Below are 57671 nucleotides of genomic sequence, written 5' to 3' on the forward strand. Positions count from 1 at the left end.
GAGCAGCTGGTAACCGACTATGTTCGTCGCCTGATCGAGTATCCGGGTGCCCTGCAAGTGGTTGATTTCGCTGGTGGCCGCGTCGGTCTCGTGGCGGTCAAGGCCTACTACGGTGGCCCGCTGGTAGGTAACGCCCTCTCCACCCTGCGCGAGCACATGCCCAACATCGAGACCCGGGTAGCGGCCATCTTCCGTCAGGGCCGCCCGATCCGCCCGCAAGGTACCACCATCATCGAAGCGGATGACGAGGTCTTCTTCGTCGCCGCCGCGGGCCATATCCGTGCCGTGATGTCTGAGCTGCAGCGCCTCGAGAGCCCCTACCGCCGCATCATGATCGTCGGTGGTGGCAACATCGGCGCGGGTCTCGCCCGCCAGCTGGAGAAGCGCTACAGCGTCAAGCTCATCGAGCGCAACCAGAAGCGGGCGGAGCAGCTCTCCGAACTGCTGGAGAACACCATCGTCTTCTGCGGCGATGCGGCGGATCAGGAGCTGCTGGCAGAGGAGCACATCGACCAAATCGACGTCTTCATCGCCGTGACCAACGAGGATGAGGCCAACATCATGTCGGCGCTGCTCGCCAAGAAGATGGGTGCCAAGAAGACCATGGTGCTGATCCAGCGCGGCGCTTACGTGGATCTGGTGCAGGGTGGCTCCATCGATATCGCCATCTCGCCCCAACAGGCCACCATCTCGGCCCTGCTGACCCATGTGCGCCGAGCCGATATCGCCAACGTCTACAGCCTACGCCGCGGCGCTGCCGAGGCGATCGAGGCAATTGCCCACGGTGACGAGAACACCTCCAAGGTGGTCGGCAAGACGGTGGGCGAGCTCAAGCTGCCGCCGGGTACCACTATCGGTGCCGTAGTGCGCGGGGATGAGGTGCTGATCGCCCACGATCGTACCAAGATCCAGCAGGATGACCACGTGGTCATGTTCCTGGTGGACAAGAAGTACATCCCGGAAGTGGAGCGGCTGTTCCAGCCAAGCCCCTTCTTCCTGTAACGTCTTCATGCGCACAGGCTGTCAAACCAGACCCGGCTCAGCTCCTCCAAGGGGATGGTCCGGGTCTTTTGTTAATCAACGACCAGGTTATCGAACATGATCAAACTGCGTCCCATTATCTTCACCCTCGGGCTGGTGCTCTCCAAGCTGGCGCTCTTCATGTGGCTGCCCACCTTGCTGGCACTGCTCACCGGGTCAGAGGGATTTGTCGAGTTTCTCAAGTCCGTGCTGATCACCCACGGCGCCGCCCTGCTCTGCCTCCATTACGGCCGCAAGGCGGAGTTTCATCTGGGGGTGCGGGAGATGTTCCTGCTCACCACCTCGGTCTGGGTGGTTGCCTGTATCTTCGGGGCGCTGCCCTTTGTCTTCATCACCCACATCAACTTTACCGACGCCTACTTCGAGACCATGTCGGGGGTGACCACCACGGGCTCTACCGTGCTATCCGGCCTCGACAACATGGCCCACAGCATCCTGTTGTGGCGATCCATCCTACAGTGGCTGGGGGGGGTCGGCTTTATCGTGATGGCGGTTGCCGTACTGCCCTATCTCAACGTCGGCGGCATGAAGCTGTTCCAGACCGAGAGCTCGGACTGGTCAGACAAAAGCGCCCCGCGTGCCAAGACGGTCGCCAACAACATCGTTGTGGTCTATCTGGTGCTCTCCATGCTCTGCTTCATGGCCTACTGGGCCAGCGGCATGAATATGTTCGAGGCGATCAACCACGCCATGACCACCCTCAGTACCGGCGGCTACTCCACCTCCGATCAATCCATGTCCCACTTCTCCAACTCGGCACACTGGATTGGCACCCTGTTCATGTTCCTCGGCGGCCTGCCCTTTCTACTCTATGTGCAGAGCCTGAATCACAGGGACTACAGCCTGCTCAAGGATGCCCAAGTGCGCGGCTTCTTCTGGCTGGTGGTGTGGGTCACCGTCATCATGACCTTCTATCTGTGGGAGAGAGATCTGTTCGGCTTCTGGGATGCCCTGCGCATCAGCTGCTTCAACATCGTCTCGGTACTCACCACCACCGGCTATGGTCTTGGTGACTTCGGCACCTGGGGGCCGCTCGCCAGCATCGTCTTCATCGTGCTGCTGGCTCTTGGGGCCTGCTCTGGCTCCACTGCGGGCGGCCTCAAGATCTTCCGGGTACAGGTGGCCTTTGCCCTGTTCAAGAAGCAGATGCGCCAACTGATGCACCCTTCCGGCGTATTTCCCCAGAAGTACAACGGCCGGACAGTCAATGACGCCATCATCCGCTCAATGATCTCCTTCGTGCTGGCCTACTTCGCCATCATTCTGATGATAGCCGCACTGCTGGGCGCCATCGGGCTTGACCCCCTGACAGCCATATCCAGCTCCATCACCGCCGTTGCCAACGTCGGCCCGGGCATGGGCCCGGTGGTCGGCCCCAGCACCAACTTTGCCAGCCTGCCGGAATCGGCCAAATGGCTGCTGTCATTCGGCATGCTGCTGGGACGACTGGAGATCCTGACGGTCGCCGTGCTCTTCTTCCCCTCCTTCTGGCGCCAGTAACGCTCACCGTAAGCAAGCAAAAAGCCGCAGCGTTCACCCGCTGCGGCTTTTTTATCTCGTCCATCCCCACGACCTTCCCTCAACGCTCATCAGCCCCATTACCGGTGGCCTGAACGACCTCATCGGCATGGCCAGAGCGGATCACAAGCATAAAAAAACGGACCCAAACCAGAGGTTTGGGTCCGTTTATCAGTGAACCGTCAGCGGCCGCAAGGGCTGCCGAGACTCAGCACATGGCATTAACCACGGCCAGAGCGTTTGCGATCCAGCTCGGTCAGCAATTTCTTGCGGATACGGATGTTCTTAGGAGTCACTTCTACCAGTTCGTCGTTGTCGATGAACTCGAGAGCCTGTTCCAGAGTCATGCGGATCGGCGGAGTCAGCACCTGAGCTTCATCGGTACCGGAGGCACGCATGTTGGTCAGCTGTTTGCCTTTCAGGCAGTTAACAGTCAGGTCATTGGAACGGGAGTGAATACCGATTACCTGGCCTTCGTACACCTCGGTCGCGTGACCGATGAACAGACGACCGCGGTCTTGCAGACCGAACAGGGCGTAAGTCAGTGCCTTACCGGTTGCGTTGGAGATCAGCACACCGTTCTGACGCTCACCGATGCTGCCACCCTTGTGCGGACCGTAGTGGTCGAAGGTGTGGTACAGCAGACCGGTACCGGAGGTCATGGTCATGAACTCGGTCTGGAAGCCGATCAGGCCACGGCTCGGGATCATGAAGTCCAGGCGGACACGACCCTTGCCATCCGGGGTCATGTTGGTCATTTCGCCTTTACGCAGACCCAGCTGCTCCATCACGGAACCCTGGTGCGCTTCTTCAACGTCCACAGTCACAGTTTCGAACGGTTCTTGCAGTTCGCCGTCAACAGTACGCAGGATTACTTCCGGACGGGATACCGCCAGCTCGTAACCTTCGCGACGCATGTTTTCGATCAGGATGGAGAGGTGCAGTTCACCACGACCGGATACGCGGAACTTGTCCGGATCATCAGTCTCTTCCACGCGCAGGGCCACGTTGTGGACCAGCTCCTGGTTCAGACGCTCCAGAATGTTGCGGGAGGTCACGAACTTGCCCTCTTTACCGGCGAACGGTGAAGTGTTGACCTGGAAGGTCATGTTCACGGTCGGCTCGTCAACGGAGAGCGGCGGCAGGGCCTCAACGGCACCGTTGTCACAGATGGTGTCGGAGATTTTCAGCTCGCCCAGACCGGTGATAGCGATGATGTCACCCGCTTGCGCGTCGGCAACTTCAGTACGGGACAGACCCAGGTAACCCAGCACCTGACCGACTTTACCATTACGGGTCTTGCCGTCAGCACCAACGATGGTGACTTGCTGGTTGGTCTTGACGCGACCACGGGTGATACGGCCGATACCGATAACGCCCACGTAGGAGTTGTAGTCCAGCTGGGAGATCTGCATCTGGAAACCACCTTCGGCATCAGCCTTCGGCGCTTCAACGTTGTCAACGATGGCCTGGAACAGCGGCTCCATGTTTTCGGACTCGACGTCCTGATCCATGGTGGCCCAACCGTTCAGTGCAGAGGCGTAAACAACTTTGAAATCCAGCTGTTCGTCAGTCGCGCCCAGGTTGTCGAACAGGTCGAATACCTGATCCATTACCCAGTCAGGACGAGCACCCGGACGGTCAACCTTGTTGATGACCACGATCGGCTTCAGACCCTGAGCGAACGCTTTCTGGGTCACGAAACGGGTTTGCGGCATCGGGCCGTCTACGGCGTCAACCAGCAGCAGCACGGAGTCAACCATGGACAGTACGCGCTCTACTTCACCACCGAAGTCGGCGTGACCCGGGGTATCAACGATGTTGATGCGGTAGTCATTCCAGCGGATCGCAGTGTTCTTGGCGAGAATGGTGATGCCACGTTCCCGTTCCAGATCATTGGAGTCCATGATCCGTTCCTGGCCTTCCGTGGAGCGGTCCAGGGTGCCGGACTGCTGCAGCAGCTTATCAACCAGAGTCGTTTTGCCGTGGTCAACGTGCGCAATAATCGCAATATTGCGTAAATTCTCTAACATTCTCGCCTCAATCACCGGGTAAAATTGGGCGCTAATTGTACTCTTGCCTTTGTGATCTGCCTAGCAGAATTGCAGTACATTCGCGCATAACAACAGATCTGGATCATAGACCTCTCTGACAAACCCTGCTTAGATGGGCGGTGACCGTATTTCGCGCACCATTACAGTGCACCAAAACGATCCACCATCGCACTAAATTGATGCAACGCGAGTCGAGATCGCCTGATTTTGGGGAGCCTCTTCAGCGAGATTGCCCTGAAATCAAGCTGTCACAAACTTGGCACGATACTGGCTTGTGTGAATACGACGACGCATTCACCCAGAGAGTTTTAACACCGGAGGTTACTTAGCATGTCAGCCCAGAACGTTTTGGCCCTGATCCAGGAACACGAAGTCAAGTTTGTTGATCTGCGCTTTACCGACACCAAGGGTAAAGAGCAGCATGTATCCATCCCTGCTCACCAGGTTGATGAAGATTTCTTCGAAGACGGCAAGATGTTCGATGGTTCCTCCATCGGCGGCTGGAAGGGCATCAACGAATCCGACATGGTACTGATGCCGGACGCAGCCTCCGCCAAGCTGGACCCGTTCACCGAAGAGACCACCCTGAACATCGTTTGTGACGTACTGGAGCCTGCCACCATGCAGGGCTACGACCGCGATCCGCGCTCCATCGCCAAGCGTGCAGAAGATTTCCTGAAGTCCAGCGGCATCGCTGACACCGTGCTGTTCGGGCCGGAGCCGGAATTCTTCATGTTCGACAACATCACCTTCTCCAACACCATGGGCCACAGCTTCGTGAAAATCGAATCTGAAGAAGCCGCATGGAACTCCGGCACTGCCTATGAGCATGGCAACAAGGGTCACCGTCCGTTCGTGAAAGGCGGTTACTTCCCGGTTGCACCGGTCGACTCCTCCCAGGATATCCGTGCCGCCATGTGTCTGGTGCTGGAAGAGATGGGCCAGGTCGTTGAAGCTCACCACCACGAAGTGGCCACTGCCGGTCAGAACGAGATCGCTACCCGCTTCAACACTCTTACGCTGAAAGCAGATGAAGTACAGGTACTGAAGTACGTGATCCACAACGTGGCCCACGCCTACAACAAGACCGTCACCTTCATGCCGAAACCCATGTTCGGTGACAACGGCTCCGGCATGCACTGCCACCAGTCTCTGGCCAAGAACGGCGTCAACCTGTTCGCCGGGGACCTGTATGGCGGTCTGTCCGAGATGGCGCTGCACTACATTGGCGGTATCATCAAGCACGCCAAGGCCATCAACGCCTTCGCCAACCCGACCACCAACTCCTACAAGCGTCTGGTTCCGGGTTATGAAGCCCCTGTCATGCTGGCTTACTCTGCCCGCAACCGTTCTGCCTCCATCCGTATCCCGGTGGTACCGAGCCCGAAAGCTCGTCGTATCGAAGTGCGCTTCCCGGATCCGGCTGCCAACCCGTACCTGGCCTTCGCTGCCCAGCTGATGGCCGGTCTGGACGGTATCATCAACAAGATCCATCCGGGCGATGCCATGGACAAGAACTTGTACGACCTGCCGCCGGAAGAGGCTGCAGAAGTACCGACCGTTGCCGGCTCTCTGGACGAAGCACTGGCTGCTCTTGATGCTGACCGCGAGTTCCTGACCCGTGGCGGCGTGTTCAGCGATGACTTCATCAACTCCTATCTGGAACTGAAACAGCAGGATGTTGACCGTGTGCGCATGACCCCGCACCCGCTGGAGTTCGAACTGTACTACTCCGTCTAAGTCGCAGCAGACAGCCCATTTAGATTGGGGCAGCTTGCCGAATCGTGACAAAACCCGCCAGATGGCGGGTTTTTTCTCTGATAGGATTAAGCAAGATACCGTCAAGGAGAGATGGATGAACAAGATACATGGCATAGGAGCAATTACCCTCCTGTTACTGACCTCATTCAGTACTCATGCGGCCAAGGTCTACTCCTGGGTCGATGGCAATGGCATTACCCACTACACGGATGCCCCTCCTCCCGGCAAAAACGTAAAGGAGGTGGATCTGCGGGCTGCTCCCCTGCTGGGTAGCGCCCCCAGCTCGGTACAGGTAGACAACTTCAACAGCCTGACTGGCGCCGATGCCAAGAAGGAGCAGGAGGCGGCCAAACTGGTGATCGAGCTGCTCTCCCCTGAACAGGGCAGCACCCTGCGCGACAACACAGGCAATATCGTCTTTCAGGGTCAAATCAGCCCCAAACCGCCAACCCAGTATGATGTGCGCCTGACCCTGGATGGCAAGGCTGCCCCCATCGTCAGCAACAGCCTCTCTATCCGGGTCGAAAATGTCGATCGCGGTGCCCACGAAGCTCAGCTAGAACTGCTCGCCAAAGACGGTACGATCCTTGCTAAATCCACACCAGTCACCTTTTACCTGCATAGAGCGACCGTGACTCCGGCTCCCAAACCCACCCCCAAAGCCAACCAAGGGTGATATAGCGCACCGATGCGGGTAAACTCTATGCACCATATCGGTGCATAATAGGTGTGTAGCACCGTTTTAGGGAGAAACCTGTGCCAACCCGCTCGGACAACGCCAAAACACTCTTGGATAATTTGCTGACCGCCGTGATCCTGATGGATGAACGGCTCTGCATCCAATTCGTCAACCCGGCGGCTGAACAGCTGCTCTCCCTCAGTGAACGCCGGCTGATCGGCATCGAACTGCCTCATCTGCTGGAACATATCTCCCTCGATTTGCAACGGCTCAAGCAGTGCCTCGTTTCAGGGCAAGGCTTTACCGATAGCGAAGTGACTCTGGTGGTAGAGGGAGAACCGCGACTGGTGGAGCTGAGCGCTACCCCCATGGCCGACCACGAACAGCGTCTGCTGGTCGTGGAGCTGCGCAAGATCGACCAGCAGAAGAAGATCAGTCAGGAGCAGCAGCAACATGCCCAGCAGCTGGCGGCCAAGGAGCTGGTGCGCGGCCTGGCACACGAAATCAAGAATCCCCTCGGCGGCCTGCGTGGCGCGGCCCAGCTGCTGCAAAAAGAGCTGCCCGACCCGGCGCTGCGCGAATATACCGGCATCATCATCGAACAGGCCGATCGGCTGCGGGTACTGGTCGATCGCCTGCTCGGCCCCCAGCGCCCCGGCCGTCACCAGATGCACAATGTCCATTCGGTACTGGAACAGGTACGCCGACTGGTGGAGCTCGAACTCCCTCCCTCTGTTCGCATCGAGCGGGATTACGATCCCAGCATCCCCGAATTCGAGATGGAGCCGGATCAGCTGCAGCAGGCGTTTCTCAACATAGTGCGCAACGCCGCCGAAGCACTGGGCGATCAGACCGGGCTTATCCGTATCAAGACCCGCACCGCGTTCCAGATCACCATCCACGGCCAGCGCTACCGGCTGGCGGCGGAGATCAAGATCATCGACAACGGCCCCGGCATTCCCGATGCCATTCGCGACACCCTGTTCTACCCCATGATCACCGGCAAGGAGGGGGGAACCGGGCTCGGCCTCTCCATCGCCCAGAACCTGATCGACCAGCACAAGGGGCGGATTGACTGCATCAGCTGGCCGGGTCACACCGAATTCACCATTTTTCTACCGCTTCGCAAGTAAGGGAACCCCATGACCGCCAAAGTGTGGATCGTCGATGACGACAGTTCTATCCGCTGGGTGCTGGAGCGCACTCTCGGCAGCGAAGGCTTCAACTGCGAGAGCTTTGCCGATGGCGAAGCCCTGCTGCACGCCCTTGAGCTGCGCTCGCCCGATGTGATCCTCTCCGATATCCGGATGCCGGGCATCGACGGCCTGAGCCTGCTTGAGCAGATCCACCGCCGTCAGGCCGATCTGCCCATCATCATCATGACCGCCCACTCGGATCTCGACAGCGCGGTCAACGCCTACCAGCGCGGCGCCTTCGAGTACCTGCCCAAACCGTTCGACATCGACGAAGCTGTTACCCTGGTGCGGCGCGCCGAGAATCACCTCAAGGAGCAGCGCACCAAGCGCAAGTCTCGCCAGCAAGAGGCCACCGCCACCCCGGAGATCATCGGTGAGGCGCCGGCGATGCAGGAGGTGTTCCGCGCCATCGGCCGCCTGTCTCGCTCCAGCATCTCGGTGCTGATAAACGGTCAGAGCGGTACCGGCAAGGAGCTGGTCGCCCATGCGCTGCACAAGCACAGCCCGCGCGCCCACAAAAACTTTATCGCCCTCAACATGGCGGCTATCCCGAAAGATCTCATCGAATCCGAGCTGTTCGGTCACGAGAAGGGGGCCTTCACCGGCGCCAACAACATCCGCCACGGCCGCTTCGAGCAGGCCGACGGTGGTACCCTGTTTCTCGACGAGATCGGCGACATGCCGCTTGATGTGCAGACCCGGCTGCTGCGTGTCTTGGCCGATGGCCAGTTCTATCGAGTCGGCGGCCACCAGCCGGTGCAGGTGGATGTACGGATCATCGCCGCCACCCACCAGAATCTGGAGAAACGGGTCGCCGATGGCGAGTTTCGCGAGGATCTGTTTCACCGCCTCAACGTCATTCGCATCCACATCCCCGCTCTCAAGGAGCGCCGTGAGGACATCCCCCAGCTGGCCCGTCACTTCCTGTTGCGCGCCGCCAAAGAGCTGAATGTGGAGGCCAAGAGCCTGCACCCCGATACCCAAGCCTATATCAGCCGCCTGCCCTGGCCGGGCAACGTGCGCCAACTGGAGAACGTCTGCCGCTGGCTTACCGTGATGGCCTCGGGGCAAGAAGTGCTGGTCGGCGACCTGCCTGCCGAGCTGCTCACCCCCATCACCCACAACGCCGAACCGGGCCAACCGGCGTTGCCCGGTTGCTGGCAGCAACAGTTGCAAGAGTGGGTGGCCAGCAAGTTGGCGCTGGGAGAGACAGACATCCTGGCCGATGCCATGCCCCAGTTCGAGCGGATCATGCTGGAAACGGCACTAGAACACACCCACGGCCACAAGCAGGAGGCGGCGCGCCTGCTTGGCTGGGGTCGCAACACCCTGACCCGCAAGCTGAAGGAACTCGATCTCTCCTGAGTCCCGGGGAAAAACGATTCCCATCACGCCCTGACAAATCACCGCCCGCCAGAACCCCGTTTAACCATAAACGGGGTATCTTTTTTGAAAGCCCCGCCTAGAATGGCAGGCTTTCAAACCTGACTCGACGAGGGCGCCCCCATGATTGACAGATCTCTCCCCCTGACCGACCTGCACCGCCATCTGGACGGCAACATCCGCCCGCAAACCATCCTCGAGCTGGGTCGCCAACACAATATCCAGCTGCCCGCATTCGAGCTGGAAGCGCTGCGCCCCCACGTACAGATCGTCGAGAATGAACCGAGCCTGGTTGCCTTCCTCAAGAAACTCGACTGGGGTGTGGCCGTGCTGGCTGACTATGACGCCTGCCGCCGGGTCGCCTACGAGAACGTGGAAGATCTGCTGCGCGCAGGTATCGACTATGCCGAACTGCGCTTCAGCCCGGCCTATATGGCCATGGCCCACAAGCTGCACCCGCAGGGTGTGGTGGAAGCCATCATCGACGGCGTGGCCGCGGGCAGCCGTGACTTCGGCATCAAGACCAACCTAATCGGCATCATGAGCCGCACCTTCGGCACCGAGCAGTGCAATCAGGAGCTGGCAGCCTGTCTGGCCCACCGCGACAAGCTGGTCGCCATCGATCTGGCCGGTGACGAGCTGGGCTTCCCGGGGGAACTCTTTGTCGACCACTTCCGCAAGGTGCGCGATGCAGGCATGCGCGTCACGGTACACGCCGGTGAAGCCGCTGGCTCCGAGAGCATGTGGCAGGCCATTCGCGAGCTGGGCGCCGAGCGTATCGGCCACGGCGTCAAAGCGATTCAGGATCCGGCTCTGATGGCCTATCTGGCCGAACACCGCATCGGCATCGAATCCTGCCTCACCTCCAACATCCAGACCACTACGGTAGCGAGCCTGACCGAGCACCCGATCCGCCAGTTCCTTGCCGCCGGTGTACTGGCCTGCCTCAACACCGATGACCCGGCGGTGGAAGGGATCGACCTGCCGCACGAATATGAGGTGGCCGCTCCGGCTGCTGGTATGACCGCCAGCGAGATCCGCACCGCCCAGCAGAACGGCCTGACCCTGGCCTTCCTGAGCGATAGCGAGAAAGCCGAGCTGAGCGCCCGCGCCGCCAGCCGCTGATCCACACCGGCACTGCAAATAACAACGGCCCACTTCGGTGGGCCGTTTCTATTTGCCTGTTACATGGTCAGACATAAAACCAAAAGCCTCACATGACGAACTCGTCAATGAAAAACCATCATAAACAATGAGTTGAGCAATACTCCAAACACCCTCATTCTAATTGCGTAACCGTGAGGTTACTTCTTACAAAGAGGGTTTTTGATGGATATTACACCAGATATTGTTGGGCACTTCCGCGCTTCGTTTTTCGGTCAATTCGGTAAGGAAGATACATACCCTACCGAGAAAGTTATCTTCGCCTTGCAAGAAGCGAGCTATGAGACAGGGGGTAGCCGTTGGGGGGAATATGGATCGCAGACATTAAAACAACGAGGGATGTTTTATCTCGCAGCTCATATATTGACTCAACCAACCAGTGCAGATCTAAAAACAACCAGCTTTGGCCAGCAATACCAAAAACTCAGAAGACGAGTGGGAATGGGAGCCATCGCCTGTTAACAAAGTTAAATGGCAAAAGGCCCAAACCGGGGTTGGACCTTTTGCGGATGACGGTGCAGGTAAAACTACTCCTGCTCCTTGTCGCGCTCCAGCGCCCGCTCAACCAGCGGCTCGGGCAGGCTCTTGGTCACCTCCACCCCTAGCTCGCGGAAACGCTCGACCTGCGCAATCAGGTTGCCACGGCCGTTGACCAGCCGTCCCATTGCCTTGTCGTAGCTCTCCTGCGCCTTGTGCAGGCTGCCGCCCATCTGCTGCATCTCCTCCACAAACAGCCGCAGCTTTTCGTAGAGACGACCGGCCCGCTCGGCAATCTGGCGGGCATTCTGGTTCTGCCGCTCGTAGCGCCACAGGTTCTCGATGGTGCGCAGCGCCACCATCAGGTTGGTGGGGCTCACCAGCAGGATGTTGTTGTCGAGACCGTAACGCACCAGCGAAGGATCGGCTTCCATGGCAGTGAGGAAAGCGGGCTCCACCGCTACGAACATCAGCACATAGTCGAGGGTGCGCACCCCGGGCAACTGCTGGTAATCCTTGCGGCCCAGCTCGCGGATATGGTTGCGCACCGAGGCGACATGCTCCTTGAGCGCCACCGCCTTCTCCAGCTCGTCCTCGGCGTTGTACCAGCGCTCGTAGGCGGTCAGCGACACCTTGGCGTCGATGATGATGTCCTTCTCCTGCGGCAGGTGAACGATGACATCGGGCTGGTAGCGCTTGCCCTTCTCCACCTCGATATTGACCTGGGTGTGGTACTCGTGGCCCTCGCGCAGACCGCACTCGCTGAGGATCCGCGCCAGTACCACTTCCCCCCAGTTGCCCTGCTGCTTGCTGTCGCCCTTGAGGGCGCGAGTCAGCGCCGCCGCCTCTTCGGTCATGCGGGCATTGAGCTCGGCAAGGCGCTCCAGCTCGAACTTGAGGCTGTGGCGCTGAGCCGTCTCTTGGGCGTGGGTCTCGCCCACCTGACGACGAAAGCCCTCGAGCTGCTCTTTGAGCGGGGTGAGCAGCAGATCGAGGCTATTCTGGTTCAATTCGCGGAAGTTGCCGGAGTTTTGCTCGAAGATCCGGTTGGCGAGATTCTCGAACTGCTGGCTGAGGCGCTGCTCCGCCTCCTGTTGCAGTTGCAGCTTCTCGGCGGCGGCCAGCCGTTCGCTGCGCAGGGTCGCTTCCGCATCCTTGAGGCGGGCGGTGAGCTTGATCAGCAGGGTCTGCTGCTGCTCCAGCTTCTGCTGCCTCTGCATCCGCTCATCCTGCAACTCGTCGAAGCGATCCTGGAGCGCCTGATAACGCTCCTGTGCCAGCAGCAGCTCCTGAGCCTGTGCCGTGGCAGCCCGCCGCCCGATCAACCAGCCAAGCCCGAGAGCCAGTGCGGCGGCAGGCAGCAAGATCCCCCAAAACCCGGGGTCGATCATTTGCGGCTCCGCTGGCGCAGGAAGAGTTCGAGATAGCGGTTAACCAGGATCCAGATCACCACGTAGATGAGGTAGGCGGCCAGCACCACCCACTTGTGGGTGTTGACGCCGGTATCGAGCTCGGCAAACTCGATATCCTTGATGCGGCAGTAGGCCCACATCAGCAGGGGAAAGACATAGAGCAGGGACGCACGCCAGAGAAATAGCCACATATGTTTTCATTCAACCACGTAAAAAGACCCGCCTAGCTTACACAAGGGCAACTGCGCTTGCGATCCTGACGGCCGCTATTCTCTGGCCTGCTTCCCGAAACTTCGATAAAATTAACCCCTAATAGGTATCAGGGGCGAGCATGACTCACTATTTCCTCCGTTGGCTGACACAAGGTTGGCAAGCTTCCCGCAAGCCCGCAGTGGTTTGCCATGAAGCGCGCCCGCCATGGGCCATCGAGGAGTCCCAGTACCTCTCCCTCTGCAGCCGCTGTGGCGAGTGTTTCAAGGCCTGCCCGCGCGGTCTGCTCAAACCGGCCACCCAGGAGGAGTACGAGGGGAGCCCCATCGCCGGTACGCCGGTACTCGATCTCGCCTGTGGCCAGTGCAGCTACTGCGGCAGCTGCGCCAGAGCCTGTCCCACCGGCGCCCTCGACCTGCAGCTGGGTCGTCAGGTGCAGACCCGGGTGCAGATTGAAGAGAGCTGTCAGGCACGGCAGGGCTTCTACTGCCTGCTCTGTGAAGATGCCTGTCCCCAGCAGGCAATCAAGGCCACAGCCGATGGCATCAACGTCAACATGGATGCCTGCAATGGCTGCGGCGCCTGCGGCCTCGCCTGTCTGCACGGCGCCATCACCCTGATCCGCCAGCCGGGCAATCGCTGACAAACAAAAGGGGCCATCAGGCCCCTTCTATATCTGTTCTTGCTTCCTGCCCATCAGGCCATCGCCAGAATTGACTCCTGCTCGATGCCCAGCAGATGGCAGAGACGGTTCGGATCGCGCACCGCATCGGCCAGGGTGTACTCACCCAGCACTTCGAGGAAGGCGTTCATGGCGCGGCGCAAAATGCCCTGAATGCGGCAGCCACCGGAGAGACGGCAGTTCTCGCGCTTGCAGTCGACCGGACAGAGCACGTGCTCCATATCCATCACCACATCGCGCAGGTTGATGGAGACCGCGGAGCGACCGAGGCGGATACCGCCATGCTTGCCACGTACCGTCTCGATGTACCCCTTGATGCCGAGCTGGTGCACTATCTTGACCACGTGGTTGCGAGAGATGCCGAAGGTATCGGCCACTTCGGTAATGGTCGACAGGCGATCGCCCGGCTGCACCGCCAGGAAGGTCAGGGTACGCAGGGCGTAGTCGGTAAATCGTGTCAGTTGCATGGTCGCACTTGCCTCTTACTACAAGCCAGGAATCAGGACGACAACATTGAGCTAAGAGGCAGGAGACAACCGGTTTGCCTCTGTTCGCCATTGGTTCGCCAGAGGAGGGGCCTGTCTCTTAATCTGAGTTGCGGAGTGACAAGGTTAAGAGCAGCACAACCGGGTGTCGATGAAGATGCACATAAATCGACACTTTCTTTGATTGATCGCAAACTTGCCGGGTTAGCCGGGCGTTTGCCCGCTTTATGGCGGGTAAATCTCCCGAATAGTCCCCCTCGTCAAGCCCCTTCGACCAGCAGTCATATGGCCTGCGAACCGCCCCTCAATCGACCAGTAGAGAGGTGGTTCAGTGGGGCTGTTTCAGCCAGTTTTTCAGCGCGACCGAGGGGATGGAACTCTCGGAGGCGACGGCAAACGCGCCCCAGTCCACCGCACACTGCAACGCATCCTTGATCGCCATGCCTCGTGCCAGACCATGGATCAAGCCGCCAGCGAAAGCATCCCCTGCCCCCGTGGTATCAACCACTGAAACCGGCCGGGCGGCGACCCTGATCTGCTCCTCGCCATGGATGGCCACTGCGCCCGCCTTGCCTTCGGTCAACACCAACCATTCGAGCTGATCCCCCGCCAACTGGCGGGCATGTTGCCAGGGGTCGCTCACCTCGCCGAGATCGGAGCGGGAGGCCACCAGCACATGGCAGGGACGGCGCGCTTGGCCGCCCTTGGGATACTGGGCCACCACGAAGCTCTTGCCGAGCATCTGGCGCATGTAGCTGATGATGGCGGTGCCGGGATAGTTCACGTAGAGGCAGTCGATCCCCTCCTGTGGCAGATCACCGGGCAGATCGGGACGACGGGGACGGCGAAGTATGGTGCGCTCGCCGGTGGAGTCAACCAGGATCAGCAACTCGCCGGTCTCGCCGCCAAAGCGCTCCACATGGCTGCAATCCAGCCCGTAACCGGCCGCCTGCTCCAGCAGCCAGTCGCCGGTCTCGTCCAGCCCGATGCGTGAGGCAATGGTCACCTCGTGACCCGCCCACACCAGCCCGATGCCGGTATTGGCGGCACCACCTCCCAGCCTGCGTCCCTGATCCACGTATTGCAGCCGGGCCCCCGCCACCAGCGGCTCGGAGAGGGAGAGCACATGATCACAGTTGAGATTGGCAAGCAGCAGAATACGGGACATAGAGACCTCGGACGATGGATATAGCCCAAAAGAGACAGGCTGAACCCCGAGTAGAGCCCAGCCTGACAGAAGAGACAACCGGCAGCGATCGGGAATCCGATCAGGATCAATAGATGGGCAGCTCCACCCCGGCCAGCAGCTCGTCGATGCGCGCCTGGGTCGGCTGCTGCATCACGCTCTGGATCACCTCCTTGGTGAGGTGGGGCGAGAAGGAGCTGATGAAGTCATACATGTAGTTCTGCAGCAGGATGCTCTTGCTGAAGCAGATCTGGGCCGGGCAGGGCTTGAACAGGTGCTCCAGATTGATTGAGACCAGCCCGGGGCTGTCGGTGTCGTTGGCCACCAGCGAGGAGATGATGCCGATGCCAAAGCCCAGCTCCACATAGCGCTTGATCACTCCGGCATCCATTACCGTCATGTAGTAGCTCGGGGTCAGCCCCGCCGCCTGAAACACCTCGTCCTGCACCTGCCGACCGGTGGCACCGCTCTCGTAACTGAGGATGGGGTAGTGGCAGAGCTGCTCCAGCGTCGGCTTCTTCACCTTGGCCAGCGGGTGATCCTGCGGCACCACCAGCGAGAGGGTCCAAAGGTAGGCGGGCAACGCGATCAGCTCCTTGTCGAAGCCAATTTCGTGGGCAACGATGGAGAAATCGGAGTAACCCTTGCTGATCTGCTCCTTGCTCGCCGACATCACCGGATGGAGGTGGAACGAGATCTTGGGGTACTTCTTGGTGAAGTAGGTAACCGATTTGGGCAGCAGATAGCGGGCGATGGTGTGGGTAGTGTGGATGTTGAGGGTGCCAACGGTCGGATCCAGATACTCGCGGGAGATCGCCTTGATCTTGCTCTCGATGTTGAGCATCGCCTCGGCACACTTGATGATCTCCTCGCCTACCGGGGTAATGCGGTGCAGATGCTTGCCACGGCGCTCGAAGATCCGCACTCCCAGCTCGCTCTCCAGCAGGCCGATCTGCTTGCTGACCCCGGGCTGGCTGGTATAGAGCGCATCGGACGCCACCGAGACGTTGAGGTTGTGGTCCCGGATCGCGATCAAGTACTTCAATTGCTGTAGTTTCAAGGCTTCACCCTCTCAAGCTGGTGCGGCGATCACGCCAGACAAACAGGCCGCCACAAAGGGCGGCCAGTGTATCATCCGATCCCGACATCGCAGCGCTTGATCCTTCATTTTGCTACAAAATCTAGCACCCGAAGGGGGTCGCTGACAAACCGGGCTCAGGCTGCGCCGGCCCGCAGCGGCAGGATCCCCAAAAACTGCAGCAACCACTGCATCATGGTGGTCGAATCCACCTCTCCCTCCAGCGAGGAGAGGCTGCTCTGGTAACGCTCGTCGGGTAACAGGCCTCGGCGCCGCTCGATCAGCGCCCGGTTGTACTCCACCGAAAATTCCGGATGTCCCTGAATGGCAACTATGTTGTTCCCCTGCAGGAACATGAAGTTGGGGCAAAAATCGTTGCCCGCCAGCCGGGTCGCTCCGGGGGGCAGCAGGGCCACCTGATCCTGATGACTGGCCAGAATACGGATCTGATCACGAGACGGCGCCATCCAGGGCTCATCAGCCAACATGGGGTGCACCGACACTCCCAGCCCCCACCCCTTGGTAGACTTCACCACCTCGCCCCCCAGCGCCTGGGCGATCACCTGATGACCAAAACAAATCCCGGCCAGCTTGACGTCGGCATCATGGGCCCGACGGATCCAGCCACGCAACGCCTTGATCCAGGGAATATCGCTATAGGCATCGTGGCGCGAGCCGGTGATGAGCCAGGCATCGCACTCGTGCAGATCCTCCGGCAGCTCCCCATCGATGGCTGACCAGACCCGAAACTCCAGCTCGGGTGCCAGCGGCTGAAACCCCCTGATAAACATCTCGGAGTAGACGGGGCCAAAACGATCCGCCAGATCGGGATCCAGCCGGTCACAATCGAGAATTCCCAATCGCATCTGTTGCTCCTTTACAGAAGTGCCCCCGCAGACCAGCGATCTGCGGGGGCAAGAGAATTAAATCATGGTGGTGAGCCCTGGGCTCATCACTTCATGGTTGGCATGGAGAATTCGGCACCACTGCGCAGGCTCTGGGGCCAGCGCGCCGTCACCGTCTTCATCCGGGTATAAAAGCGAACCCCATCCGGCCCGTGCATGTTGAGCGGCCCGAAGATGGAGCGCTTCCAGCCGCCAAAGCTGTGAAACGCCATCGGCACCGGAATGGGAACGTTCACCCCTACCATACCGACCTGTACCCGCGCCGTGAAGTCCCGCGCGGTGTCGCCGTCGCAGGTAAAGATGGCGGTGCCATTGCCGTACTCATGTTCATTGATGAGTCGCAGCGCCGTCTCGTAGTCCGGCACCCGCACAATGGAGAGCACGGGGCCGAAGATCTCCTCGCGATAGATGCGCATCTCGGGGGTCACCTCGTCAAACAGGCAGCCACCGATAAAGTAACCCTCGTCGTGGCTCAGCGTGCGACCATCGACTCGCAGCGCGGCCCCTTCGGCCACCCCCTGATCCACATAACCGCGCACCTTGGCCAGATGCTCCTTGCTGATGAGCGGCCCCATCTCGTTTTCCGGGCTCTGGCCCAGCCCCGGGCCCACCCGCAGCTTCTCAACGAGCGGTTTCAGTTTGGCTACCAAGGTATCGGCGGTCTCGTCACCCACTACCACGGCTACCGAAATGGCCATGCAGCGCTCGCCCGCCGCCCCATAAGCAGCCCCCATCAGAGCTGAGACCGCCTGATCGAGATCAGCATCCGGCATCACCACCATATGGTTCTTGGCGCCGCCCAGCGCCTGCACTCGCTTGCCGTGGGCCGAGGCGGTGGCATAGATGTACTGGGCGATGGGGGTGGAGCCGACAAACGACACGGCGCCGACCCGCGGGTCGGTCAGCAGCACGTCCACCACCTCCTTGTCACCGTTCACCACGTTGAGCACGCCGTCCGGCAGACCGGCCTCCTTGAGCAGCTCGGCCATCCGCAGCGAGAGAGAGGGATCCTTCTCGGAAGGTTTGAGAATGAAGGTGTTGCCGCAGGCAATCGCGACCGGGAACATCCAGAGCGGCACCATGGCCGGGAAGTTGAACGGGGTGATGCCGGCGCAAACCCCGACCGGCTGCATCATGGAGTAGCTGTCTACCCCGCGACCGACGTTGAGGGAGTGCTCCCCCTTGAGCAGATGGGGAATGCCGCAGGCAAACTCCACTACCTCCAGCCCGCGGGTCAGCTCACCCTGCGCATCGGAGAAGACTTTGCCGTGCTCGCGGCTGATGAGCTCGGCCAGCTCGTCCCTGTGCTGCTCCATCAACTCTTTGAAGCGGAAAAAGACCCGAGCCCGCACCAGCGGCGGGGTTTGCGACCAGTCGGCAAAGGCGCGCTCGGCGATGGCGATCGCCTCCTGACACTCGGCGGCGCTGGAAAGCCCAACGCTCCCCTGCTGCTTGCCGCAGGCTGGGTTGAAGATGGCGCCCTGGCGCTCGCTACGACTCTCCTGCGGCTGGCCGTTGATGAAGTTGCTGACCCTGTATGTCATGTATCCTCCGTGATAATTGTTGTGGTGATTGCGCTGAACAAGACAACGCAAGGCCCCGCCAGCGCGGGGCCATCAAATGGGTTAGGGTTGTGCCTGCAGGGCATCCTGCAGCAGGGTGAAGAGATCATCGATCTGGCTGCGCTCGATGATGAGGGGTGGCGACAGGGCGATGATGTCGCCGGTCACCCTGATCAGCGCCCCCTTCTCGAAGCAGCGGACAAACACCTCATAGGCGCGCTTGCCCGGCGCATCCGGCATGGATTCAAGTTCGATACCGGCCACCAGCCCGTAGTTGCGCACATCCTTCACATGCTTGCAGCCCTTCAGCGAATGGGCCGCCTCCTCCCAGTAGCCCGCCAGATCCGCGGCGCGGCTAAGCAGGTTCTCGTTGCGATAGATCTCGAGGGTCGCCAGACCCGCAGCAGCAGCCACCGGATGACCGGAATAGGTGTAGCCGTGGAACAGCTCGATAGCCCCCTTACCTGCCGCCATCATGTCGTCATAAATATGCTTTTGCACCAGCACAGCTCCCATGGGGATAGCGCCGTTGGTGAGCCCCTTGGCGCAGGTGATCATGTCGGGGATGACATCGAACTCCTGCGCGGCGAAGGGAGAGCCAAGGCGACCGAAACCAGTGATCACCTCGTCAAAAATCAGCAGGATGCCGTGTTTGGTGCAGATCTCCCGCAGCCGCTTGAGGTAGCCTTTGGGCGGCATCAGCACGCCGGTACTGCCGGCGATGGGTTCGACGATCACCGCCGCTATGTTGCTGGCATCGTGCAGAAAAACGATCTTCTCCAGCTCGTCGGCCAGCGCCACATCCTCCTCAGGCAACCCTTTGGTGAAGGCATTTTTGGCGATGTTGAGGGTATGGGGCAAATGATCCACCCCGGTCAGCAGGGAGCCAAACCACTTGCGATTGCCAGGAATGCCCCCCACCGAGATGCCGCCAAAGCCAACCCCGTGATAACCCCGCTCGCGACCAATCAGCCGGGTGCGGGTGCCCTGACCGCGAGCCCGCTGCCAGGCCAGTGCGATTTTGAGCGCGGTATCAACCGACTCTGAGCCGGAGTTGGTATAGAAGACATGGCCAAAGCCCTGGGGAGCGATCTCCACCAGCCGGTTGGCCAGCTCGAACGGCAACGGGTGGCCCATCTGGAAAGTGGGGGCGAAATCGAGGTGGGAAATCTGCTGGGAGACCGCCTCGGCAATCTCGCGCCGACCATGGCCCGCGTTGCAACACCAGAGTCCGGCAGTGCCATCCAGTATCTTGCGGCCATCCTCTGAGTGATAATACATCCCTTCCGCCGACTTCAGGATGCGCGGCGCCGCCTTGAACTGCTGGTTGGCGGTGAACGGCATCCAGAAGGCGGACATGTCGGAGGGAGTATTGATGTCGCTGATCGGTTTCATGGTCACCTCATCCTTAAGGTGTTTAGCAACTATTGGCCATTGCCTATTAAATTAAACACCTGAATCCATAAAAAAGGGCTCATTATCGCCCTGTCTGATGCCACCCCTAGCTAGATGACTCTACAGGGTGGTATAAGATATTTAACACAAATTTAATAATAGTAAACAGTCAAGGAGTGTCTATCGATGGATATCGGTCACCGTCTCAAGGCGGTTCGCACCAAGGCGGCCCTCTCCCAGCGCGAGCTGGCCAAACGCTCGGGCGTGACCAACGGATTCATCTCCCAGATCGAAAAGAATCAGGTGAGCCCGTCAGTTGCCTCCCTGCGCAAGGTGCTGGAAGGGATCCCCATGTCACTGGCCAGCTTCTTTACTGACGAGACCGAAATGGACTCCGAAGTGATCTTTCGCGCCGCCGATATGCCGGATCTCGGCACTCACCCCATCAGCTACCGGCTGGTGGGCCACAGCCGTGCCAACCGTGCCATCGGCATGTTGCAGGAGGTGCTGCCACCGGGCGCCGACACTGGCGACGACATGCTGAGCCACGAGGGTGAAGAGTGCGGCATCGTTATCAAGGGCGAGGTTGAAGTGACCGTGGGTGAGCAGATCTACCTGCTGACACCGGGGGACGGCTACTACTTCGACAGCCGCACTCCTCACCGTTTTCGCAATGTGGGCGAGCAGGAGTGCGTATTGATTTCGGCCAATACCCCCGCCAGTTTCTAACAGGGTGATAAGGGGTCAGCCAGCCGCCAATGTTTAATGAATTGTTACAAAATGGATTTACAAGTGGCAGGATGTTTAGCATATTGATACGCGGACAATGACTTTTGCCGGTTCAAGGAGTGAACATGAGTGACCTGACCCTGGCCCAGTGGCAACACAAGGCCGCCCATCTGACCCTGCCCTCACAAGCCTTTATCAACGGTAGCTATCGGGATGCCGTCAATGGTGCCACCTTCGACTGTATCAACCCGGCCAACGGCAAGCTGCTGACCAAGGTAGCAGCCTGCAATGCCGCCGATGCCGAGCTGGCGGTACAGGCCGCGCGTGATGCCTTCAACGACAAGCGCTGGAGCGGCCTGCCGCCGAAACAGCGCAAGCTGATCATGCAGCGCTTCGCCGAACTGATGCGTCTCAACAAGGTGGAGCTGGCACTGCTGGAGTCGCTGGACATGGGCAAACCCATCGGCGATGCCATGGGCTACGATGCCCCTGCCGCCGCCAACTGCATCGCCTGGAACGCCGAAGCGATCGACAAGATCTACGATCAGGTCGCGCCGGTCGAGGAATCCGCCCTGGCGCTGGTGACCCGGGAACCGCTCGGGGTCGTTGCCGCCATCGTGCCGTGGAACTTCCCGCTGGTGATGGCCTGCTGGAAGCTGGGGCCGGCGCTCGCTACCGGCAACTCGGTCATTCTCAAACCTTCCGAAAAGTCCCCCCTGACCGCCTTGCGTATCGCAGGTCTGGCCAAGGAGGCAGGCATTCCTGACGGCGTGTTCAACGTGCTGCCGGGCTTTGGCCATACCGTGGGCGAGGCGCTGGCCATGCACATGGATGTGGATTGCATCACCTTCACCGGATCCACCAAAATCGGCAAGCACCTGGTGGAGTGTTCCGGCAAGTCCAACCTCAAGCGCGCCTTTATGGAGTGCGGCGGCAAGAGCCCCAACATCATACTGGCGGATGCGCTGGACCTGGATACCGCGGCCAAGAGCGCCGCTGGCGCCATCTTCTACAACCAGGGCGAGGTGTGTACCGCCGCCTCTCGCCTGCTGGTGCAAAACAGCATCAAGCCGCAATTTATGGAGCGACTGCTGGCCCATGCCCGCGAGTGGATCTCAGCCAACCCGCTCGACCCTGCGACCCGCATCGGCGCCATGGTGGATCACATCCAGATGGAGCAGGTGCTGCGCTATGTCGAGATTGGCAAGCAGGAGGGAGCCAAGCTACTGCTGGGAGGCAAACGCACCAATCTTGAGAGCGGCGGCTTCTATATCGAGCCCACCATCTTCGACGAGGTGACACCCGAGATGCGGATCTTCCGCGAGGAGATTTTCGGCCCTGTGCTGGCAGTGACCGGTTTCGACACGCTCGAAGAGGCCATTGCACTGGGCAACGACACCGACTACGGGCTGGCAGCAGCGATCTGGACCGCGGATCTCAACAAGGCGGTGAAGGGTTCCCGCGCCCTGCGTGCTGGCACCGTATTCGTCAACAACTGGGATGGCGGCGACATGACCATGCCGTTTGGTGGCTTCAAGCAGTCTGGTAACGGTCGTGACAAGTCGCTGCACGCGCTGGAGAAGTACACCGAGCTGAAAAGTACCTGGATCCAGCTCGAATAAAGGTATAAATAGCCATCATCATCAGCAATGGGGGAGAAATCCCCCCTTTTGCATTTTGGTCTTCCATCAGGCGGCACAATCGATATAATCATCAAATAAGCAAACCATTAAATATAAAGACAAAAATGCTATTTTTTCTGGGAAGCGTACTTTTTCTGGTGATCGGGTTGCCCCTGCTGTTTTTCGTGCTGGGGCACGGCGAGGCCTACGTGACCTGGGGCCCCTGGATCTCCGCCATCGCCCTGATGTTGTGGCTGTTGATGGACGTCGACAAGATCCGTCGCGGCAAAGGCTGACCAGCTTCCAACCGTATTCTCAAACTTCGTTTATTCGCTTCTTTCCTCGATAAAGGATCGCTACACTGATTTTTTGCGATGTTTTCCCGCATCCAACGCATCAGTAAAGGTCATCCGCATGCCGCAACAGATCCAGCGCCAGGGCGTCATCTACGCCCTGTGCGCCTATACCCTTTGGGGCATAGCCCCCATCTATTTCAAGACCATCTCTGCCGTCCCGGCCGCTGAAATTCTGACCCACAGGATGATCTGGTCCTGCGTGCTGCTGATGGTGCTCACCCTGGCTGGCCGCCAGTGGCACAAGGTGCAGGCAGTGCTGCGTCAGCCAAAAGTGCTGCTCACCCTAGCTTTTACCTCGGTCACCGTTGGCGGCAACTGGCTGCTGTTTATCTGGGCCATCAACAACGGCCACATGCTGGATGCCAGCCTCGGCTACTACATCAACCCGCTGTTCAACGTGCTGCTGGGGATGGTGTTTCTGAGCGAGAAACTGCGCCGCCTGCAGTGGTGGGCGGTGGCGCTGGCCTTTGCCGGGGTGACGATCCAGCTTATCGCCTTTGGCTCCCTGCCCTGGATTGCACTGGTGTTGGCATCGAGCTTCGCCATCTATGGCCTGGTGCGCAAAAAACTGGCCCTCGATGCACTTACCGGTCTGCTGATCGAAACCATGATCATGCTGCCACCGGCAGCAATCTATCTGTGGGGCATTGCCGACAGCCCCACCAGCCATCTCACCCAGAACGACTGGCACCTCAACCTGCTGCTGATCGCTGCTGGCGCCGTCACCACAGCCCCTCTGCTCTGCTTCACCGCCGCCGCGACACGGCTCAAGCTCTCCACACTGGGCTTCTTCCAGTACATAGGCCCCAGCCTGATGTTCATCCTCGCTGTCACTCTCTACGGCGAGGAGCTGGCAATGGACAAGGCTCTTACTTTCGCCTGTATCTGGAGCGCGCTGCTGATCTTCACGCTGGATGGGCTGCGCAACGGCAAGCGTCCTGCTGCAACGAGCAATATAAAGCCTTCAAAATCAAATCAGTAGCTAACAAAGTCATCAGAAGCGATATGCCATTTTCTCGCCCCCTGACCTGTTAAACCGGTAGCCTTGGACTCAATGTGGGAATAGGATCCGCACTCCCTATTCTCCATCCAGCTATAAGGAATTACAGCTATGACTCGAAAATGGTCGCTCCCCATCGTGGCAATCGCGGGGGGAGCGTTACTCTGGCTTGGCAACACCTTTGGTATGAAATGGGCCCTGATGGCCCTGATCGGATTCGGCTTTGGCTTCACCCTCTCCTTCAGCCGCTTCGGCATCGTGTTCGGTTGGCGCGAAATGCTGACCAAGCGCAACAGTTACTATGTGCGGGTTCACCTGCTCACCATCGCCATCGAAATTCTGCTGTTCACCACCTTCCTCTCCTTTAGTCACGCCCTGTTTGGCGATGCCATGGTGGGCAACGTGATGGCTATCGGCATTCCCTTCATCGTCGGTGCCTTCCTGTTCGGCATCGGCATGCAGCTGGCAGGCGTCTGTGCCACCGGCACTCTTTATTGCTGCGGCGAGGGACAACCCCGCTTCTGGCTGGTGCTGATCTGCTACGGAATCGGCACCCTCATCAGCAACCAGTTCCGCCCCGAACTGGAGGCCACCTTCTCCAGCCATGTGGTGCTGGCCAAGGATTTGACCGGCAATATCTGGAGCGGCATGCTGCTCAACCTGGCGCTGGTCGCCGCGCTGTTCCTGCTGTTTCGCAACAGCGAACTCAAGCGTACCGGCGAACTCAAGCCCCTCTTCAGCGGCGGCAACCTGTTCTGGCGCGATGGCCGCTTCACCGTGCTGACCGGCGGCATCATCATCGCCATACTCAACTCCACTGTCGTCGCCCTGCACGGCTCGGCCTGGACCATCACAGGCGCCGTCTATGACATGGCGCTGCGCGGCGCCTCTCTGTTCGGCCTGTTCGAGGGCAACCCCAAGCTGGCCCAGCCACTCTTCATCAATCCCATGGTCGGCATGTTCTGGCTCGGCATTCTGGGGGCCATGCTGGCGCGCTGCATCAGCGGTGGCGGAAACTTCGCCCCGATGCGGATCGGCAACAGTCTGGCATCCATCCTCGGCGGCCTGCTGATGGGGATGGGCGCCATGTACAGCGCCTGCAACCTCGGCGGCTTCTTCGACGGCACCGCCTCCGGCAGCCTGCACGGCTGGGTCTGGATGCTGATGGCCCTCGCCGGCAGCCTGATCGGTATTCGCCTGCGCCCGCTGTTCAAGCTCTAAGCCACAGACCGGTACTCGCCAACAAGGGAGTCGGGTCACACCAAATAAAGAGAGCCAGTCCGCTTGCGCGGACTGGCTCTCTTTTTCCGTCGCGCCGGGATCACCCCGGCCTTTTTGCTAACTCTTCATCAGAACCACTGGCCGTGGCGCTTGATGTAGATGGTCTTGACGGTCTGGGTCAGCCCCATGTAGGCCAGCATGGTAATCACCAACCACATGAAGTACTTGGGCCCATCCAGAGTGATGAAACCGAAGTGCTCAGCCACAGGCGAGAAGGGCAGGTAGCAACCGATGGCAATGGCGATCGAGGTGGAGAGCAGCACCGGCAGGGTAGCGGTACTCTGCAGGAACGGGATCTTGCGGGTACGCAGCATATGTACCACCAGCGTTTGCGACACCAACCCCTCGATGAACCAGCCGGAGTTCATGATGGCCTGACCGTTGACCAGCGGATCCATACTGCCGTTGGCGGTGGCATAGAGGGCGCCAGCACCGAACACGAACCACATCAGGCAATAGGTACTGATATCGAACACCGACGAGGTCGGGCCAAGCCAGAGCATGAAGCGCTTGATGTTGCTCGCCTCCCACTTGCGCGGTCGCTTGAGGAACTCGGGATCCATCTTGTCCCACGGCAGCAGCATCTGGGAGACGTCATACACCAGATTCTGGATCAGCATCTGCATCGCCAGCATGGGTGCCCATGGCAGCCAGGCGGAAGCCACCAGCACCGAGAAGACGTTGCCGAAGTTGGAACTGGCGGTCATGTTGAGGTACTTGAGGATGTTGCCAAAGGTCTCGCGCCCCTTGATCACCCCCTCCTCCAGCACCATCAGACTCTTCTCCAGCAGGATGATGTCGGCGGTCTCCTTGGCGATGTCGGCACCGCTGTCCACCGAGATCCCTACGTCCGCATCCCGCAGCGCCGGCGCATCGTTGATGCCGTCACCGAGGAAACCGACGGTGTTGCCGTTGGCCTGCAGCGCCTTCACCACCCGCGACTTCTGCAGCGGGGTGAGCTTGGCGAAGATGGTGGTCTGCTTGACCACCTCGCACAACGCCACGTCATCCATTCCTTCGATATCCTTGCCGAGCAGCGGTAAGCCGGGCTCCAGCCCTACGTCACGACACACCTTGCTGGTGATGATGGGATTGTCACCGGTCAGCACCTTGACCGCCACACCATAGTCGTTCAGCGCACGGATGGCCGGTGCGGCCGAATCCTTGGGCGGATCGAAGAAGGTGAGGAAGCCGCGCACCACCAGATTGACCTCATCACTGGTACGATAGCTCTGCTTGCACTCGCCTGCCGAGATCTCGCGGGTCGCCACGATCAATACCCGATAGCCCTCGGCATTGAACTCCTCGCTCTGGCGCAGCAGGGCAAGGCGATCGGCGTCGGTCAGATCCCGCACCTCCTGGCCATCGGCGATCTGGCTGGAGACGGCCAGCATCTCTTCCACCGCCCCCTTGGAGACCATCAGCTGCTGGCCACGCTCATCCTGTACGATCACCGATAGCCGGCGGCGCACGAAGTCGAATGGCAACTCATCCACCTTGCTGTAACCAGCCGGCTTGCAGCCAGCTCCCAGCACATCGGCATGCTCGATCACCGCGATGTCCATCAGGTTCTTCATGCCGCTCTGATGATAACTGTTGAGCCAGGCCAGCTGCAGGATCCGGTCGTCCCGGTTGCCACGCACGTCGTAGTGGTGCTCGAGGATGATCTTGTCCTGGGTCAGGGTACCTGTCTTGTCGGTGCAGAGCACGTCCATGGCACCGAAGTTCTGCACCGAGTTGAGCCGTTTGACCACCACCTTGCGCTTGGCCATGGCCACCGCCCCTCGCGCCAGGTTGGCGGAGACGATCATCGGCAGCATCTCGGGGGTGAGCCCTACCGCCACCGCCAGCGCGAAGGTGAGCGCCGACATCCAGTCACCACTGCTGATGCCACTCAGCATAAAGACGATGGGCACCATCACCAGCATGAAGCGGATCAGCAGCCTGGTAACGCTATTGACGCCGCGATCGAAACTGGTCTCGATGCGCTTGTGGCTCACCACGTTGCGGGCCAGCGAACCGAAGTAGGTGTCGCTGCCGGTGGCCACCACCACAGCCTTGGCTGTACCGCTCACCACATTGGTGCCCATGAAGCAGATGTTGGGCTGGTCGAGCAACCCCACGTCCCCTGTGCTGTTGCCGTCTGCCGACTTCTCGGCCACTGCGCCCAGGGTGTCGTACTTCTCCACCGGCAACGCTTCACCGGTCAGCACCGCCTGGCTGATAAAGAGATCGCGGGATTCGATCAGCTTGATGTCAGCGGGGATCATGTCCCCCGCCTGCAAGTGCACTATGTCTCCGGCCACCAGCTCGGTCATTGCCACCTCCTTGCGCTGGGGGGTGGCGCCCGGCGAGGGACGACGCTGTACGGTGGCGGTATTGCGCACCAGCGACTTGAGCGCCTCGGCCGCCTTGGCGGAACGGTACTCCTGCCAGAAGCGCAGCAGACCGCTCAAGCCCACCATGACACCGAGGATGATCACCTTGACCCAGTCCTCGTCGCCGGGCTCAGCCATCAGTACGTCCATCACGTAACTGACCAGCCCGAGCACGATCAGCACCATCACGAAGGGGTTCTTGAACGCGTGCAGCAGCTGGATCAATGGATGAGGCGGTTTGTCGTGGGTCACCTCGTTGGGGCCAAACTGGACCAGACGATTGGCCGCCTCGGTCGCGGTCAGGCCGTCGATATTGCCGCGCACGGCAGTGAGGGTGTATTCGAGGGACTTGTCGGCCTCGTCGAGCACCCGGGAGGAGAGCTTCTCATTGGCACGGCCCGGGGCGACGAACCCCTGTTGCTTGTGCCGGCTGGCAGTATGTTGTTGCTTCATAACTTTAAATCCTGATTTTCGCTTGCAGAAGGGCCCTGTCGCGGGCCAGGCCAGGCGTCAGTACTGATATCGAAAGCTGTGAACCCGACTCGTTGCCGGCACGCTCAACTGGCGCGCACGGGGCGGCTCGTCAGACAAATGTCTGCCGTCGAGCTAACCTGCATGGTTGGGTCAGATCAGGGGTCAGAACACCGCATCCCGTCCCCGCAGGGGGGATCAGGAGTGGGGAGACGTGAACCCCGAGGGTCGAGGTTTGGGCTCTTCGGTCATACGATATCCTCCGAGTGGGGTGGAGAGAGGGCCGGACGAACCATGGACAGCGATACACACTGTCGTTGGCAAGCATGGCCGCGAGTCTGCATTATCAGCGGACCAATCCGGTGATCCCGCAACTAGAGCGGCATCACCCATAAAGAAAATCAGGATTACGACAGTTTGAAATAACTGGATGCGGGCAGGAAATAGTATCAGTGATATCTGGCGGGTAAGAACATCGGAGAAAACCACGCCTATAGAAATATTACAGCGCGACCCTTGCCACCGCCGAAATATATTAATCAATCACATCATTTATTTTAATGTGCAACCTGCCATATCGAAAACCAAATAGTTTTCAATATGAGATTATCCATCTTGTTATTTTACGCTTGATCCCTTCCCGACCACGGCACGGATGCATGGTTCCGACGCTGTGACGGCCCTGACGGGCAGTACCGGGATGCATGATGAAGCGTTCAATTGCAGGGGTCGCGAGGCGCGCATGGCTCGCAGATGAGCGGAACGATCCAGATTTACAACCGTAATCCCTGATGAAGGCGGGATAAAGAGGTTGTGAGAGTCGATGCTGACTCATATAGATGCTGCACTCTATGCTTGTGATTCGAGCAATCAGAGTGAGAGAGAAGATAAAATATTCGGCCTCAGCTCTGGTAAACCCGCATCGCGATTTGCAATCGGCTACAACTGTCGCAGTCCATAATATTTACCTGTCTATTGATAACACGCAGAGATTCTAACCAAAAGAATCTTCAGGCGCAAAGTTTAATTCTATTTTTTATCCTGTAATTTCCTGGAAATATAATAACTATTCCTATTAGGAAAAGATTCGATAACTCATGATGTTGGCAAATCAGGTCTGCACCACCATCCGATCACGCTGACCATAGAAAACGGGAGGCCTGGCCTCCCGTTCTTCTCGAATCCCATCTCTAGCCGCAGCATCACTGCGCCGGCTGGGAAACCCCTTCCAGATGGATTTCAACCCGACGATCCGGTGCCAGACAGGCAATCAGCTCCTGTTTGGAACGGCTGGCGCAGTTGTTGCCAGTAACCGGATTGGCCTTGCCACGCCCTTCGACCCGCACCTTGTCAGCATACAAGCCTTTGGCTACCAGATAGCTGGCCACGCTCTGGGCCCGCTTCTCGGAGAGGGCCAGGTTGTAGTTGTCGGAGCCGATGCGGTCGGTATAACCGACCACGGTCGCGACGCCATCCTTCGGATTGGCCGCCACAATCTGGCTGAACAGGGCATCGAGCGCCTGGCTGGCGGCAGGTTTCAGGGTCGCCTTGTTGAACTCGAACAGCACATCGGAACTAAGGCTGAAGGTCTTGGGCTCCACCACCACAGCCGGGGCAGGCTCGGCTGCCGGAGCTGGCGCCGGCACAGCAACCTCACCACCTTGCTGACCGAAACGATAGAGCATGCCGAACGAGATCAGGCCGTTATCCAGCTCGATGCCTGAGCGATCGAGAGAGGCATCTCCCAGCGGCGTAGTGTACTGGTACTCCAGACGGGCGGCCCAGTCACGATCGATGGCGTACTCGGCACCCAGCGCCCCGACAAATGCGGCGCCATGCTTTTTACCGGTCTCGCTGCTATTGGCGAAGCTGATCTCGCTATCCGTCCAGGCATAGGCACCGCCGAGCCGGCCATAAAGATCGAGCACATTCGTTGCCGGGAAGCTGATCTTCATGGTGGCCTGAATCATCTGGCTCTTGGCTTCGGTATTGAGGGTATTGGCGCCGGTGCCCGAGGTGGTGTCGTATTTGCCAAGCCAGTCATAACCCAGCTCGAACCCCAGGTTGGGGTTGAGCTGGTAACCGGCGAACAGACCCAGACCCAGATCATCCGTGTTCTCGCTGGTATTACCCAACGTCTGGGCAATCGACTCGGCATACTGGTTGTGGTCAACGCCATAGTAATTGGACCAACCGGCCTTGCCACCGACATACCAGGTATTGTCCTGAGCAGCGGCCTGCACGGCTCCGGCCGCCAGCAAACCACTGACCAATACGGCAAGCATGGATTTATTCATATTTTCGCCTCTGCAATAAGTCGTTATGGGCGCCTGAGTGCGCACTCTTCCCTGTGTGAAGCCGTCAGGCGGCCTCTCCGCTATTCAGGGTATCCCATCCGAACGCAGCCTCAAATGACCAGCATCTCAGGAGTGTGAAGCGGCCTGCATTATCGCGCCATCGTCGGCCAAAATGGTCTTTGCCAGCATTCTGGCCTGCTCCAACGCCAGTGGCTGCTGATAGCTGTGAGCCATCACGATCGCCCCCTCCAGCAACAGGCAAAGCTCGGTGGCCTGTGCCAGAGAACAGTTGAGCTGGTTTATCACCCAGCCCAATAACGCCTGCTTGTGGGCCATCACCAGCTTGCGCACCGGATGGCGTGGGTCGGCAAACTCGGCGCTGGCGTTGATAAAGTTGCAGCCATAGAAATCAGAGCGGCCAAACCACGCCGCGAAACCATCGAACAGCGCCTGGAGGCGAGCTTCACGTCCGCTCACACCGGCCAGCCGCTGGTCAAGCAAGGCGAAGAACTCCCGGTCACGAGCGAGCAGCACCTCCTCAATCAAGGCATCCTTGGTCGGGAAGTGGCGATAGAGGGTGCGCTTGGTACTCCCCGCCTCGGCCCAGATGCGATCTATGCCGGTGGCATGAAAGCCATGACGGTTGAACAGACGGTAGGCCGTCGCCACCAGTTGTTGACGCTTCTCACTCATGATTTGCCTCTTGAAGTACACCGATCTGTCTACCTAATGTGCCTAATCAGTTCTGGCAAACCAAGAGGAAAGCATGATGACAAAATGGTATGGCCCGTTATGGGCAGGTGTGGGCGCCGCACTCACCATCGGCATATTGGGATGGCTCAATCTGAGCTGGCATGTCGCGCTAGTCATGGCACCTTTCGGGGCCAGCTGTGTGTTGTTGTTTTCCCTGCCAGATAGTCCGCTGGCGCACCCCAAAAACGTGCTGGGTGGACACCTGCTGACGGCCTGCGTCGGACTGGTGATCGGCCTGCTTCCCCTCCCCGCAGAAGTGCAGATGGCGCTGGCAACCGGGCTGGCCATCACCCTGATGCAGGGACTAAATATCCTCCACCCTCCAGCGGGCGCCAATCCCTTGCTGATCCTGATGACAGGACAAGAGCCAGCCTTCCTGTGGCAAACGGTGCTACCCGGCACTCTGCTGTTGATGGCGCTGGCCTACGGATTTCAATGGCTCAGACAGAAGTGGCCAATTACAGCCTAAAAACAGAGGGAGGCCAACGCCTCCCTCTCTCCTCATCGCAGCATCAACTGGCCAGGAACAACCGGTAGGCGGGGTCGTCGCTCACCTCTTTCCAGCCGTAGCCAATCTCGCGCAGGTAGTCGTGGAAGGCGGCCACGTCCTCGTCCGGCAGCTCGAACGCACAGAGCACCCGGCCGTAGTCGGCGCCGTGGTTGCGGTAGTGGAACAGGCTGATGTTCCAGCGACAGCCGAGGGTCTCCAGAAAGCGCATCAGGGCGCCCGGCTGCTCCGGAAACTTGAAGCTGTAGAGCCGTTCACCGAGGGGCCGGGCCGGGCGGCCGCCAATCATATAGCGCACGTGGTTCTTGGCCAGCTCGCTCTCGGTCATGTTGACCACCGGATAGCCGTTGCCGCCGAGCTGATCGATGATCTGGCCCAGCTCCTCGTCACCGCCGCTGAGGCGCACCGAGACGAACAGCGACGCCTGCTCGGCATCGGCGTAGCGGTAGTTGAACTCGGTCACCATGCGCGGCCCGAGCTGACGGCAGAAGTCGAGGAAGGCCCCTTTGCGCTCGGGAATGGTCACCGCCAGCATGCCCTCGCGCTTCTCGCCGATCTCGCAACGCTCGGACACGTAGCGCAGGCTGTGGAAGTTGACGTTGGCGCCGGACAAAATGGCCGCCATCCGCCCGCCCTTCACCTGCTCCCGCTCGCTGTAGGCCTTGAGACCGGCCAGCGAGAGGGCCCCCGACGGCTCGGCGATGGCGCGGCAGTCGTCGAAGATGTCTTTGAGCGCGGCGCAGATCTGGTCGTTGGAGACGGTCACCACTTCGTCCAGATACTGGTTGCAGAGGCGAAAGGTCTCCTCACCGATGCGCTTGACCGCCACCCCGTCCGCAAACAGCGAGACCCGCTCCAGATTGACCGGCTCGCCGGCCGCCAGCGCGGCCTTGAGGCAGGCGGAGCCCTCCGCCTCCACCCCGATCACCTTCACATCCGGCAGCAGCTGTTTGATGTAGACCGCCACCCCGGCGGCCAGCCCGCCGCCACCCACCGGCACGAAGACGTGGGTGAGATGGGTATCCTGCTCCAGCAGCTCCTTGCCGATGGTGCCCTGTCCGGCGATCACCTCGACGTCGTCAAACGGCGGGATCAGGGTGTAGCCCTCCAGCTCGGCGAGGCGGCGGCTCTCGCCGTAAGCCTCGTCGAAGCTGTTGCCAAACAGCATGACGTTGCCGCCCTGCCGGCGCACTGCGTCGATCTTGATATCCGGCGTGGTCTTGGGCATCACGATGATCGCCTTGATGCCGAGCTTGGCCGCAGACAGGGCGACCCCTTGCGCGTGGTTGCCGGCGGAGGCGGCGATGACGCCGCGCTCCTTCTGCTCCTGGGTCAGGGTGGCGATCTTGTGATAGGCGCCGCGCAGCTTGAAGGAGTGGACCGGTTGCAGATCCTCCCGCTTCAGGCTGACATGGTTGCCGAGCCGCTCGGAAAGTTTCTTCAGGGTTTGCAAGGGGGTCACCCGCGCCGCCTCGTAGACAGGGGAGAGCAACACCTTGCGTAGATAATCCGCCGCAGAGACCATGATTTATTCCCCCAGCATCGAGCGATCGCGCACCGCGCCTTTATCGGCGCTGGTGGCGAACATGGCATAGGCGCGCAGGGCAAAGGAGACCTGACGCTGACGATCGAGCGGCTTCCAGCCACGGGCTTCCACGGCGACGCGGCGGGTAGCAAGCACGCTGTCGGCCACCTCCAGCACCATGCTGCGGGCCGGGATGTTGATGCTGATGATGTCGCCATCCTCCACCAGACCTATGGTGCCGCCGGAAGCGGCCTCCGGCGAGACGTGGCCGATGGAGAGACCCGAAGTACCGCCGGAGAAGCGGCCATCGGTGATCAGGGCGCACGCCTTGCCCAATCCCATGGATTTCAGATAGGTGGTGGGGTAGAGCATCTCCTGCATGCCCGGGCCCCCTTTCGGCCCTTCGTAGCGGATCACCACAACCTCGCCCGCTTTCACGGTGCCGTCGAGGATGCCGCTCACCGCGCTCTCCTGACTCTCGAACACCCGGGCCGGACCACGGAAGGTGAGGTTCTCCTCATCCACCCCGGCGGTCTTTACGATGGCGCCGTTGACCGCGAGGTTGCCGGAAAGCACGGCAAGGCCGCCCTCCTGGCTGTAGGCGTTATCCAGCGAGCGGATGCAGCCTTCGGCTCTGTCGAGATCCAGCTCTGGCCAGCGACAATCCTGACTGAACGCCTTGGTGGTGCGGATACCGGCAGGGCCGGCGCGGTAGAAGTCCACCACCTCCTGACTCGGCTGGCGGCTGACGTCATATTCATTGAGCTGTTCGACAAGAGAGCAACCCAGCACGGTGCGAGTATCCCCATGCACCAGACCCGCTTTCTCCAGCTGACCCAGAATGGCGACCACGCCACCGGCGCGGTGCACATCTTCCATGTGGTATTTCTGGGTGGAGGGCGCCACCTTGCAGAGCTGCGGCACCTTGCGCGACATGCGGTCGATATCGGCCATGGTGAAGTCCACCCCGGCCTCCTGGGCCGCCGCCAGCAGGTGCAGCACGGTATTGGTGGAGCCGCCCATGGCGATATCCAGTGCCATGGCATTCTCGAACGCCGCCTTGGTGGCGATATTGCGCGGCAGGGCGGTCTCGTCATCCTGTTCATACCAGCGCTTGGCCAGGGTCACGATGCGCTGGCCCGCCAGCTTGAACAGCTGCTCACGATCGGCGTGGGTCGCCAGCATGGAGCCGTTACCCGGCTGGGAGAGGCCGAGCGCCTCGGTCAGACAGTTCATGGAGTTGGCGGTAAACATGCCGGAACAGGAGCCGCAGGTGGGGCAGGCGCTGCGCTCCACCTGTTCGCTCTGGGCGTCCGATACCTTGGGATCGGCGCCCTGGATCATGGCATCCACCAGATCCAGCTTGATGATCTGGTCGGAGAGCTTGGTCTTGCCCGCTTCCATCGGGCCGCCGGAGACGAAGATCACCGGAATGTTGATGCGCAGGGCCGCCATCAGCATCCCCGGGGTGATCTTGTCGCAGTTGGAAATACAGACCATGGCGTCGGCGCAGTGGGCGTTGACCATATACTCCACCGAATCGGCAATCAGCTCCCGCGATGGCAGGGAGTAGAGCATGCCACCGTGGCCCATGGCGATGCCGTCATCCACGGCGATGGTGTTGAACTCCTTGGCCACCCCGCCAGCGGCTTCAATCTCGCGCGCCACCAGTTGCCCCAAGTCCTTGAGATGCACGTGGCCCGGCACGAACTGGGTAAAGGAGTTGACCACGGCGATGATGGGCTTGCCGAAATCCTGATCGGTCATTCCGGTGGCACGCCACAGGGCGCGGGCCCCGGCCATGTTACGTCCGTGGGTGGTGGTGGCGGATCTCAACTTCGGCATGTCTCTACTCCCTGAATGCCCATATGGGCTCGATGCGTTATGCGGTGATGATACGAGTGGATCGGAATCGATCCTGGTGAAGACTCCTATGGGAAGCACTCACCGGAAGCGACTCGGGGAGGCTCCGCGCCTCCCCTCTCTCATCAGTCATTGACGGGCGTCAGCCAGCCCCACTTGTCCTCGGTCTTGCCATTGAAAAGGCCGAAGAAGGCGTTCTGCAGCCGCTCGGTCACCGGGCCACGGCTGCCAGCCCCTACCTTCATCCGATCGACGGAGCGCACCGGGGTCACTTCGGCGGCGGTGCCGGTCATAAAGATCTCGTCTGCAACGTACAGCGCCTCACGGGGCAACGCCTGCTCGCGCACCTCGTAACCCAAGTCACGCGCCAGCGTCATGATTGTGTCACGAGTGATGCCGGGCAGGATGGCGGCGGTAGCAGGTGGAGTGAAGAGTACGCCGTTCTTCACCAGGAACAGGTTCTCACCCGCCCCTTCGCTCAGGTAGCCATTCACGTCCAGCGCCAGCCCCTCGGCGAAGCCGTTGCGCTTGGCCTCGCGGCTGATCAGCTGGGATGACAAATAGTTGCCGCCCGCCTTGGCGCCGGTGGGAATGGTGTTGGGCGCGAGCCGGTTCCATGAGGTGACGCACACATCCACCCCGTTTTTCAGCCCCTCTTCCCCCAGATAAGCGCCCCAGGGCAGGGCAGCCACCATCAGATCAGCCTTGGCATCCAGCGGCGGATGCAGCCCCAGCCCCACGTTGCCGACAAAGGCCAGCGGGCGCAGGTAGCCGCTCTTCAGGCCGTTCTCGCGCACCACGGTGCGGCAGGCTTCATTCACTTCGGACTCGCTGTAGGGGACGTCCATCCAGTAGATCTTGGCGGAGTCGAACAGGCGGCGGGTGTGCTCCTGCAGACGGAAGATGCAGGTGCCTTTGGGGGTATCGTAGGCTCGTACCCCCTCGAACACCGAGGAGCCGTAGTGCAGGGCGTGGCTCATCACGTGCACCTGGGCATCCTGCCAGGGCACCAGTTTGCCGTTGAACCAGATGTATTGCGGGTGAGTGGCAGATTGGGAAGGCTGTGACATTGGCTTGGCTCCTTAAGCTCTGATCCGGGGTTGCTGTTCCAGTGCATCGACCCGGGAGACGTCCACCAGCTTCACCAGCTGGCTCCACAACTGCTGGATGGGACGCACCGACTCGACAGTAACCGTGATCCGCAGCTGTTGGCAATCCTGCTCCATATTCAAGGCGCAGAGATTGAAGCCGCGGTGACGCACCACCCGCAGCACCCGCTCCATCACTTCGGGTCTGGGCTGGGCGTGGATATGCAGGGTGTGTTGTGCAAATGCTGGCTGGGCAAGGGTGTGCGGGTTCATGGGTGTTGCTCCATCATCTGGTGGTTGGCGACTCCCGGCGGAACCAGGGGCCAGACGTTTTCTTCCTCTGAAATAGCCACATGCAGCAGGTAGGCACTCTCGCTTGCCAGCAGGCGATCGAGGGCACCGGCTATCTGCTCCTTGCATGTGATGGTCTCGCCGGGGATGCCGAAAGCAGCAGCCAGGGCGACGAAGTCGGGGTTGTCGGAGAGGATGGTCTCGCTGTAGCGGCCGTCGAAGAACAGCTCCTGCCACTGGCGCACCATGCCGAGGCGCTGGTTATCCAGCAGCACCATCTTCACCTTGAGCTGGGCTCGGCGGATGGTGCCGAGCTCCTGCACGTTCATCATGAAAGAACCGTCACCGCTTACCAGCACCACTTCATCCTCCGGGCGCGACATCTTGGCGCCGATGGCGGCGGGCAGACCGAAACCCATGGTGCCGAGACCGGCGCTGGAGAGGTGGTTGCGCGGACTGGTGAAGCGCATGTGCTGGGCCACCCACATCTGGTGCTGACCCACGTCGCAGGCGACCACGCTGCTCTCCGGCAACTTGGCAGATAGCTGTTTGAGCAGAGCCGGGGCATAGATGGCCTGACCCGGATGGTCGTAGCGAAACGCATATTCGCGGGCCATGGCGGCGCAGTGTTCACGCCAGGGGTCGATGGAGAGGGCCATGGCGAGGCGCGGCAGCACCAGCTTGAGATCCGTGGTGATACCCACCTCGGCAGCGCGGCGCTTGCCGAACTCGGCGGCATCCACATCGAGATGGATCACCTTAGCCTCGGGGGCAAACTCCTCCAGCTTGCCGGTCACCCTGTCGTCGAAACGGGCACCCACCACCACCAGCAAGTCGCACTGTTGCACCGCATAGTTGGCTGCCTTGGTACCGTGCATGCCGAGCATGCCGAGATAAACGGGGCTGTCGGGGTCGAGTGCGCCGATCCCCTTGAGGGTGGTGACCGCAGGCATGCCGGTGGCGGCAGCAAAGTCACGCAACTGCTGCTCGGCATTGGCCATGCCTACCCCGCCACCGACGTAGAGCACCGGACGCTCGGCGGCGGCCAGCAGGGTGCGGGCCGCGGCCAGATCCGAGGGGTTGAGCACCTCCGGCTCTTCCACTGCAAACAGCGGGCTCTGGGCAGGCACGGCGGCCAACTGCACATCCTTGGGGAGATCGATCAGCACAGGGCCGGGGCGACCTTCGGTGGCGATGGCGAAAGCTTCTGCCAGCACTCGCCCCAGATCGGCGGCATCGGTCACCATAAAGGAGTGCTTGGTACAGGAGAGGGACATGCCGAGCACGTCGACCTCCTGAAACGCATCGGTGCCGATGGCGGAACAGGGCACCTGACCGCTGATGGCCACCAGCGGCACCGAATCGAGCAGCGCCTCCGCAAGACCGGTTACCAGATTGGTAGCGCCGGGGCCGGAAGTAGCGATGCAGACCCCCACCTGACCGGAGGCGCGGGCATAACCCACAGCCGCCATGGCGGCACCCTGCTCGTGGCGACAAAGCTGATGGGCCAGACCACCGTCATACAGGGCATCGTAGACCGGCATGATGGCTCCGCCCGGGTAACCAAACACCTGGGTCACCCCCTGTTTCTTGAGAGCCTGTACCAAAAACTGCGCGCCGTTCATGTGGAAAATCCTGTCCTTTGGTCGAAAAAAAACCCCCGAGCTGTGAGGCTCGGGGGTCGCTTGTTTCGTTCTGTCCGGTGGTGGGTCTATCCCTTGTTCCGTGCAGCTAAACGAGCCCCGAGCGGTGAGATAATAATCACCACTAGGACCACAATAATGCTGACGAAACGGGAGGCCATGTTCATAGTTACAACCGGAAATCCTGTGAAATTGGGGCGGTTTCTACCGCGAATGGCTATTAGAACTAGCACGGTGATTTTTATTGGGCAAGCCTTTTTTCTGTGACAACCCACTGATTTTGGCTATTCCCCAGCCGGAACTCTGGAATAAAAAACCAACAACAAGCAGTTAGTCAGAACATATATCAACTCAAGGACGGGATTTATGTCATTAGCTGTGGTTTATAGCCGTGCCAGCCTCGGGATCGCGGCCCCGCAAGTTACAGTGGAAGTTCACCTCTCCAACGGCCTGCCCGCCTTCAACATGGTCGGCCTGCCGGAAACCTCGGTGAAAGAGTCTCGGGATCGGGTGCGCAGCGCCCTGCTCAACGGCAATTTCGAGTTCCCGAGCAAACACATCACAGTCAATCTGGCCCCCGCCGATCTGCCCAAGGAGGGGGGCCGTTTCGATCTGGCCATCGCCATCGGTATTCTTGCCGCTTCCAAGCAGATACCGGCAAAATATCTGCTCGATCACGAGTTTTTAGGGGAGTTGGCCCTGACAGGCGAAATTCGTCCCGTACTCGGGGTACTGCCTGCCGTACTCGCCTGCCGGGATGCGGGACGCACCCTGCTGGTACCGCGGGAAAACGGCCCGGAAGCTTCCCTCATTCAGGATGCCGAGGTGCGCACCGCCCATCAGCTGCTGGCCGTCACCGCCTGGCTGGCGGGCCAGTACGAACTGCCGCTGCCGGATCCCCAAAACGCGGAGAGCCTGCCCGATGTACCGGATCTGCAGGATGTGATCGGTCAGTCTCAGGCCAAGCGGGCGCTGGAGATCGCCGCCGCCGGCAGCCACAACCTGCTGTTCATCGGCCCGCCCGGCACCGGCAAGAGCATGCTGGCGAGCCGTCTGCCCGGCATTCTGCCGCCGCTGAGCGAGCAGGAGGCGCAGCAGACCGCCGCCATCCACTCCATCGGGGGCCTCACTCCGCGCGCCGGCCACTGGCACCACAGACCATACCGCACGCCGCACCACAGCGCCTCGGCGGTGGCGCTGGTGGGCGGTGGCAGCCACCCGCGGCCCGGCGAAATATCGCTGGCCCACAACGGAGTGCTGTTTCTGGATGAATTGCCCGAGTTCGAGCGCAAGGTGCTCGACTCCCTGCGCGAGCCGCTGGAAACCGGCCACATCACCATCAGCCGGGCCGCCCGTCAGGTGGATTTCCCCGCCCGCTTCCAGTTGGTCGGCGCCATGAATCCCAGCCCCTGCGGCCATTATGGCGATGGCCAGACCCGCTCCAGCCCGGATCAGATCCTGCGCTACCTCGGCAAGCTCTCCGGCCCCTTTCTCGACCGCTTCGACCTGACGGTGGAGGTGCCGCTGCTGCCCAAGGGGAGCCTCACCGGCAAGGCGGAGCGGGGGGAGTCGAGCCAGCAGATCCGCGAGCGGGTACTGGCGGCGCGAGAGCGCATGCTGAGTCGTAACGGCAAGCTCAACAACCTGCTGGATAGCCGTGAGATAGAGGATATTTGCCGCTTATCACCACAAGATGCCGAATTTTTGGAGAACGCCATCCAGAAGCTGGGGCTCAGCATCCGGGCCTGGCATCGCATCCTGCGGGTGTCACGCACCATCGCCGATCTGGCCGGGCAACCCGCCATCGGCAAGGAGCATCTTATCGAGGCGCTCGGTTACAGGGCCATGGACCGGCTGCTGTCGCGACTGCGCAGCAGCTGACAGAAGAGAAAGGGTAAGTCCAACCCCGTAACGGCTCTGAATGGTCTCACGGGCAATCGGCTGATATTATGGCCACAGATCTGACCACTTGATGGCCCTTTATCGACAGCAAGACGGACCCGACTCATGCCCAACAAGCTGACAGAGCGACTGCGCGGCAGCCTCTCCACCCTGCTCTATTTTTTCAACACCCTCTTCTGGTTTGTCCCCATCTTCTCGCTGGGTCTGCTCAAGCTCCTGCTCCCCCTCAAGGGGTGGCGCACCCTCTGCAACTGGCTGCTCGATGGCTGTGCCAGCTGCTGGATCGGTTTCAACAATCTGATCCAGAAAACCATCATCAAAACCCCTTTCGAGGTGGTCGGAGTGGACAAAGGGCACCGGAATGAGTGGTATATGGTGATTGCCAACCATCAATCCTGGGTCGACATACTGGTACTGCAGCGGGTTTTTAACCAAAAAATCCCCTTCCTGAAGTTTTTCCTCAAGAAAGAGCTGATTTGGGTACCTTTTCTCGGTCTGGCATGGTGGGCGCTCGACTTCCCCTTCATGCGGCGATATTCCAGGAAATTTCTGGAAAAGCATCCCCATCTGAAGGGAAAAGATATAGAGACAACCCGTAAAGCCTGTGCCAGGTTCCGCCACATTCCGGTGAGTGTGATGAACTTCGTCGAAGGCACCCGCTTCACCAAGGGCAAACATCAGAAGCAGGGTTCGCCCTATCGTCACCTGCTCCACCCGAAAGCAGGCGGCATCGCCTTTACCCTGGCAGCCATGGGTGACCAGTTGCATCAACTGGTGGATGTCACCATCGCCTATCCGGACGGCATTCCCAGCTACTGGGACTTCATGTGTGGCCGGGTCGGGCAAATCAAGGTTCAGGTCCGCTATTTGCCGATCGACCGCAAGCTGGTGGGGGATTACTTCAATGACCCCGAGTTCCAACAAGAGTTTCAACAGTGGTTGAACGGGATCTGGCACGAAAAGGACCAGACCCTGAGCCAACTGCTGGCAACCAAGGCGCAGTAAACATTCATGCTATCCCTGCTTCCCGGCCCGCTGGTGCTGATCATCAGTGCGGGCCTGACCATCCTTTTCACCGCCTTGTGCGCCAGTCTGATCCTGCTGGTGTCGCTGGCCAAACTGCTGCTGCCGATCCCGGCCTTTAGCCGCGCCTGCAGCCGCCTCAACAACCGCTTCATGCGCCTGTGGCTGGCCTGCAATGCGCTGGTAATCCGCCTCACCACCCGTATTGACTGGCAGGTGGAGGACAATACCAAGCTGCGCAAGGATGGCTGGTATCTCATCATCAGCAACCATATGAGCTGGACCGACATAGTGGTGCTCGGCCACCTGTTCCGGGATCGGCTGCCGGTGCCCAAGTTCTTTATGAAGCACGAGCTGATCTACATCCCGCTGCTGGGGCTCGCCTGCTGGGGGCTCGATATGCCCTTTATGCGCCGCTATTCGCGAGAATTTCTGTTAAGAAATCCCCATCTGCGCGGCAAAGATATAGAAACCACCCGCAACGCCTGCGAGAAGTTTCGCCACATCCCCACTACCGTCATCAACTTCGTGGAAGGGACCCGCTTCACCGAGCAGAAACGGGACGCATCACGCTCCCGCTATCGTCACCTGATGCCCCCCAAGGCGGCAGGATTGGCCTTCACGCTGGCAGCCATGGGCGAACAGTTCGACAGCCTGATCAACGTCACCATCCGCTATCCGGACAACGCCGAGACCCCGTTCAAGGACTTCCTGATGGGACGGGTAAAACGCATTCAGGTGCGGATTGAGGAGCTGCCGGTGAATGAACAACTGATAGGAGATTACTTCAACGACAAGCAGTTCAAACGCGGTTTTCAGGAGTGGCTAAACCAGCGCTGGCAGGAGAAAGACGAGGTGCTGGAGGGGTGGCAGAGCGGTCAGTCACCGCTGCCAGTTGCCGCCAAATCCGGGAATGAATCCAAAGAGAGCGCAGAAGCCAACTCGGCCAACTGATCTTCGGAAAAGACAGCAATCCCGTGGCGGCGCAGCAGGGCGGTGGTCTTGCCCTCGCCCGCCACAGAAACACCTTCGAAGCGGCCGTTATAGATACGGCCGCTGCCACACGAGGGGCTCCCCTCTTTCAGCAGGGCGAAGCGAATGCCCTGCGTCTGACAGATTTCCAGCGCCAGCTCGGCGCCGCGATCAAACTCGTCAGTCACATCCAGTCCGCTCGCCGTCACTACGCGCTCGCCCTGCCGCTCGGCAGGAAGGCGCGGGGTCGGCAGACCGCCCGCCACTTCGGGGCAGAAGGCCAGCGCCCGTCCTTCGGCTCCCAGCGCACTCAGCCAGTCGCTGACGATTCCCTTGCTCTGACCGTCGTAACGCACCGGCTGACCCAGCAAGCAGGCGCTAACTAAAACCTTCCCTCTCATACTTCTGCTCTATGAATTTTATTGAACCCAACCCATCCGGAATTTTTTGCTGTTTCAATAATGAAATCCATGTCTATCAAATCACCATCGGACAATAATTCTTCACTCATTTCTACAGAACAATAAAAGCACTGTTCATTGTCTGCCCACCCAACAGTCGCTAGTGTGTAGACTTGCATATCTTCATGCAAACGGAGCCCAACAAATGGAACGAAGGGCAAGCTAAGCTCTTTGGCGCCAGCACAAAAACAGGTTTTATCCACATCTCGCACAATTAGCGAAAGTTTCACTTTGTAATTCATAGCAACAACGATCTCTCTTTTACGCTTCTGCTCCGTGCATCACCTGATCGAACATCACGCAGCAGGGGCTCTCCAGCCGGTAGAGGATGGCGGGGCGCTGTTTGCCGGTGCGCTTGCGGCCGGTATCAACCAGAATGTCGGCGCGATGGATCCGCTTGCGAAATGCCGCCGTATTCATGGGTGTTTGCAGGATGATTTCGAAGGCGCGCTGCACCTCGGAGAGGGTGAACTCGGGCCCCAGCAGTTGCAGCGGCAGGGTGCTGTAGCGGCTCTTGATCCGCAGCCGCTCCAACCCCTTGGCGATGAGCTGAACATGGTCGAAGGCGAGGCTCAGCCCCGGCAGGTTGGCGAGCGGATGCCAGCAACCGTGGATCGCTTCCACTTCCGGATCGACCAGACAGAGATAGACCAGGGTCGTGGACCAGCCGCGGGGATCCCGCTCCAGATTGCCGAGGGTGCAGACCTGCTCGCTGTAGCAGTGACCGAGCCCCCACTCCGCCAGCAGACGGCGCTGGGCGGCATCCAGATCCCGATCCTGGGTCTCGTCGATGCGCAGCGCCGGCAGTTGCCAGCAGTGGGCAAAGGGGGGGCGATCGCGGGTCTCGAGCAGTAGCTCGAGCCGCTCCTCATGCAACCGCAGCACCACCATATCCAGACTCATTCTCAGCATGCCGATCGCCCTGCTCGCCTTCCATTAATGTTTGGTAGATAATATCACACGAATAGTATGTGCAGGAGCCAATCATGGGAACCGTCGCCAGCCTGGATATTGATGCGCAGAAGGGCTTTACCCCCCTCTGCCCGAACGAACTGCCCGTTGCGGGCGGTGATGATATTGTGGCTGCGCTCAACGCTCAGGCCACCCTCGCCACGCTGCGGATCGGCAGCAAGGACTCTCACCCTGCCAATGCCGACTGGGCCGTTTCTGACCCCGCCGGCATGCTGCTGCCGCTGGATCTGCCCAACGCCGACCTCACCTGGCCGGTGCACTGCGTACCGGGCAGCAAGGGCTTTGAGCTGCTCGACGGCCTGCCCGCCCCCATCGACTATGACTTCTTCGTCTGGAAGGGGGTCGAACCGGATCTCCATCCCTACGGCACCTGCTTCCACGACCTGGCAGAACGGCGCAGCACCGGACTCATCGAATTCCTGCAAGCCCGCCAGGTCGATACCGTACTGGTCGGCGGCCTCGCCACCGACTACTGTGTCAAAACCAGCGTGCTGCAACTTCGCCGCGCCGGTTTCCGGGTGATCGTCCATCTCGATGCCTGCCGTGGCATCGCGCCCGCGACGGTTGCCAGCGCCCACACCCAGATGATTGAGGCTGGCGCCGAACTGGCCCAGACCCTGATCGATGTACAACGCCTGCTGGACGCCTGATATGCCACCGATTCTTACCAGCCTGCTCGACACCGACGCCTGCACGTTACATATGCGGCAGGGGAGCACCATCGTGCTCACCAGTCTGCGAGGAGCCTGATATGCCTCCAATCCTCACCAGCCTGCTCGACACCGATGCCTACAAGCTGCATATGCAGCAGGCGGTGTTCCATCGCTATCCGGATGCCGAGGTGGTAGCCGAGTTTCACAGCCGCAATGAAGAGGATCTGCTGCCCATGATGGGGCAGATCGAGGAGCAACTGCGCCTCGCCGGATCCCTGCGACTGACCAAGCCAGAGCTCGATTTTCTGGCCGAGCGCCCCTTCTTCACTCCTGACTACCTCGACCACCTGCGCCGCAAGCCGCTAGACGCCTCCCTGCTCAAGGTGTTCGAGCAGGATGGCCGCATCAATGTGCGGGTCGAGGGCCCCTGGCAGGATGTGATCCTGTGGGAAATCCCGGTGCTTGCCATCATCAGCGAGATGCGCAACCGCTTCCGCTACCCCCAGTTCGGCGTCAGCCATGCGCTGGAGCGGCTCGATCAGAAGATCGACAAGCTGGAGAAGGAGCTGAGCAGCGACGAGATGAGCGAGTTCAACCTCATCGACTTCGGCACCCGCCGCCGCTTCTCCCATGCGGTACAGGATGCGGTAGTGTGTCGCCTCAAGGAGCGGCTGCCGGCGTTTCGCGGCACCAGCAACTACATGCTGGCCCAGAAGTACAAGCTGCCCGCTGTCGGCACCCAGGCCCATGAGTGGTTCCAGGCACACCAGCAGCTCGGCTTCCCGCTGGAGCACAGCCAGCGCGCTGCCCTCACCAGCTGGCTGGACGAGTTCACCGACCATCTCGGCATCGCCCTGACCGACTGCATCACCATGGATGCCTTCCTGCGCGACTTCGACTTCGAGCTGGCCAGCAGCTATCAGGGCTTGCGCCACGACTCCGGCGATCCCGTAGTGTGGGGCGAGAAGGCGATTAGCCACTATCAGCGCCTCGGCATCGACCCCACCGACAAGACTCTGGTCTTCTCCGACGGGCTCAACCTCGACAAGGCGGTGCAGCTGTTCCGCCACTTCCGTGGCCGCATCAACACCAGTTTCGGCATCGGCACCAAGCTCACCTGCGATCTGCCCGGTGTCAGCCCGATGAACATCGTCTTCAAGCTGATCGAGTGCAATGGCGGCCCGGTCGCCAAGATCTCCGACAGCCCGGGCAAGACCCTCTGCCGGGATGCGGAGTTTATCCGCAACCTCAAACAGGCGTTCCACGTCGGGGTCTGATCTTCCCCAACACCAGAAAACAAAAAGCCCGCTGGTTCGCACCGGCAGGCTTTTTTAATCAACTCAAAAGGTATCAGTCTTTCTTGGCCAGCAGGAACTGCACCAGCTTGTTGAACTGCTCTTGAGAGGTGATGGATTCAATCTTCACCATGTACTTGCCGTTCACCAGGAAAGCCGGTACACCGCGAATGTTGTAGCTCTCGGTGTTGCGATCGAACTGGGAGACCATGCCGGAGACGGCGAAGCTGTCGACGGCACCGTCGAACTCTTCAGCCGGTACGCCGTTATCCACGAAGATCTTCTTCACATCGTCACGGCTCATCGGCGGCTGACGCTGGGTGTGGATCTTGGTAAAGATGGCCGGAGTCAGCTTGGCTTCGGCATTGAGCAGGCTGGCAACGGCATAGGCGCGCTGCATCTCGGGGCCCATCTCGCGGCCGAGGAAGGCAACCGGGTTCTTCTTGAGGGGCACACCCTCTGGCAACCCGGCCTTCAACTGTTCAACGATCGGTTCGAAGGTAGCGCAGTGCGGGCAGTAGTAGGAGAAGAACTCCATCACTTCCGGCTGGGCACTGCCAGTCTGTTTGACCACATCGTAGTTGACGCCTTCCTTGAACTCGGGGGCGGCGTGAACCATGGGGATCATCAGCATGGCAGCAAGGAAAAATAGAACTTTTTTCATGATGTTTCCTGTTAAGGGATCACTGTGAGGCACGCCCGGCGAACCGAAGCAGTGCCAAGCCTATTGTTTCGCCATGCTGACGTCAATGGTCAGGGCCGGAGATCGAGTCGCGCTTGCCGCGCAAGATCCCTTCTATTTCACCAGTTTGGCATCAGACTCAACGGCGGTGCCTTCAGTGCTTCCAGCTGATCGTGCAGGGTCGCTATCTGTTGACGCCAGTAGTGATCGGTATTGAACCAGGGGAAGTGACGGGGGAAGGCGGGATCTTCCCAGCGCCGCGCCAGCCACGCCATGTAGTGAACGATGCGCATCGCCCGCAGCGGCTCGATCAGCGCCAGCTCCCGCGACTCGAATTCCATAAACTCCTCGTAGCCCGCCAGCAGGGTGTCGAGCTGGATCTGCTGCTCGTGGCGCTCGCCGCTGAGCATCATCCAAAGATCCTGAATCGCGGGGCCGGTGCGGCAATCATCGAGGTCGACAAACATGGGACCGTCACGCCAGAGGATGTTGCCCGGGTGGCAGTCGCCATGCAGGGAGATCTGCGCCACATCCAGGGTCATAGCGTCGCTGACATGCTTGATCAGCTCGTCCAGCACCCCGAAGAATTGCTTCGCCAGCCCGCTTGGCAGCCACTCGCCAGACGCCAGCAGCTGACGCGGTTCGTGCAGCATGCTCTCCACATCGAGCCGCACCCGATGATGAAACGGCTTGCTGGCGCCGATCTGATGAATACGGCCGAGGAAACGCCCCACCCACTCCAGCTGATCGAGGTTATCCACCTCGAACTGGCGGCCACCGACGCTCTGCCAGATGGCAAAGGGGTAGCCCTCGTGCTCCAGCAGGGTCTCGCCCGCGAAGGCGAGTGGCGCGGCGACCGGGATCTCCGCCTCTGCAAGGCGGGTGGCAAACTCGTGCTCCTCGAGGATCTGGGCCCGGCTCCAACGGCCGGGACGGTAGAACTTCACCACATAGCGGCGACGATCCTCATCCTGAAACTGGTAGACCCGGTTTTCGTAGCTGTTGAGCTCGATAAGGCCGGAGTCGAGCCGCAGGCCACTGAGATCGAGCGCATCCATGATGAGGTCGGGATTGAGGTCGGAATAGTTGAAACGCATGTCATCCACCATAAGAAAGGGGCGCCGTTGCGCCCCATTCTATCACTACTGACCGGCATTGCCGTGCTCGTTGGTGACCGGACTGGTGTCACGCCCGGCCCGCAGCCACACGCAGTTACAACCGGCTGATAAACTTGCTGCCCTGGCGCAGGTTGCCCTTGCTGTCATCGGGCGCCGCACCCTCCCGTTTCAGCACGAACTGGATATCCAGCGCCGGCCGTTTCAGGTTGTAAGGATCGACCGCCAGACTGACCGGCAGGGTGTAGATCTCGCCCGCCTTCAGGGTCACTTCACGGGGGCCGAACCACTGATACTCGGGCAAGCCCTCCACATCCAGCTGGTAGGTCTGGGACTGCAGGGTCTTGTTGAGGATCTTGAGGGTGTAGGTGTTCTCAATCAGCCCCTCGCTGTTTTCGCGGAACAGCTGGTTGCGATCCCGTAGGATATCGAGCCCCATCGGCATGATGGACATGGCGTTGTAGACAAACACCCCCAGCATCACCGCCATCACCAGACCGTAACCAATCAGCTTGGGCCGCGCCACATGGGTGGAGTCGTTGGCCAGCTTGTGCTCGGTGGTGTAACTGATGAGCCCTTTCGGGTAGCCCATCCGCTCCATGGTCTGGTCGCAGGCATCGACGCAGGCGCCGCAGTTGATGCACTCGTACTGCAGGCCGTCGCGGATATCGATACCGGTCGGGCAGACCTGCACGCAAAGATCGCAGTCGATACAGTCGCCCAGCCCCATCGCCTTGGGATCTGCCTTGCGGGAGCGGGCACCACGGGTCTCGCCACGCTTGGTGTCATAGCCGACGATGAAGGTGTCCTTGTCGAACATGGCGGACTGGAAGCGGGCATAGGGGCACATGTGGATACACATGATGGCACGCATCCAGCCTGCATTGCCGTAGGTGATGATGGTGAAGAAGAGCACCCAGAACAGCACCCATCCGCTGGCCTGCAGGGTGAAGAGATCCGGCACCAGTTCAGTCACATCCTGGAAGTAGGCGACGAAGGTCAGACCGGTCACCAGCGAGATCGCCAGCCAGGCCAGATGCTTGGCCCCCTTGCGAGCCAGCTTCTCGCCGCTCCAGGGCGCCTCGTCCAGCTTGCGCCGTTTGTTGGCGGGCCCTTCCAGCTTCTCTTCAAACCAGATGAACATGAAGGTCCAGACCGTCTGCGGGCAGAGATAGCCACACCAGACCCGACCGAGGAAGGTGGTAATAAAGAAGAGTCCGAAGGCGGCGATCATGAAGAGCCAGGCGAGCAGGGTCAGATCCTGCGGCCAGATGGTGGCGCCAAAGATATGGAACTGCTGGTGACCGAGGTCGAACAGCACCGCCTGTCGCCCGTCGTAACGCAGCCAGGGCAGCAGCACGAACAGCGCCACAAAGAACCAGCCCATGGCCTTGCGCATCCGCTGCCAATACCCTTTCTGGGCCCGCACATAGATTCGGTTGCCCGGGTTGAATCTGTCGTCGCTGGCTTTGAACGTATTGGGGTTGAAGGTCCCGGTTACGCCCTTGTCGGTGACGTCCTTGATATCGATTTTATCGTGGTCGGCCATTGCAAGACATCGCTCCCTTATTTGTTATGGAGCGGATTATATCTTAAACAGCATGCTAATTGTGTGGATTAGATGTATCTAATATTGGGATTGGATCGCAATTTTCGGCAATAAAAAAGCGCATCACCACGAGGTGATGCGCTTCCGCTAAAGATTCACTTGATTCCGCGCGCCTTGAGCAGCGCCTCTTTGAAATCGGGCACATGATCCTTGGCCAGACCGGGGATCATCGCCTGCTTGTCGGATTCCCGCATCTTGAGGTGATAGATCAGCATGTCGTCGGTCAGCTCGGACAGAGGCCCTTCAAATCCCGCTTCTTGGGCCAGTTTGGCAACAAACTGCACCAGGCTGAGATCCTGTTCCTTGATCCAGGCAGGCTGCAACAACTCCAGCAGCTCTTCGATACGATGACATTGCATAGACAACCTCTTTAATCTGTCACGTTAAATTCAGGCAACCTTACCCATCAAGGCTACTTCGATTCGATCCCGTCCATTATGCTTGGCCTGATAGAGTGCCGCATCCGCTTTTTGGATCAAATCGGCGATTTTCATGCTGTTGTCCGGTATCAGTGTCGCAACACCAAAACTACATGTGACCCGACCGGAGACCAGTGACTTCTGGTGCGGGATGGCCAGCTCCTTGAGTGCCTGCCGCACATTGTCCGCCACCTGCAGTGCCCCCTGCATGCCGGTACAGGGCAGCAGCAAGGCAAACTCTTCGCCACCGTAACGGGCTGCCAGATCGTCCTCGCGCCGCTCCACCTCGGCCAGCAAGCCAGCCACCTGTTGCAGGCAGTCATCCCCCAGCTGATGGCCGTAGAGATCGTTGAACTGCTTGAAGTAATCCACATCCACCAGCACCAGCGACAGCGGTGCCCGGGCACGGTGACAGCGGCGCCAAGCCCGCTCCAGAGAGTCGTCGAGGTGGGCGCGGTTGGCGATGCCGGTCAGGCCATCGAGGCGGGAGGTTAGACGCAGATGTTCGGAGACCGCCTTCAGCTCGGCCACCAGTTCGGCGTTGGAGAAACGGTGGTGGAGCGAGGCGATCTGCTCCCGCCGCATCCGGCGCAGCAGAGTCGGCAGAAAGACAAACAGATAGCCCGCCAGCATGCAGGAGACGATTCGCTCCTGCTCATTGCCCGCCCCCAGTTCAAACAACATAGCGCAACCCAGCGGCAACACGGCACCATAGAGGGTACGGCGGCTGCCAAACAGCATGATGGCGCTGCCGGTAAGAATGAGGCTGGAGAGCATCATCATGGCGGCCCGGTAGGTGTCGGGCAACTTGTCCATGTAGAGCAGCACCCCGAGGGCCCAGATGATGGAGGTGATGGTGGCTCCGATAAAGAGCTCCCGCTCCAGCACCGGCAATGGCGTCTGGTACAGGCGGGATTGCCTCCAGCGCAGGTGCCACCCCCGACCAAGCAGCCAGAAGAAGATCCCGGCCAACCAGCCGAGCGCTTCGACGGCAGGCAGATAGTCGTGAAACAGCAGACTCCAGCCAAACGCCAGCAGGCCCAAACAGGGGAGACTGAACGATGCATGGGTATAGAGCTGGACCATGATGGCCTGCTTAACCTGGCGTGTCACACTCTGGGTCAACTGAGTACTCCTGTACAAGAGCCGAGCAGTCTACCACTCCCCCCTGACCGGCAACAATAAAGCGCCGTTTATTAAGAAGTTAATCAATCATCGGCGCTTTCTCCTGCGCTGGCCGGTGAGCCCTTGCTCACCCCTTCTCCAGCTCGTCTAGGATCGGGCACTCGGGATTTTCATCCCCGTGGCAGCAGCAGACCAACCCTTCCAGCGAGCTGAGCATGGCCTGCAGCCCGGCGATGCGAGCGCGCAGATCGACGATCTTCTCCTGCGCCAACTTCTTCACCTGAGCGCTGGTTCTGTGCTCGTCCCGATAGAGCGCCAGCAGCTCCTGACACTCCTCCAAATTGAAGCCGGTCTCCCGCGCCCGCTTGACGAAACGCAGCTCCCGCAGCGCCGATTCGGTGTAGCTGCGATAGCCGTTGTCACTGCGTACCGGGGCTGTGATGAGGCCAATGCTCTCGTAATAACGGATGGTCTTGGCAGTCAGCCCAGTGGCCTTGGCAACCTTGCTGATGTTCATTTATTCCTCCTTACTGATCGGGTTGGATGCTGGCCCGTGCGCCGCTCTGGGCTGCCAGCGTTTCAATAACAGGGAATTGCTCAAAACGGTAATACTGCTCAGGGCCATGGCCGCCCCCGCCAACTCGGGGCTGAGGTAGCCCAATGCCGCCAGCGGAATGCCAATGATGTTGAACACGAAGGCCCAGAACAGATTCTGCTGTATGGTGCGCCAGGTCGCCGCCGAGATGTCGATGGCATCGGCCACCAACCGCGGATCAGAGCGCATCAGGGTGATGGAGGCGGTCTCCATCGCCACGTCGGAGCCGGAGCCCATGGCGATACCGACATCCGCCGCCGCCAGCGCCGGAGCATCGTTCACCCCGTCCCCCACCATGGCTACCAGCCCACGGGTTTGCGCCCGCAGCGCCTCTACTTTCTCCACCTTGCCAGCTGGCAGCACGGAGTCAAAGGCTCCGTCCAGTCCCAGCTTGGCAGCGATATGGGCCACGGGGGCCGGCGCGTCGCCGCTCACCAGCCAGCTGGCAATGCCGCGCTGACGCAGAGTGGCGATGGCTTCCGGACTCTCCGGGCGCAGGGTATCGGCCAGCGCCGCGATGCCGGCGACCGTGCCATCAACGGCAATCCAAACCCGGGTCGCCCCATCGGCGGCTTGTTCATCCTGTTGCGGCGGTTCAATGCAGAGCTGGGCCAGCAGGGCGCCATTGCCGATGGCGACTGTGTGACCCGCTACCTGACCGACAATACCGGCACCGACCCGCACCTCCACTGCCTCCGGCTGGGGCAACGCCACTTCTGTGCCGACGGCCTCCCGCATCGCCAGCGCCAGCGGGTGTTCACTCGCCTGCTGCAGGGCGGCAGCGAGGCGCAGCTGCTCGTCGTTGCCACTCCAGCTGGCCAGCACCGGCCGGCCCTGGGTCAGGGTGCCGGTCTTGTCGAAGATAAGCGCCTTGATGGCGTGGGCCCTCTGCAGGGTATCCACATCCTTGATCAGAATGCCGTGGCGCGCCGCCACGCCGGTACCGGTGACGATGGCCGCAGGCGTTGCCAGCCCCAGCGCACAGGGGCAGGCGATCACCAGCACCGCTACCGCCGCCAGCAGCGCCTGACCGAAGTCGTTGCTGATGGCGTACCACACCAGCAGGGTGAAAAAGGCGATGGCCATCACCACCGGTACGAACACGGCAGAGACCTTGTCCACCAGCTGTTGCAGCGGGGCCTTGCCCATCTGGGCGCTCTCCACCAGCGCGATGATCTTGTTGAGGCTGGAGTCCTCCCCCACTGTCGTGGCTTCGATCTCCAGCACGCCGGAGCGGTTGATGGCACCGCCCAGCACCTTGCCGCCCACACTGCGCGGCACCGGCAGGCTCTCGCCGGTGAGGATCGATTCGTCCAGTTCGCTGGCGCCGCTCACGATTCTGCCATCCACCGGCACCCGCTCACCCACCAGCACCCGCAGCCGATCGCCACGTAGCACCTCGTCGATAGCGACGCTCTGCCAACTCTCGCCACGCCAGACGGTGGCAGTTTCCGGTCGCAGCGCCATCAGTTCGCGAATGGCGGACTGGGTGCTGCGTCTGGCCCGTGCCTCCAGCAACTTGCCGAGAGAAATCAGGGTGATGATGATGGCGCTCGCCTCGAAATAGAGCTTGCCGCTGGCAGCCATCCCCAGCGTCAACAACAGATAGAGGCTGTAGAAGTAGGCCGCACTGGTGCCGGTGGCCACCAGCACATCCATATTGGCTGCGCGGTTCTTGATGGCGAGCCAGGCGCCGCGATAGAAACGGGCCCCGATCCAGAACTGCACCGGGGTGGCGAGCACCAGCTCCAGCCAGGCGGGTAGATGCCAGGGGAACAGTCCGGCCATGGCCAGCATCCCCACCAGCAGCGGCAGAGTCAGCAGCGCCGAGATGATGACCCGGGTCTGCGCCTGACGGGCGCTGGCGGCCTCCTGCGCTTCCCGCTCCAGCAACTGTTGGCGGCGGCCGCTGGCCGAGCCTTGTGCCAGCTGGGCGCCAAAGCCGAGCGCCTCGATCTGCTCGCGCAAAGCGGCGGGCGTCTGCATCCCGGGGACCAGTACGATCCGGGCCTGCTCGATAGAGAAGTTGACCTCGGCCGAGATAACGCCGGGCAGCGCGGCCAGCATCTTGTTCAGCCGAGCCGAGCAACCGGCACAGGTCATGCCGGTGATTTGAAACTGGATGGTCTCGCTGCCGTAGTCGTAACCCTGACTCTTGATGCTGTCGAGCACCGCAGGCAGGCGATCGGGGCTGGCCAGCTCGATGGCAGCCTGCTCCAGCGCGAAGTTGACGGTGGCCGATACCCCGTCGAGTTTGTTGAGACTGGCTGCGATGCGGCCTGCGCAGTTGGCGCAGCTCATGCCGCTGAGCGGCAATTGCAGATGAATGGGTGATTGAAGATGAGTGGTCATGTTGTTCCTCCCCGGAACCCGTCGGCACCACAAAACGCCGACTGGCAAACCCTAACCTTTACTGCAAGGGTAAACTCAAGCCACATGATCCACTTTTTGCAGATGAAAAAAACGGCGCCCGTTTGCTGCCAGAGAGCCAACGGGCGCCGCCTTCAACTATTGTGCGGTGTGAACTGCGACTCAGATACCGTACTGGGCGCGGTAAGCCTTCATGGCAGCCAGTTGCGCCGCCAGATCCGGCTGCTCGGCCTGCTTCTCTTCCAGATAGGCAATCAGGTCGCTCATCTGAATGATGGCGATGATGTGGGCGCCGTAGTCACGCTCCACCTCCTGAATGGCGGAGAGCTCGCCCTTGCCCTTCTCCTGACGGTCCAGCGCGATCAGCACGCCCGCCAGCGAGGCGCCGTTGGCCTGGATCAGATCCATGGATTCACGGATGGCGGTGCCGGCGGTGATAACGTCGTCCACCAGCATGATGCGCCCCTTGAGCGGGCTGCCCACCAGATTGCCACCCTCGCCGTGATCCTTGGCCTCCTTGCGGTTGAAGCACCAGGGCACATCCACATCGTGTTGCTCCACCAGCTGCACGGCGGTGGCGGAAGCGATGGGGATCCCCTTGTAGGCCGGGCCAAACAGCACATCGAACTCGATGCCGGCATCCATCAGGGCGGCGGCATAGAAGCGGCCGAGACGGGCCAGATCGCGGCCGCTGTTGAACAGACCGGCGTTGAAGAAGTAGGGGCTTTTACGACCGGATTTCAGGGTAAATTCACCGAATTTGAGAACCTGTTTCTCCAGGGCGAACTCGATAAATTGACGCTGGTAGGCTTTCATTCTGGCTCCTTGCTTGGCTTGTCGTTGTCTTGTGTGGGGGTATAAAAAAACGCGGTCAATGCCGCGTTTTTAAAATCAGGAGAGCGACTGCTTCTGCAGCGCAATGATGTCGGCGATGCCGCCCTTGGCGAGCGCCAGCATCTCCAGCAGCTCTTCATGGGTGAAGGGCTCGGCCTCCGCGGTGCCCTGCACCTCGATGATGCGACCATCTTCGGTCATCACCACGTTCATGTCGGTCTCGGCGGCGGAGTCTTCGATGTACTCCAGATCGCAGATGGCTTCGCCCTGATACATGCCGACGGAAACGGCGGCGATCATCTGCTTGAGCGGACTCTGCTTGATCATGCCCTTCTCCACCATCCAGTTCAGCGCATCCACCAGCGCCACACAGGCACCGGTAATGGAGGCGGTGCGGGTGCCGCCATCGGCTTGCAGCACGTCACAGTCAACTGTGATGGAGTGCTCGCCCAGCGCAGTCAGGTCTACCGCCGCGCGCAGGGAGCGGGCGATCAGACGGGAGATCTCCAGAGTGCGGCCACTCTGCTTGCCGGAGGCCGCTTCGCGGTTCATCCGGGAGTGAGTGGAGCGCGGCAGCATGCCGTACTCGGCGGTGACCCAGCCCTGATTCTTCCCTTTCAGGAAGCGCGGCACGCTGGTGTCAACGCTGGCGGTGCAGAGCACGCGAGTGTTACCGAACTCCACCAGCACTGAGCCTTCTGCATGTTTGGTGAAATTGCGGGTAATGGTAACCGGGCGAAGTTGCGCGGCACTGCGATCGCTTGGACGTGACATGGAACGGACCTCTGGGCTGGCTCAAATTGGCGGGGGATTATAAGTGATCCCGCCCCAAATATCAGCCGCTAAAACCAACACTTCGGCTGACGCACCGGCCCCCGCTGGGTATAATCCAGCCACACTTCATCAAGCCCGGAACAATCAATGATTCACAGCATGACCGCCTACGCCCGCAAGGAACTCAAGGGCGACTGGGGCACAGCCGTTTGGGAAATTCGTTCGGTCAACCAGCGTTATCTGGAGACCTACATTCGCCTGCCGGAGCAACTGCGCAGCCTGGAGCCGGTTCTGCGTGAGCGTTTCCGCGCCAAGCTGCAGCGCGGCAAGGTGGAGTGCAACCTGCGCTTCGAGGCCGCTCAGGCCGCAGCCAGCCAACTCCATATCAATGAAGAGCTGGCCAAGCTGATCATCGACAGCGCCAGCTGGGTAATGAAAGAGGCGGGCCAGGGCCAGCTCAATCCGGTCGATGTGCTGCGCTGGCCGGGCGTCATGGCTGCCGCCGAGCAGGACATGGACGCGGTCGCCACCGAGCTGCTCGGCGGTTTTGACCAGACCATGGAAGATTTTCTCGCCTCCCGCGCCAGCGAAGGTGCCAACCTCAAGGCGCTCATCGAACAGCGTCTGGCCGGCATTCAGGTGGAAGTGAAGAAGGTGCGCGTCCATCTGCCGCAGATCATCGAGTGGCAGCGCCAGAAGCTCACCGACCGGCTGGCCGAAGCCAAGGTTGAGCTGGATCCGGCCCGCATCGAGCAGGAGATCGTGCTGCTGGCCCAGAAGATCGACGTGGCCGAAGAGCTGGATCGTCTGGAGATGCACATCAGCGAAACCAACAAGATCATGAAAAAGGGTGGCGCCTGCGGTCGTCGTCTCGACTTCATGATGCAGGAGTTCAACCGCGAGTCGAACACGCTGGGCTCCAAGTCCATCAACGCCGAAGTGACCCAGTCCGCCGTCGAGCTGAAAGTCCTCATCGAGCAGATGCGCGAGCAGATCCAGAACATCGAGTGATGGGTCACTGACCATCCGGTTGTTACCTGCAAAAGAGCCCTTGATTCCTCAAGGGCTCTTTTATTTTCAGGCCATCGCACCGGTCGCACGCCGCCAGTGAGTCAATTGGCGAGGAGCGCCCTAGCCTATCGGCATCACCAGCGCCGGTTGGTGCGGGTCGCTCAGCCGCTCGGCGAGGTAGTCCACCAGCAGCCGTACCTTGGGGGAGAGGTGGCGGTTGTGGGGATAGAGGGCCCAGATCCCCTCTGCCGGAGCCCGCAGTTCGGGCAGCAGCTCGATAAGCTCCCCCCGGGCCAGATGGTCGCTCACGTAGTAGTCCGGCAGCTGGATGATGCCGATCCCCTTGAGCGCCGCATCCAGCAGGGCGTGGCCGCTGTTGCACTGCAACAGGCCGCGCACCCGCACGCTGTGGGGACGACCATCCAGAGTAAAGTGCCACTCGTCGCTGTTGCCCACCAGACAGGTGTGGCGGGTCAGCTCGGAGAGGCTGTTGGGGATGCCGTGGCGGGCGGTGTAGGCCGGTGAGGCGCAGACATAGGGCACCCGCTGCGCCAGCTTGCGCGCCACCAGCGTCGAATCCTTGAGATGGCCGAGCCGCAGCGCCAGATCGTAACCCTCGTGCACCAGATCCAGCAACTGGTTGGTGAGGTTGAGGGTCACCTCCAGCTGGGGGAAACGCACCATGAAGTCGTTCACCAGCGGGGCGATGCGGCTCTCGCCGTAGGAGACGGGGGCCGTGATGCGCAGCGAGCCTTGCGGCACCGCCTGATGACGCCCCACCGCCAGCTCCGCCTCGTAGAGGTTGTCCAGCAGCTGACGGCAGTGGCGATAGTAGATCTCGCCAAGCTCGGTGAGCCGCACCTGACGGGTGGTGCGCAGCAGCAGCTTGGCCTGAAGCCTGTCCTCCAGCTGTGCCACCTGACGGCTCACTTGCGCCACCGACACCCCCAGCTTGCGCGCTGCCGGAGTAAAGCCCCCCTGCTCCGCCACGCTGACAAATTCACAGATCCCTTCCCAGCCGAACATTATTACCTGTGTGTAAAAGTGATTTGATATTTGCCCTCATTATCACCAAATCGGCGGGAAACTACACTGACTGTCCGAACTCATCTCTGTTCACCCTGCTCAACAAGAAGGATGTCATTCATGGCACAGGTTCAAAGCATCAAGTGTAAAGCCGCCATCGCCTGGGGCCCGGGTCAGCCCCTCTCCATCGAAGAAGTAGAAGTCATGCCGCCGCAAGCGGGCGAGGTGCGGGTGCGCATCGTCGCCACCGGCGTCTGCCACACCGATGCCTTCACCCTCTCCGGTGAGGATCCGGAAGGGGTCTTCCCCTGCATTCTCGGTCACGAGGGGGGCGGTATCGTCGAATCGGTCGGCGAAGGGGTCACCAGCGTCAAGGTGGGGGATCACGTGATCCCGCTCTACACCCCCGAATGCGGCGAGTGCAAATTCTGCAGATCCGGCAAGACCAACCTCTGCCAGAAGATCCGCGCCACTCAGGGTAAGGGGCTGATGCCGGACGGCACCACCCGCTTCTCGAAAGATGGCCAGCCCATCTATCACTACATGGGCACTTCCACCTTCAGCGAATACACGGTACTGCCGGAGATCTCCATCGCCAAAGTGGATCCGGCCGCCCCGCTGGAGGAGGTCTGCCTGCTCGGCTGCGGCGTCACCACCGGCATCGGCGCCGTGATGAACACCGCCAAGGTGAAAGAGGGTGAGAGCGTCGCCATCTTCGGGCTGGGGGGCATCGGCCTCTCCGCCGTGATCGGTGCCCGTCTGGCCAAGGCCGGTCGCATCATCGCCATCGACATCAACGAGAGCAAGTTCGAACTGGCGCGCAAGCTGGGTGCCACCGAC

At 60.5% G+C, this 57671-nt stretch carries 52 protein-coding genes (2 of these 52 only partly in view); 22 read left to right on the plus strand and 30 right to left on the minus strand.

Features of this window, described 5'->3' with window-relative positions; all coding sequences use genetic code 11:
- Both trkA and I6L44_RS15530 read left to right on the plus strand, forming a co-directional pair.
- Positions 1-1002: the 3' portion of a Trk system potassium transporter TrkA gene (trkA, locus tag I6L44_RS15525; RefSeq protein ID WP_005339689.1), read on the plus strand. Its footprint begins 375 nt before the window's first position; 1002 of the gene's 1377 nt are visible here — the last part of the coding sequence; the start codon falls outside the window, past its left edge; the stop codon is at positions 1000-1002.
- A 96-nt stretch (positions 1003-1098) separates the two neighbouring features.
- Positions 1099-2541 (plus strand): TrkH family potassium uptake protein, encoded by a 1443-nt coding sequence (locus I6L44_RS15530; RefSeq protein ID WP_216952300.1) that lies wholly within the window; start codon positions 1099-1101, stop codon positions 2539-2541.
- Positions 2542-2780: 239 nt separating this feature from the next.
- Here the strand turns inward: I6L44_RS15530 and typA are convergent, their stop codons facing one another.
- A complete protein-coding gene (gene typA, locus I6L44_RS15535; protein ID WP_106844305.1) occupies positions 2781-4592 on the minus strand; it encodes a translational GTPase TypA in 1812 nt (603 codons plus the stop codon).
- Between the two features lie 351 nt (positions 4593-4943).
- Between typA and glnA the strand changes: the two genes are divergently transcribed.
- The 6 genes from glnA (at position 4944) to I6L44_RS15565 (ending at position 11258) form a co-directional block, all read left to right on the plus strand.
- Positions 4944-6353: a glutamate--ammonia ligase gene (gene glnA / locus I6L44_RS15540; RefSeq protein ID WP_005339672.1), complete on the plus strand. Its 1410-nt coding sequence runs from the start codon at positions 4944-4946 to the stop codon at positions 6351-6353.
- 115 nt (positions 6354-6468) lie between these two features.
- Positions 6469-7050, plus strand: a complete 582-nt coding sequence (locus tag I6L44_RS15545; RefSeq protein ID WP_100647086.1) for a DUF4124 domain-containing protein — start codon at positions 6469-6471, stop codon at positions 7048-7050.
- An 80-nt stretch (positions 7051-7130) separates the two neighbouring features.
- Positions 7131-8186 carry a nitrogen regulation protein NR(II) gene (glnL, locus tag I6L44_RS15550; RefSeq protein ID WP_005356202.1) on the plus strand — a complete coding sequence of 352 codons (1056 nt, stop codon included), beginning with the start codon at positions 7131-7133 and terminating at the stop codon, positions 8184-8186.
- Between the two features lie 9 nt (positions 8187-8195).
- Entirely contained in the window at positions 8196-9614 is a 1419-nt protein-coding gene (glnG, locus tag I6L44_RS15555) for a nitrogen regulation protein NR(I) (RefSeq protein WP_005339666.1), read from the plus strand.
- Positions 9615-9755: 141 nt separating this feature from the next.
- A complete protein-coding gene (gene add / locus I6L44_RS15560; RefSeq protein ID WP_216952301.1) occupies positions 9756-10757 on the plus strand; it encodes an adenosine deaminase in 1002 nt (333 codons plus the stop codon).
- 204 nt (positions 10758-10961) lie between these two features.
- Positions 10962-11258 carry a DUF4054 domain-containing protein gene (locus I6L44_RS15565; protein ID WP_019445770.1) on the plus strand — a complete coding sequence of 99 codons (297 nt, stop codon included), beginning with the start codon at positions 10962-10964 and terminating at the stop codon, positions 11256-11258.
- Positions 11259-11323: 65 nt separating this feature from the next.
- Here the strand turns inward: I6L44_RS15565 and rmuC are convergent, their stop codons facing one another.
- Both rmuC and I6L44_RS15575 read right to left on the minus strand, forming a co-directional pair.
- The gene (rmuC, locus tag I6L44_RS15570; protein ID WP_216952303.1) at positions 11324-12664 is read right to left on the minus strand and encodes a DNA recombination protein RmuC; all 1341 of its coding nucleotides are present in this window, start codon (positions 12662-12664) and stop codon (positions 11324-11326) included.
- Positions 12661-12876, minus strand: a complete 216-nt coding sequence (locus I6L44_RS15575; RefSeq protein WP_021231493.1) for a hypothetical protein — start codon at positions 12874-12876, stop codon at positions 12661-12663. The genes rmuC and I6L44_RS15575 overlap by 4 nt, the downstream gene beginning before the upstream one ends.
- Positions 12877-13016: 140 nt before the next feature.
- On the opposite strand from I6L44_RS15575, the gene I6L44_RS15580 reads away from it, so the two are divergent.
- On the plus strand, positions 13017-13538 hold the full coding sequence (locus I6L44_RS15580; protein ID WP_216952305.1) for a ferredoxin-type protein NapF: 522 nt from the start codon (positions 13017-13019) through the stop codon (positions 13536-13538).
- A gap of 53 nt (positions 13539-13591) precedes the next feature.
- On the opposite strand, the gene I6L44_RS15585 is transcribed toward I6L44_RS15580, so the two are convergent.
- The 6 genes from I6L44_RS15585 to I6L44_RS15610 all read right to left on the minus strand — a co-directional run bounded on the left by I6L44_RS15585 (position 13592) and on the right by I6L44_RS15610 (position 20188).
- Complete coding sequence (locus tag I6L44_RS15585) at positions 13592-14044, minus strand: Rrf2 family transcriptional regulator (RefSeq protein WP_033114760.1); 453 nt, start codon at positions 14042-14044, stop codon at positions 13592-13594.
- A gap of 346 nt (positions 14045-14390) precedes the next feature.
- Complete coding sequence (locus tag I6L44_RS15590) at positions 14391-15230, minus strand: PfkB family carbohydrate kinase (RefSeq protein ID WP_216952307.1); 840 nt, start codon at positions 15228-15230, stop codon at positions 14391-14393.
- Positions 15231-15336: 106 nt separating this feature from the next.
- Positions 15337-16308, minus strand: coding sequence for a LysR substrate-binding domain-containing protein (locus I6L44_RS15595; protein WP_033114758.1), 972 nt, complete (start codon positions 16306-16308; stop codon positions 15337-15339).
- Positions 16309-16463: 155 nt separating this feature from the next.
- Entirely contained in the window at positions 16464-17192 is a 729-nt protein-coding gene (locus tag I6L44_RS15600; RefSeq protein ID WP_216952309.1) for a glutamine amidotransferase, read from the minus strand.
- 86 nt (positions 17193-17278) lie between these two features.
- Positions 17279-18775 carry a CoA-acylating methylmalonate-semialdehyde dehydrogenase gene (locus I6L44_RS15605; protein ID WP_216952311.1) on the minus strand — a complete coding sequence of 499 codons (1497 nt, stop codon included), beginning with the start codon at positions 18773-18775 and terminating at the stop codon, positions 17279-17281.
- An 81-nt stretch (positions 18776-18856) separates the two neighbouring features.
- The gene (locus I6L44_RS15610; RefSeq protein ID WP_216952313.1) at positions 18857-20188 is read right to left on the minus strand and encodes an aspartate aminotransferase family protein; all 1332 of its coding nucleotides are present in this window, start codon (positions 20186-20188) and stop codon (positions 18857-18859) included.
- 186 nt (positions 20189-20374) lie between these two features.
- Between I6L44_RS15610 and I6L44_RS15615 the strand changes: the two genes are divergently transcribed.
- The 5 genes from I6L44_RS15615 to I6L44_RS15635 all read left to right on the plus strand — a co-directional run bounded on the left by I6L44_RS15615 (position 20375) and on the right by I6L44_RS15635 (position 25116).
- The gene (locus I6L44_RS15615) at positions 20375-20917 is read left to right on the plus strand and encodes a cupin domain-containing protein (RefSeq protein WP_042012327.1); all 543 of its coding nucleotides are present in this window, start codon (positions 20375-20377) and stop codon (positions 20915-20917) included.
- A gap of 125 nt (positions 20918-21042) precedes the next feature.
- Positions 21043-22539, plus strand: coding sequence for an aldehyde dehydrogenase (locus tag I6L44_RS15620; RefSeq protein ID WP_216952314.1), 1497 nt, complete (start codon positions 21043-21045; stop codon positions 22537-22539).
- Between the two features lie 125 nt (positions 22540-22664).
- Positions 22665-22835, plus strand: a complete 171-nt coding sequence (locus I6L44_RS15625) for a hypothetical protein (RefSeq protein ID WP_005341999.1) — start codon at positions 22665-22667, stop codon at positions 22833-22835.
- A gap of 118 nt (positions 22836-22953) precedes the next feature.
- Positions 22954-23877 (plus strand): EamA family transporter RarD, encoded by a 924-nt coding sequence (gene rarD / locus I6L44_RS15630; RefSeq protein ID WP_216952315.1) that lies wholly within the window; start codon positions 22954-22956, stop codon positions 23875-23877.
- Positions 23878-24006: 129 nt separating this feature from the next.
- Positions 24007-25116: a YeeE/YedE thiosulfate transporter family protein gene (locus I6L44_RS15635; RefSeq protein WP_216952316.1), complete on the plus strand. Its 1110-nt coding sequence runs from the start codon at positions 24007-24009 to the stop codon at positions 25114-25116.
- Between the two features lie 128 nt (positions 25117-25244).
- Here I6L44_RS15635 and mgtA read toward each other — a convergent pair whose 3' ends face one another.
- The 3 genes from mgtA to I6L44_RS15650 form a co-directional block, all read right to left on the minus strand.
- Positions 25245-28007, minus strand: a complete 2763-nt coding sequence (gene mgtA, locus I6L44_RS15640) for a magnesium-translocating P-type ATPase (RefSeq protein WP_216952323.1) — start codon at positions 28005-28007, stop codon at positions 25245-25247.
- 1220 nt (positions 28008-29227) lie between these two features.
- Positions 29228-30322, minus strand: coding sequence for a porin OmpA (gene ompA, locus I6L44_RS15645; RefSeq protein ID WP_216952325.1), 1095 nt, complete (start codon positions 30320-30322; stop codon positions 29228-29230).
- A 126-nt stretch (positions 30323-30448) separates the two neighbouring features.
- Positions 30449-31015 carry a TetR/AcrR family transcriptional regulator gene (locus tag I6L44_RS15650; RefSeq protein WP_182963048.1) on the minus strand — a complete coding sequence of 189 codons (567 nt, stop codon included), beginning with the start codon at positions 31013-31015 and terminating at the stop codon, positions 30449-30451.
- Between the two features lie 76 nt (positions 31016-31091).
- On the opposite strand from I6L44_RS15650, the gene I6L44_RS15655 reads away from it, so the two are divergent.
- Positions 31092-31544, plus strand: a complete 453-nt coding sequence (locus I6L44_RS15655) for an HPP family protein (RefSeq protein WP_254204298.1) — start codon at positions 31092-31094, stop codon at positions 31542-31544.
- A 43-nt stretch (positions 31545-31587) separates the two neighbouring features.
- Here the strand turns inward: I6L44_RS15655 and ilvA are convergent, their stop codons facing one another.
- The 5 genes from ilvA to ilvG form a co-directional block, all read right to left on the minus strand.
- The gene (gene ilvA, locus I6L44_RS15660; protein WP_216952327.1) at positions 31588-33108 is read right to left on the minus strand and encodes a threonine ammonia-lyase, biosynthetic; all 1521 of its coding nucleotides are present in this window, start codon (positions 33106-33108) and stop codon (positions 31588-31590) included.
- A gap of 3 nt (positions 33109-33111) precedes the next feature.
- Positions 33112-34953 (minus strand): dihydroxy-acid dehydratase, encoded by a 1842-nt coding sequence (gene ilvD / locus I6L44_RS15665; protein WP_216952329.1) that lies wholly within the window; start codon positions 34951-34953, stop codon positions 33112-33114.
- Between the two features lie 143 nt (positions 34954-35096).
- Positions 35097-36041: a branched-chain amino acid transaminase gene (locus I6L44_RS15670; RefSeq protein WP_042055335.1), complete on the minus strand. Its 945-nt coding sequence runs from the start codon at positions 36039-36041 to the stop codon at positions 35097-35099.
- 12 nt (positions 36042-36053) lie between these two features.
- Positions 36054-36332, minus strand: coding sequence for an acetolactate synthase 2 small subunit (ilvM, locus tag I6L44_RS15675; protein WP_005342011.1), 279 nt, complete (start codon positions 36330-36332; stop codon positions 36054-36056).
- Entirely contained in the window at positions 36329-37975 is a 1647-nt protein-coding gene (gene ilvG / locus I6L44_RS15680; RefSeq protein WP_216952334.1) for an acetolactate synthase 2 catalytic subunit, read from the minus strand. Before ilvG ends, ilvM begins: the two co-directional genes overlap by 4 nt.
- Before the next feature lie 384 nt (positions 37976-38359).
- Between ilvG and I6L44_RS15685 the strand changes: the two genes are divergently transcribed.
- From I6L44_RS15685 to I6L44_RS15695, 3 genes are all read left to right on the plus strand, one after another.
- Complete coding sequence (locus tag I6L44_RS15685; RefSeq protein WP_042055339.1) at positions 38360-39874, plus strand: YifB family Mg chelatase-like AAA ATPase; 1515 nt, start codon at positions 38360-38362, stop codon at positions 39872-39874.
- A gap of 126 nt (positions 39875-40000) precedes the next feature.
- Positions 40001-40900, plus strand: a complete 900-nt coding sequence (locus tag I6L44_RS15690) for an acyltransferase (protein ID WP_042055342.1) — start codon at positions 40001-40003, stop codon at positions 40898-40900.
- Between the two features lie 6 nt (positions 40901-40906).
- On the plus strand, positions 40907-41872 hold the full coding sequence (locus tag I6L44_RS15695; RefSeq protein ID WP_042055344.1) for an acyltransferase: 966 nt from the start codon (positions 40907-40909) through the stop codon (positions 41870-41872).
- Here the strand turns inward: I6L44_RS15695 and I6L44_RS15700 are convergent.
- Genes I6L44_RS15700 through I6L44_RS15710 form a run of 3 tightly spaced genes read right to left on the minus strand, consistent with a single transcriptional unit; the run spans position 41797 to position 43263 of the window.
- Positions 41797-42291, minus strand: a complete 495-nt coding sequence (locus tag I6L44_RS15700; protein ID WP_201990897.1) for a DUF523 domain-containing protein — start codon at positions 42289-42291, stop codon at positions 41797-41799. The genes I6L44_RS15695 and I6L44_RS15700 overlap by 76 nt on opposite strands.
- Positions 42288-42593, minus strand: a complete 306-nt coding sequence (locus I6L44_RS15705; protein ID WP_120416227.1) for a hypothetical protein — start codon at positions 42591-42593, stop codon at positions 42288-42290. Before I6L44_RS15705 ends, I6L44_RS15700 begins: the two co-directional genes overlap by 4 nt.
- Positions 42594-42612: 19 nt before the next feature.
- Entirely contained in the window at positions 42613-43263 is a 651-nt protein-coding gene (locus tag I6L44_RS15710; protein ID WP_201953894.1) for a DNA mismatch repair protein MutT, read from the minus strand.
- Between the two features lie 74 nt (positions 43264-43337).
- Between I6L44_RS15710 and I6L44_RS15715 the strand changes: the two genes are divergently transcribed.
- Positions 43338-43973, plus strand: a complete 636-nt coding sequence (locus I6L44_RS15715) for a nicotinamidase (RefSeq protein WP_005356142.1) — start codon at positions 43338-43340, stop codon at positions 43971-43973.
- Between the two features lie 101 nt (positions 43974-44074).
- Positions 44075-45253 (plus strand): nicotinate phosphoribosyltransferase, encoded by a 1179-nt coding sequence (gene pncB, locus I6L44_RS15720; protein ID WP_216952335.1) that lies wholly within the window; start codon positions 44075-44077, stop codon positions 45251-45253.
- Positions 45254-45326: 73 nt separating this feature from the next.
- Here pncB and I6L44_RS15725 read toward each other — a convergent pair whose 3' ends face one another.
- The 9 genes from I6L44_RS15725 to rph all read right to left on the minus strand — a co-directional run bounded on the left by I6L44_RS15725 (position 45327) and on the right by rph (position 54794).
- Entirely contained in the window at positions 45327-45935 is a 609-nt protein-coding gene (locus I6L44_RS15725) for a thiol:disulfide interchange protein DsbA/DsbL (protein WP_005339604.1), read from the minus strand.
- 137 nt (positions 45936-46072) lie between these two features.
- Positions 46073-47062, minus strand: coding sequence for a serine/threonine protein kinase (locus I6L44_RS15730; RefSeq protein ID WP_216952337.1), 990 nt, complete (start codon positions 47060-47062; stop codon positions 46073-46075).
- A 103-nt stretch (positions 47063-47165) separates the two neighbouring features.
- Entirely contained in the window at positions 47166-48617 is a 1452-nt protein-coding gene (gene ccoG / locus I6L44_RS15735) for a cytochrome c oxidase accessory protein CcoG (RefSeq protein WP_005356121.1), read from the minus strand.
- A 155-nt stretch (positions 48618-48772) separates the two neighbouring features.
- The gene (locus I6L44_RS15740; protein ID WP_005339598.1) at positions 48773-49036 is read right to left on the minus strand and encodes a YihD family protein; all 264 of its coding nucleotides are present in this window, start codon (positions 49034-49036) and stop codon (positions 48773-48775) included.
- Positions 49037-49066: 30 nt separating this feature from the next.
- Positions 49067-50221: a GGDEF domain-containing protein gene (locus I6L44_RS15745; RefSeq protein ID WP_216952339.1), complete on the minus strand. Its 1155-nt coding sequence runs from the start codon at positions 50219-50221 to the stop codon at positions 49067-49069.
- Between the two features lie 127 nt (positions 50222-50348).
- Positions 50349-50738: a Cu(I)-responsive transcriptional regulator gene (gene cueR, locus I6L44_RS15750; protein WP_216952341.1), complete on the minus strand. Its 390-nt coding sequence runs from the start codon at positions 50736-50738 to the stop codon at positions 50349-50351.
- Positions 50739-53168 (minus strand): heavy metal translocating P-type ATPase, encoded by a 2430-nt coding sequence (locus I6L44_RS15755; RefSeq protein WP_216952343.1) that lies wholly within the window; start codon positions 53166-53168, stop codon positions 50739-50741. It lies immediately after the preceding gene.
- 180 nt (positions 53169-53348) lie between these two features.
- Entirely contained in the window at positions 53349-54002 is a 654-nt protein-coding gene (gene pyrE, locus I6L44_RS15760) for an orotate phosphoribosyltransferase (RefSeq protein WP_216952344.1), read from the minus strand.
- Positions 54003-54077: 75 nt separating this feature from the next.
- Positions 54078-54794 carry a ribonuclease PH gene (gene rph / locus I6L44_RS15765; RefSeq protein WP_005339589.1) on the minus strand — a complete coding sequence of 239 codons (717 nt, stop codon included), beginning with the start codon at positions 54792-54794 and terminating at the stop codon, positions 54078-54080.
- A gap of 147 nt (positions 54795-54941) precedes the next feature.
- Between rph and I6L44_RS15770 the strand changes: the two genes are divergently transcribed.
- On the plus strand, positions 54942-55805 hold the full coding sequence (locus I6L44_RS15770; RefSeq protein ID WP_042031958.1) for a YicC/YloC family endoribonuclease: 864 nt from the start codon (positions 54942-54944) through the stop codon (positions 55803-55805).
- 120 nt (positions 55806-55925) lie between these two features.
- Here the strand turns inward: I6L44_RS15770 and I6L44_RS15775 are convergent, their stop codons facing one another.
- The gene (locus tag I6L44_RS15775) at positions 55926-56831 is read right to left on the minus strand and encodes a LysR substrate-binding domain-containing protein (protein WP_041209462.1); all 906 of its coding nucleotides are present in this window, start codon (positions 56829-56831) and stop codon (positions 55926-55928) included.
- A gap of 120 nt (positions 56832-56951) precedes the next feature.
- On the opposite strand from I6L44_RS15775, the gene I6L44_RS15780 reads away from it, so the two are divergent.
- Positions 56952-57671: the 5' portion of an S-(hydroxymethyl)glutathione dehydrogenase/class III alcohol dehydrogenase gene (locus I6L44_RS15780; RefSeq protein WP_216952345.1), read on the plus strand. 408 nt of this gene lie beyond the right edge of the window; 720 of the gene's 1128 nt are visible here — the first part of the coding sequence; its start codon is at positions 56952-56954; the stop codon falls past the right edge of the window.

The organism is Aeromonas sp. FDAARGOS 1414, assembly GCF_019047065.1.
Classification (GTDB): Bacteria; Pseudomonadota; Gammaproteobacteria; order Enterobacterales; family Aeromonadaceae; genus Aeromonas; species Aeromonas veronii_A.

Coding starts and splice junctions, on each gene's coding strand:
- I6L44_RS15530 (WP_216952300.1), top strand. CDS start 1,099: ATGATCAAACTGCGTCCCATTATCTTCACCCTCGGGCTGGTGCTCTCC.
- typA (WP_106844305.1), bottom strand. CDS start 4,592: ATGTTAGAGAATTTACGCAATATTGCGATTATTGCGCACGTTGACCAC.
- glnA (WP_005339672.1), top strand. CDS start 4,944: ATGTCAGCCCAGAACGTTTTGGCCCTGATCCAGGAACACGAAGTCAAG.
- I6L44_RS15545 (WP_100647086.1), top strand. CDS start 6,469: ATGAACAAGATACATGGCATAGGAGCAATTACCCTCCTGTTACTGACC.
- glnG (WP_005339666.1), top strand. CDS start 8,196: ATGACCGCCAAAGTGTGGATCGTCGATGACGACAGTTCTATCCGCTGG.
- add (WP_216952301.1), top strand. CDS start 9,756: ATGATTGACAGATCTCTCCCCCTGACCGACCTGCACCGCCATCTGGAC.
- I6L44_RS15565 (WP_019445770.1), top strand. CDS start 10,962: ATGGATATTACACCAGATATTGTTGGGCACTTCCGCGCTTCGTTTTTC.
- rmuC (WP_216952303.1), bottom strand. CDS start 12,664: ATGATCGACCCCGGGTTTTGGGGGATCTTGCTGCCTGCCGCCGCACTG.
- I6L44_RS15575 (WP_021231493.1), bottom strand. CDS start 12,876: ATGTGGCTATTTCTCTGGCGTGCGTCCCTGCTCTATGTCTTTCCCCTG.
- I6L44_RS15580 (WP_216952305.1), top strand. CDS start 13,017: ATGACTCACTATTTCCTCCGTTGGCTGACACAAGGTTGGCAAGCTTCC.
- I6L44_RS15585 (WP_033114760.1), bottom strand. CDS start 14,044: ATGCAACTGACACGATTTACCGACTACGCCCTGCGTACCCTGACCTTC.
- I6L44_RS15590 (WP_216952307.1), bottom strand. CDS start 15,230: ATGTCCCGTATTCTGCTGCTTGCCAATCTCAACTGTGATCATGTGCTC.
- I6L44_RS15600 (WP_216952309.1), bottom strand. CDS start 17,192: ATGCGATTGGGAATTCTCGATTGTGACCGGCTGGATCCCGATCTGGCG.
- I6L44_RS15605 (WP_216952311.1), bottom strand. CDS start 18,775: ATGACATACAGGGTCAGCAACTTCATCAACGGCCAGCCGCAGGAGAGT.
- I6L44_RS15610 (WP_216952313.1), bottom strand. CDS start 20,188: ATGAAACCGATCAGCGACATCAATACTCCCTCCGACATGTCCGCCTTC.
- I6L44_RS15615 (WP_042012327.1), top strand. CDS start 20,375: ATGGATATCGGTCACCGTCTCAAGGCGGTTCGCACCAAGGCGGCCCTC.
- I6L44_RS15620 (WP_216952314.1), top strand. CDS start 21,043: ATGAGTGACCTGACCCTGGCCCAGTGGCAACACAAGGCCGCCCATCTG.
- I6L44_RS15625 (WP_005341999.1), top strand. CDS start 22,665: ATGCTATTTTTTCTGGGAAGCGTACTTTTTCTGGTGATCGGGTTGCCC.
- rarD (WP_216952315.1), top strand. CDS start 22,954: ATGCCGCAACAGATCCAGCGCCAGGGCGTCATCTACGCCCTGTGCGCC.
- I6L44_RS15635 (WP_216952316.1), top strand. CDS start 24,007: ATGACTCGAAAATGGTCGCTCCCCATCGTGGCAATCGCGGGGGGAGCG.
- mgtA (WP_216952323.1), bottom strand. CDS start 28,007: ATGAAGCAACAACATACTGCCAGCCGGCACAAGCAACAGGGGTTCGTC.
- ompA (WP_216952325.1), bottom strand. CDS start 30,322: ATGAATAAATCCATGCTTGCCGTATTGGTCAGTGGTTTGCTGGCGGCC.
- I6L44_RS15650 (WP_182963048.1), bottom strand. CDS start 31,015: ATGAGTGAGAAGCGTCAACAACTGGTGGCGACGGCCTACCGTCTGTTC.
- I6L44_RS15655 (WP_254204298.1), top strand. CDS start 31,092: ATGACAAAATGGTATGGCCCGTTATGGGCAGGTGTGGGCGCCGCACTC.
- ilvA (WP_216952327.1), bottom strand. CDS start 33,108: ATGGTCTCTGCGGCGGATTATCTACGCAAGGTGTTGCTCTCCCCTGTC.
- ilvD (WP_216952329.1), bottom strand. CDS start 34,953: ATGCCGAAGTTGAGATCCGCCACCACCACCCACGGACGTAACATGGCC.
- I6L44_RS15670 (WP_042055335.1), bottom strand. CDS start 36,041: ATGTCACAGCCTTCCCAATCTGCCACTCACCCGCAATACATCTGGTTC.
- ilvM (WP_005342011.1), bottom strand. CDS start 36,332: ATGAACCCGCACACCCTTGCCCAGCCAGCATTTGCACAACACACCCTG.
- ilvG (WP_216952334.1), bottom strand. CDS start 37,975: ATGAACGGCGCGCAGTTTTTGGTACAGGCTCTCAAGAAACAGGGGGTG.
- I6L44_RS15685 (WP_042055339.1), top strand. CDS start 38,360: ATGTCATTAGCTGTGGTTTATAGCCGTGCCAGCCTCGGGATCGCGGCC.
- I6L44_RS15690 (WP_042055342.1), top strand. CDS start 40,001: ATGCCCAACAAGCTGACAGAGCGACTGCGCGGCAGCCTCTCCACCCTG.
- I6L44_RS15695 (WP_042055344.1), top strand. CDS start 40,907: ATGCTATCCCTGCTTCCCGGCCCGCTGGTGCTGATCATCAGTGCGGGC.
- I6L44_RS15700 (WP_201990897.1), bottom strand. CDS start 42,291: ATGAGAGGGAAGGTTTTAGTTAGCGCCTGCTTGCTGGGTCAGCCGGTG.
- I6L44_RS15705 (WP_120416227.1), bottom strand. CDS start 42,593: ATGAATTACAAAGTGAAACTTTCGCTAATTGTGCGAGATGTGGATAAA.
- I6L44_RS15710 (WP_201953894.1), bottom strand. CDS start 43,263: ATGCTGAGAATGAGTCTGGATATGGTGGTGCTGCGGTTGCATGAGGAG.
- I6L44_RS15715 (WP_005356142.1), top strand. CDS start 43,338: ATGGGAACCGTCGCCAGCCTGGATATTGATGCGCAGAAGGGCTTTACC.
- pncB (WP_216952335.1), top strand. CDS start 44,075: ATGCCTCCAATCCTCACCAGCCTGCTCGACACCGATGCCTACAAGCTG.
- I6L44_RS15725 (WP_005339604.1), bottom strand. CDS start 45,935: ATGAAAAAAGTTCTATTTTTCCTTGCTGCCATGCTGATGATCCCCATG.
- I6L44_RS15730 (WP_216952337.1), bottom strand. CDS start 47,062: ATGGTGGATGACATGCGTTTCAACTATTCCGACCTCAATCCCGACCTC.
- ccoG (WP_005356121.1), bottom strand. CDS start 48,617: ATGGCCGACCACGATAAAATCGATATCAAGGACGTCACCGACAAGGGC.
- I6L44_RS15740 (WP_005339598.1), bottom strand. CDS start 49,036: ATGCAATGTCATCGTATCGAAGAGCTGCTGGAGTTGTTGCAGCCTGCC.
- cueR (WP_216952341.1), bottom strand. CDS start 50,738: ATGAACATCAGCAAGGTTGCCAAGGCCACTGGGCTGACTGCCAAGACC.
- I6L44_RS15755 (WP_216952343.1), bottom strand. CDS start 53,168: ATGACCACTCATCTTCAATCACCCATTCATCTGCAATTGCCGCTCAGC.
- pyrE (WP_216952344.1), bottom strand. CDS start 54,002: ATGAAAGCCTACCAGCGTCAATTTATCGAGTTCGCCCTGGAGAAACAG.
- rph (WP_005339589.1), bottom strand. CDS start 54,794: ATGTCACGTCCAAGCGATCGCAGTGCCGCGCAACTTCGCCCGGTTACC.
- I6L44_RS15770 (WP_042031958.1), top strand. CDS start 54,942: ATGATTCACAGCATGACCGCCTACGCCCGCAAGGAACTCAAGGGCGAC.
- I6L44_RS15775 (WP_041209462.1), bottom strand. CDS start 56,831: ATGTTCGGCTGGGAAGGGATCTGTGAATTTGTCAGCGTGGCGGAGCAG.